The sequence below is a fragment of the Aeromicrobium sp. IC_218 genome (assembly GCF_004336805.1).
Classification (GTDB): Bacteria; Actinomycetota; Actinomycetes; order Propionibacteriales; family Nocardioidaceae; genus Aeromicrobium.
Map to the genome: position 1 here is coordinate 110,456 of NZ_SJXM01000003.1, position 55,700 is coordinate 166,155.

The following is a 55,700-nucleotide window of genomic DNA, read 5'->3' on the forward strand; positions in this document are numbered from 1 at the left end:
CTGGCGCACCGTCTCGGCGTACAGCCAGGCGCCGCCGTCGGGCAGGTCGTCACGGGCGACACCGGTGATCGTGGAGTACTTCAGCTGCATCTTCTGGACGCTCTCGGCCACGCGGCGCGGCTCGTCGCGGTCCAGGTCGGCGGGCTTGCCGGTGTCGATCTGGCAGAAGTCGCAGCGACGGGTGCACTGCTCGCCGCCGATGAGGAAGGTGGCCTCGCGGTCCTCCCAGCACTCGAAGATGTTGGGGCACCCGGCCTCCTGGCACACCGTGTGCAGGCCCTCGCCCTTCACCAGCCCCATGAGCTCGGTGTACTCAGGACCCATCTTCGCGCGGGTCTTGATCCACTCGGGCTTCTTCTCGATGGGGGTCTCGGCGTTGCGGACCTCGAGTCGGAGCAGCTTGCGGCCGTCGGGTGCGATCGTCACGCGGTCACTCTACGCCCGGCTGTGAAGTCGACCACCCCTGCGTCGGAGGCATAGGGTCGGCGCCGTGAGGCCCCGCATCGACCGCTCCTGGGACCGTCCGCCCCCCACGTCCGCGCAGGTGCGCACCGACGTCCTGACCGGCGTCGCGCTCGCCGTGCTGAGCGTCGCGTCCGTGGAGGTGTTCCACAGCGCGAACGGCGCCTCGCTGGGCTGGCGTGGCGTCGAGGGCTACCTCTGGTTCGCCCTCGCAGGGCTGGCGCTGGCCGGACGCCGGGCGCTGCCGCTGACGACGCTCGTGGTCGAGTCGGTCGTCTTCGTCGTGGTCGGCGAGCGCATGGTGCAGCTCGGCGTCATCTTCACGATCCAGATGATCATGTTCGCCGCCTTGTACAGCGCCTGGGCGTGGTCGCGCCGGCCGCGGGCGCTCGTCGCCGCGACCGTGGCGGTGCTGGTGGTCATGTTCGGCTGGCTGGCCATCGTGTTCGCACGACCGTCGGCGATGCCGGACCGCCCGCAGACCGGCCTGCTCGACCCGGACGCGGCGATCATCGTCTACAGCCTGGCGATCAACGTCGTGTACTTCCTCGGGGCCATCGTGTGGGGCCAGGCCGCGTGGCAGAGCGCCCGCCGTCGTGCCCTGGTCGAGGCGCAGGTCGAGAACGAGCGCCGCCGCCAGGACGCCGAGCGGCGCGAGGCGGTGCAGGCCGAGCGGCTGCGCATCGCGCGCGACCTGCACGACGTCGTGGCCCACCACGTCAGCGGCATCGGCGTCCAGGCTGCCGGCGCCTCACGGATGATCGACGTCCGGCCCGACACCGCGCGCCAGGCGCTCGGGACGATCGAGGTGTCCTCGCGCCGGGCGGTGACCCAGATGCAGCAGCTGGTCGGGCTGCTGCGCGGCCCGAGCGACGGCCCGGCCGAGCGCGGCCCGCAGCCCGGCCTGGCCGACCTGCCCGCGCTCGTCGCCGAGACCCGCGAGCCGAGCGCGACCCTGACCGTCGTGGGGGAGCCGCGACCGGTCGACCCCGGCGTGGGCCTGTCGCTGTACCGCGTCGTGCAGGAGGCGCTCACCAACGTCCGCCGGCACTCCACCGCGCGCGAGGCCCGCGTGACCGTGCGTCACCTCGACGACCCGCGCGCCGTCGAGGTCGAGGTGCTGGACGACGGCACCCCGCGCGCCCCGCACGAGGCGTCCGGCGGGCACGGCCTCGTCGGCGTGCACGAGCGCGCCGCGGCGCACGGTGGCGTCGCCGAGACCGGCCCGCGTCCGCAGGGCGGCTTCCGGGTGCGGGTCCGCGTCCCGGTCGAGGACGCTGCGTGAGCGCCCCGGTGCGCATCCTGCTGGCCGATGACCACGACCTCGTCCGGGCCGGCTTCACGATGATCCTGGCCGTCGAGGACGGGCTCGAGGTCGTGGGCGAGGCCCGCGACGGGGCCGAGGCGGTGCGCCAGGTGGCCGCGCTCGCGCCCGACGTCGTGCTCATGGACGTCCAGATGCCCGGCACGGACGGCATCGCGGCCACCGAGCGCATCACCGCCGAGCACCCCGGCACCCGGGTCGTCATCCTCACCACCTTCGACGACGACGAGTACCTGTTCGCCGGCCTGCGCGCAGGGGCCAGCGGCTTCCTGCTCAAGAACTGCCCGCCCGAGGAGCTCGTCTCCGCCGTCCGTCACGTGGCCGACGGGCATGCGCTGCTCGCCCCGGAGGTGACTCGGAGGGTCATCGCCCGCTCGGCCTCGCGCGGCTCGCAGGACCTCGACGACCGCGTCGCCGGCCTCACCGACCGCGAGCGCGACGTGCTCGCGCTGGTCGCCCGCGGGCTCAGCAACGCCGAGATCGCCCGCGAGCTGCACATCAGCGGGGCGACGGTGAAGTCGCACGTCTCGCGGGTGCTGGCCAAGACCGGCGCCCGCGACCGGGTGCAGGCCGTGGTCGTCGCGTACGAGTCCGGATTGGCCGGCCGGGACTGACCGTCTCGTCCGCGCGGACGAGGCAGGTGTAGCCGCGCGGCCGATGCGGAGCCACGCTCGCCGTCCGTAGCGTCGGGGCCATGCTCACCGTCGAATCCCTGACCCGTGCCTTCGGCGACACCGTCGTCGTGGACGACGTGTCGTTCCAGGTCCGTCCCGGACGGATGACCGGCTTCGTCGGCGCCAACGGCGCCGGCAAGACCACCACCATGCGGATGATGATGGGCGTCCTCGCGCCCACCTCCGGCCGCGTGCTGTGGGACGGCCACGACGTCACCGCCGCCGAGCGCCGCCGCTTCGGCTACATGCCCGAGGAGCGCGGCCTGTACCCGCGGATGGCCGTGGCCGACCAGCTCGTCTACTTCGCCCGGCTGCACGGCATGGACGCGCCCAGCGCCCGCGCCCGGACGGCCGACCTGCTCGAGCACTTCGGCCTCAGCGAGCGGGCCGGCGACCTGCTCGACACGCTGTCGCTGGGCAACCAGCAGCGCGTGCAGATCGCCGCCGCCCTCGTCCACGAGCCCACCGCGCTGGTGCTCGACGAGCCGTTCAGCGGCCTGGACCCGCTGGCCGTCGACTCGATGGTCGACCTGCTGCGGGACGAGGCCGGCACCCTGCCGGTGCTGTTCTCCAGCCACCAGCTCGACCTCGTGGAGCGGCTCTGCGACGACCTCGTCGTGCTGTCGCGCGGACGCGTCGTCGCGTCCGGCAGCGCCGACGCCCTGCGCGGCAGCGCCCGTGAGCGGCACCGCGTCAGGCTCGGCGGCGACGCCGCCTGGCTGCGCGACGTGCGCGGCCTGACGGTGCTCGACGCCGACGGCCCCACCGCCCTGCTCGAGCTCGAGGACCTCGCCGTCGCCGAGCTCGTCCGCCTGCTGACCGAGCGCGCCGACGTGCTCGAGGTCGCCACCGTCCGCCAGCCGCTGTCCGAGATCTTCCGGGAGGTCACCCGATGAGCACCGACCCCAGCACGCGTGGCATGTGGCGCGTCGTCGCCCAGCGCGAGGCGTCCGTCCAGGTCCGGCAGAAGTCGTTCCGCTGGTCCACCGTCATCTCCGTGCTCGGCGTCGTGCTGTTCGTCGTCGGCCTGCACTGGTTCCAGGGCCGCGACCAGGACCGCACCGTCGCCGTGGTCGACGCCGAGGCTGCGGCCATCGTGTCGTCGGCGGCGGACGTCGCACGAGCCGCTGATGACCGCGTGAGCGTCGAGTCCGAGCAGCACGACGACGTCGCGGCGGCCGAGGACGCCGTCCGCGACGGCGACGCGGACGCCGCGCTCGTCCTCACCACCGAGGGCTGGGAGGTCGTGGGCGACCGCGACGTCGACTCCACGCTGTCCACCTCGCTGTCGGTGGCGGCCCGCTCGGCGGCGCTCGAGGCGAACGCGTCCGCCCAGGACGTCGACCTGGCGGCGCTCGAGAGCGGCGCGGCCGTGGGGGAGCGCCTGCTCGACCCGACCGCCGACGAGTCCGGCACCCGCCAGGCGGTGTCGTTCGTCTTCGTGCTGCTGTTCTTCCTCACCGCGATCGGCTTCGGCATGGCGATCGCCGGCAGCGTCACGCAGGAGAAGGAGAGCCGGGTGGTCGAGATCCTGGCCGCGGCCGTCCCGATCCGCCAGCTCCTGTGGGGCAAGATCGCCGCCAACACGGTGCTGGCCGTCGGGCAGGTGGTGCTCTACGCCGTCGCCGGCGTCGCGGCCCTCCTGGCCACCGGCCAGCGGGGCGTCCTGGACGTCGTCGGCACCCCGTTGCTCTGGTACGTGCTGTTCTTCCTGGTCGGCTTCGTCGCGCTGGCCAGCCTGTGGTCGGTGGCCGGGTCGTTGGCCTCGCGCCAGCAGGACCTGCAGTCGACGACGCTCCCGGCGCAGCTGCTGGTGATGGGCCCGTACTTCCTGGCCGTGCTCGGCGGGGAGCAGCTCAAGACGATCTTCTCGATGGTGCCGGTCGTCTCGTCGATGATGATGCCCGCCCGCATGGCCGAGACGGACGTGCCGTGGTGGCAGGTCGCGGTGGCGCTCGGCGGCACCGTGCTGGCCGCGATCGTGCTCGTGCGGATCGGCGCGCGGGTCTACGAGCGGACGCTGCTGCGCACCGGCGACAAGATCTCCTACCGCGAGGCGCTGCGCCTGGCCGAGTGAGGCCTAGAGCAGGGCGATGGACGGGTGCTCGTCCGCGACCCGCTCGATGTCGGGGGAGGGCTCGAACGGGGCCCAGCCGAGCAGGTCGCGCAGGTGCGGCTCGACGGCGGCGGCCGCCTCGTGGACGTCCACGGGGCGGCCGAGCTCGAGCGCCAGGCTGGTGACGCCGGCGTCGGAGATGCCGCACGGGACGAACCGGTCGTAGGCGCTCATGTCCATGTCGCAGTTGAGGCTGAAGCCGTGCATCGTCACGCCGCGCGAGACGCGGATGCCGATCGCCGACAGCTTGCGCTCGGGGCGTCCGTCGCCGGCGGCGACCCAGACGCCCGAGCGGCCCGGCACGCGTCCGGTCGTCACACCGAGGTCGGCGGCGGCGCGGATGACCGCCTCCTCGACCCGGCGCACGTAGTCGACGACGAGCACGTGCTTGGGCAGCTTGACGATCGGGTAGCCGACCAGCTGGCCGGGCCCGTGGTAGGTGATCTTGCCGCCCCGGTCGACGTCGACGACCTTCGAGCCGTCCTGGGGGCGCTCCCACGGCTCGGTGCGCTTGCCGGCGGTGTAGACGGCCGGGTGCTCCAGCAGCAGCAGGGTGTCGGGGCCGGTGTCGGCCACCCGGGCGGCGTGCACCTCGCGCTGCAGCTCCCAGGCCTGCTCGTAGTCGAGCGCGGCCGGACCGAGCCAGTCGGCGACGACGACGAGAGCGTCCGGGACGTGCGCGGGGGCCATGGCCACACCGTACTCCGGCTGTGGACGACGCCCGCCCGGACCGGCGCCGCGGGCACAGGCTTAGGCGATGATCGACTGGCTGCTGGTCCTGGTCGCCGCGCTGGGCGGGTCGCCCGACCCCGGGTGCCTGGTGCTGGGAGCGCTCGACGAGCGCCGTGCCCACGCCCTCGAGCACGACGACCCCGCTGCCCTGGCGCAGGTGTACCGGCCGGGCTCGACCCTGCTCGCCGCCGACCGGGCGGTGCTGGACGCCTACCGCGAGCGGGGCCTGCAGTTGCGCGGAGGACGGGTCGAGCGGCTCTCGTGCACCACCGCGCAGGAGGCGGCCGGACGCTACGAGGTGGACGTCGTCGACCGCGTGGCCGAGGCGGCCGTCGAGGCGCCGGACGGACGTCTCGTGCTGCCTCGCGACCGTCCGAGCCGCCACGTCGTCACGCTCGTGCGGACGCCGGAGGGGTGGCGGGTCGAGCGGGTGCGCTGACTAGCCGCGAGCGAGCTCGACGGCGACGTCGAGGTGGCCCAGGTGGCGCGCGTACTCGTCGCTGACGTGCAGCAGGATCGCCTGCAGGGTGGCCGGCTCGTCCTCGGGCGACGACCCGCGCCGCCGGCCGCGCGCGTCGAGCCCATGGGCGGCGACGATCTCGCGGGTGCGGCGGCCTCCGGCGTCCAGACGCTCCAGCAGCTCGTCCAGCGGCACGTCGTCGAGCCACGGGGCGCCGACGACGTCGTTGCCGTCACCCCAGACGTCCGGCAGGTCGAGGCCCAGGAAGCGCCACTCCAGCCACCGGCGCTCCATGTGCACGAGGTGGTTGAGCAGCCCGAGCGGGGACCAGCCGGACGGGACGCGCGAGACGGTCAGGTCGGACGGGGCGAGCTCGCCCAGGCGCGCCCGCACGTCGGCGCGGTGCGCGTCGAGGTAGGCGAGCAGGGCCTCGGCGACGTCGTCGGGAAGCCGGCCGTGGTGCTCGATCACGCCAGCGCGGCCTTCAGGGTCGACGCGAGCGACGGGTGCGCGAACGCGAACCCGGCCGCCTCCAGCGCCGCCGGACGCACGTCGAGCGAGCCGAGCAGGTCGTCGGCGATGCCGCCCAGCGCGAGCCGGATGGCGGGGGAGGGCACGGCCAGCACCGTGGGGCGGTGCAGCTGGCGCCCGAGCTCGGCGGTGAACTCGGCGTTGGTGACCGTCTGCGGGATCGAGACGTTGAACGGTCCGGCGAGCGACTCGTGCTCGACCAGGAACGTCACCGCCGCGACCCAGTCGTCGCGCGAGACGATCGACATGCGCTGGCGGCCCGAGCCCAGCCGTCCGCCGACGCCCAGGCGGAACGGCACGGCCATGAGCTTGAGCGCGCTGCCCGAGGCGTCCATGACGAGCGAGGTGCGGACCAGGCAGACGCGGGCACCGGCGTCGGCGGCCGGGGCCGTGGCGGCCTCCCACTGCTGCGAGACGTCGGCCAGGAAGCCGCTGCCGGGACCGGCGGACTCGTCGAGCGAGTCGTCACCGCGGTCGACGCCGTACCAGGACATGCCCGAGCCGGACACGAACGCCGGCGGGCGGTCGGCCGCGGCGATGGCGCGAGCCAGCGTGCCGGTGGCGCCGAGCCGCGACTGCAGGATCTCGCGCGCGTACGAGGCCGTGCGGGGCCAGCGCGAGATGTTCGCGCCGGACAGGTTCACCACGGCGTCGGCCGCGCCGACCGGGGCCTGGTCGACGCGGCCGTCCGCGGGGTCCCAGCGGGACGCGTCCGGTGCCGAGTCGTCGCCACGCACGAGGCGCGTGACCTCGTGGCCGCGCTGGCGCAGCGCGGCCACGAGCGGGGTCCCGAGGAACCCCGACGCGCCTGCGACGACGACGTGCACCGGACGACCGTCCGTCAGAGGCCGAGCTCGGCCTCGAAGGAGCCGTTCTGCAGGCGCTCCTTCACGGTGGTGAGGAAGCGGCCCGCGTCCGCGCCGTCGATGATGCGGTGGTCGTACGTGAGCGACAGGTACGCCATGTGGCGGACCGCGATGCTCTCGCCGCCGTGCGCGTCGGTGATGACGACCGGGCGCTTGACGACCGCGCCGACGCCGAGGATGGCGACCTGCGGCTGGTTGATGATCGGCGTGTCGAACAGGGCGCCGTTGCTGCCCAGGTTCGTGATCGAGAACGTGCCGCCCGAGAGCTCGTCCGGGGTGATCTTGTTCGTCCGCGTGCGGTCGGCCGCGTCGGCGATCTTGCGGGCCAGGCCGGCGATCGACAGGTCGCCCGCGTCCTTGATCGTGGGGACGAGCAGGCCGCGCTCGGTGTCGACCGCGATGCCCAGGTGCTCACCGGCCGGGTACGTGATCGTGCCCGCCTCCAGGTCGAGCGAGGAGTTCAGGCGCGGGTACACCTTGAGCGCCTCGACGGCGGCCTTCGCGAAGAACGGCAGGAACGTGAGCTTGACGCCCTCGCGCTGCAGGAACGCGTCCTTGTGCTTGGTGCGCAGGCGCGCGATCTCGGTGACGTCGACCTCGTGGACCTGCGTCAGCTGGGCCGAGACCTCCAGCGACTCGACCAGGCGCGAGGCGATGACCTTGCGCAGGCGCGAGAGCTTCTCGGTCTTGCCGCGCAGCGGGGACGGCTCCGACGCGGCGGCCGGGGCCTGGCTCGCGGCGGGCGCCGCGGGGGCGGCGGCCGGCTCGGGCTGCTGCTGGGCGGCCTTGGCCGCGTCCAGGACGTCCTGCTTGCGGATGCGTCCGCCGACGCCGCTGCCGGTGACCGACGCCAGGTCGACGCCGTGCTCCTTGGCGAGCTTGCGGACGATCGGGGTCACGTAGGACTCGGCCTCCGACGACTCCGACGACGCCTGGGCCGGGGCGGACTGCTGCGCGGCCTGCGGCGTCGGGTCGGGCGTGGCCTGCGGCTCGGGCTCGGGGAAGCCGGTGGGCTGCGGGGTGGGCGCGGCCTCCTGCTTCGGCTCCTCCTGCTGCTGGGGGGCCGGCTCCTGCTTCGGCTCCTCGGCCGGGGCCTGCTCCTGCGGGGCCTGCTGCGGCTGCTCGGGCTCGCTCTGCTGCGGGGCGGACGCGCCCTGCTCGCCGATGACGGCCAGCTCGGCGCCGACCTCGACGGTCTCGTCCTCGTCGACCTTGATCTCCAGCAGGGTGCCGGCGACCGGCGAGGGGATCTCGGTGTCGACCTTGTCGGTGCTGATCTCCAGCAGCGGCTCGTCGACGGCCACGTCGTCGCCGACCTGCTTGAGCCAGCGGGTGACGGTGCCCTCGGTGACCGACTCGCCCAGCGCGGGCAGGGTCACGGACGTGCCCTCGCCGCCGGAGGCCGGCTTGGCCTCGGGCTGCGGGGCGGGCGCCTCCTCGGCGGCCTCGTGCTGCTCCTCGGCGCTGGCCTCGGAGGACGTCTGCTCGGGCTCGGGGGAGGCCAGCTCCTCGTTGTCCTGGCTCGGGGCGCTCTCGCCACCGGAGGACTCGCCACCGCCGGCGGACTCGCCCTCGTCACCGATGACGGCCAGCTCGGCGCCGACCTCGACGGTGTCGTCCTCGTCGGCCTTGATCTCCAGCAGGACGCCGGCCACGGGCGAGGGGATCTCGGTGTCGACCTTGTCGGTGGAGATCTCCAGCAGCGGCTCGTCCACCGCGACGGTGTCGCCGACCTGCTTCAGCCAGCGGGTGACGGTGCCCTCGGTGACGCTTTCGCCGAGAGCGGGGAGGGTGACTGACGTGGCCATGGTGTCCTCTGCTTGGTTGTCAGGCGTGAGCCGGGATCGGTACGCGGGGACCGGACGCCGGTGCGGCGTCGGTGAGCTGGGTGGCGGTGCGGAGTCGTCCGGCCGGACGGCTCGACGCGTGCGCGCGGGCACGGCGACGGAGGTCGGCGATCGAGGTGTCGACCACGGTGCCCTCCCTTTCGCTCGGAACTGTCTGCATCTTTCCACTGCGCCGCGCACGGCCGCCACCGGGGGGCTGTGACCCGGATCTCCTTCCCTTGCGTCCGGCACACTTGTCCGCATGCCGCTGTTCGGACGTCGCCGCACCGCCCCCTGGCCCGTGGGGGCGGCCCGTCGTGCCCGCGAGTCGCTCCAGGAGGAGCTGGAGGCGTTCGTGTCCTCGCGTGCCGGCGTCGAGGCGTTCCTCGAGCCGGCCTCGGCGACGTCCGGGCTCTCCCTGCTGCTGGTCGCCGGCGACGGGGAGTCCACCCGGCGTCCGGTCGAGTCGCCGAAGGCCGCGAACCGGCTGGCCGCCGCCCTGGGCGTCCCGCTGTACGAGGTCAACCGGGTCGGCTACCCCCAGCGCATGCGCGACTACGCCCTGCGCCAGCAGGGCCGTCGTCCGCGCTCGCCGTTCTCGACCGCCGGCCCGACGGCCGCCGAGCCCGAGCCCGCCGCCCCGACCGGGTACTCGTCACCGCGCGAGCGCGAGGCGATCACCGTCCTCGAGCGGGCCGCCGGCGACGAGAGCGGGTCGAGCCCCGCGGACGAGGAGGCGCTGGGTCGCCTGTTCCGTCGGGCCCGGGCCGCGAGCCACCCCGACCGCTTCGACGGCGACCGGGTCCGCTGGGACGAGGTCGAGCAGGCCGGACGCGTCCTCGGCCTCTAGCGCCGGACACGCCCCGCGCCCCGCCTAGGATCGCCGCAGCCGAGCGACCGAGGGGGCCGACCGTGGAACGTCACGTCGAGAGCGTGGAGGACGTCCTCGCGCTCCTGGACACCCTCTTCGACGACGGTGCCGACCGCTGGAGCAGCGGCGGGGGAGCCGACTGGTGGGACGCCTTCTACGCCGACCGCGAGCGCGGCGTGCCGTTCTTCCGCGAGGCGCCGGACGAGTCGCTCGTCGCGTGGCACGAGGCGGGCCGCCTCCCGCGGGGCGGCCGCGTGCTCGACCTGGGCTCCGGACCCGGCCGCAACGCCGTGTGGCTGGCGCAGCAGGGCTACGCGGTGGACGCCGTCGACCTGTCGGCCGAGGCCGTGCGGTGGGGCGGCGAGCGAGCGTCCGCGGCCGGCGTCGACGTGCGGTTCGTCCACGGCGACGCCTTCGCGCTGGAGGTCGACGAGCCGTACGACCTGGTCTACGACTCCGGGTGCTTCCACCACCTGCCGCCGCACCGCCGGCTCAGCCACCGCTGGCTGCTGGAGCGGGCCCTGCGGCCCGGCGGGGCGTTCGGCCTGGTGTGCTTCGCCTGGGGCGCGATGGGCACGCAGGCGCCGGACGTCGACCTGTACCGCGCCGGGGGACTGGCGGGCGGGGTCGCCTACCGCGACGACGACCTCCGCCGCCTGTTCGGCTGGCTGCGCCCGGTCGAGCTGCGCCGCATGGAGCCGCGGCCGGACGACTCACCGGTCTTCGGCGAGGACTTCCTGTGGGCCGGCCTGTTCGAGCGCCCGGCCTGAGCGGTCAGTGCCAGCCGAGGTCGTCGTGGCCGCCGGGCACGCCGGTGCCGAGGTCGTACGGCGTCCGGGTGAGGACGAACGAGGCGACCTCGAGCGCCACCACGGCCCCGGCGTCGTCGCGGCGCAGCGTCATCGGCTCGCCGGCGAAGTAGCCGGCCTCGCCGACCCACGTGCCGTCGCCCGTCGCGCGGAAGCGGGCGCCGCGGCCCTGGCCGGGCTCGCCGAGCCGCAGCGCGCCGTCCGGCTCCAGCACGAGACGGAAGGGGTACGTGCCCCAGAACCAGTCGCCGACCAGGTCGAGCCGCTCGGCCTGGGCCGGGTCCGCCGTCCACGCCGGGGCGCCGGCCGCCGGCTCGCGCTCGGCCAGCAGGTCCAGCAGCTCCGCGCCCACCGGGCCGAGCCCGGACGTGGCGTTGGCCAGCACGACGACGCCGTCGCCGGACGCGAGGTCGACCCGCAGGTTGGCCAGGAACCCCGGCATCGACCCGCCGTGCCCCGCGTAGCGGCGTCCGTCGACGTTCCAGACCTGCCAGCCGAGGGCGTGGGCGCCGGTCCAGGGGAGCCCGACGAGGTCATTCACCGCGACCGGCACCAGGGACTCCTGCAGCGTCCGCGCCTCGAGGACGCCCTCGGTGCGTCCGCCCAGGAACGCCGCCCAGCGGGCCAGGTCGCGGGCGGACGACCACAGCTGCCCGGCCGGGGCCATCGCGAGGGCGTCGTGCTCGGGCTCGGCGTGGACGAGGTCCGCGAAGGGGTGCACGGCCAGACCCGGGGCGGCGGGAGCCTCGGGACGCAGGGTCGTGCGGGTCATGCCGAGCGGCGTCAGCAGCTCGTCGCGCACGACCTCGTGCCACGGCCGTCCGGCGAGCCGGGTCACGAGCTCGCCCAGCACGGCGTACCCGACGTTGGAGTAGTGGAAGCGGGTGCCCGGCGTCGAGCGCAGGGCCGTCGACGACGCCGCGAGCTCCGCCCACGGGACGCCCGCGGTGCGCTCCCACCAGTCGCCGTCGTTCTCGGCCTGCAGCCCGGACGTGTGGGTGAGCAGCTGGGCCACGGTCACGTGCCCGCAGGGCAGCTCGGGCAGGTGCGTGCCGACGCGGTCGCCGAGGTCGAGCCGTCCGGCGTCGCGCAGCCGGAGCACGGCCACGGCGACGAGGGTCTTGGTGATCGAGCCGATCCGGTACTGCACGTCGGCCGACGCCGCGGTGCCGCCGGCCCGCCCGTCGAGCGTGCCGGCAGCGCCGGTCCACACGACCTCGCCACCGCGCACGAGCGCCGCGGTGACCGACGGCAGCCGCTGGGCGGACTGCTCGCGGGCGAGCCGCGCGTCCAGCGCCCGCGCGGTGGCGGGGTCGAGCGGGGTCACGCGGTCAGGTGCTCGGCGAGCCGGACGAGCGTCCGCACGCCCGCGCCGGTGCCCCCGACCGGGGTGTAGTCGAACGCGCCGCCCTCGTTGAACGCCGGGCCGGCGATGTCGAGGTGGGCCCACGGCGTCTCGCCGACGAACTCGCGCAGGAACGCGGCGGCGAACAGCGTGCCGCCGGCCGGCTTCGGGTTGTGCTGGCGCAGGTCGGCGATCGACGAGGTGTGGACGCGGTGGGCGACCTCCTCGGGGATCGGCAGCGGCCACATCGGCTCGCCGGCCAGCTTGGCCGCGTCGAGCACCTGCTCGCCGAGCGCGTCGTCGTTGGTCAGCACGCCGGCGGTGCGCTCGCCCAGGGCGACGATCGCCGCGCCGGTGAGGGTCGCGACGTCGACGACCAGGTCGGGCTCGAGCTCGGTGGCCAGGGCCAGACCGTCGGCCAGGACGAGGCGTCCCTCGGCGTCGGTGTTGTGCACCTCGACGGTCTTGCCGCTGCGCATGGTCAGCACGTCGCCGGGACGCGTGGCCGAGCCGCCGGGCATGTTCTCGGCGAGGCAGGCGAACGCGGTGACCTTGATCGGCAGGCCGAGGCGGGCGATCGCCACGGTGGCCGCGACGATGGCGGCGGCGCCGGCCATGTCGCACTTCATCGTCTGCATCGACGCGCCGGGCTTGATCGAGAGTCCGCCCGAGTCGAACGTGATGCCCTTGCCGACCAGCGTGAGGTGCTTGGTCGCGCCCTCGGGCGCGAGCTCCAGGCGCACGAGGCGCGGGGGAGCGTCGGAGCCCTGGCCCACGCCGAGGATGCCGCCGCAGCGCTCGTCGGAGAGCGTCGCCTCGTCCCACACCGTGACGGCGAGGCCGGGCACGTCGAGCGCGGCGATCTCGTCGGCGAACTGCGGCGGGCGCAGGTCGCCGGGCGGGCAGTTGACCCAGTCGCGGGCCAGCGCGACGGCCTCGACGACCGTGCGGGCGGTCGTGACGGCCTGCTCGGCCTCGCCGGCGTCCAGGTCGGTGACGACGACGGCGGTCTCGAGCGACGGCGGCACCTCGTCCTCGGCCGGGGCGGCCTTGAAGCGCTCGTAGCGGTAGGCGGCGAGCAGTGCGCCCTCGGCGACGGCGGCGACCTCCGCGGCCGTGCCGGCCGACAGGTCCAGCGCGACGGTGGCGGCGCGCGGGACGGCGCGGACGGCGTTCGCGGCCGCCCGGCGCAGGTCCTCGGGGCTCGGCTCGGCCGCGAGGCCCACCGCGACGACGAGCGGGGCGGACGCGGCGCCGTTCGACGGGACGACCGTGACGCTGCCCGGCTTGCCGGTGAAGCCGAGCAGCTTCAACGGCTCGCTCAGGCCGAGCGGGTCGTCGTCGGGGCGGACGCCCAGGACGAGGGCGTCGGCCTCGGTCGTCGTGGGCTGGGAGGAGGTCACGGTGACGGCAGGCATGCCTCCCACCCTAGGACCCCGCGCTGCTCGCGCGTCCCGCGTGCCGAGGCAGCCCTGACGACGCTAGGTTGGCCGCCATGGAGCCGCTGCACTCGCCCCTGCACGACCGCCACCTCGCGCTGGGCGCCAAGCTCGCCGAGTTCGGCGGCTGGAGCATGCCGTTGGAGTACGCCGGCGGCGGGGTGCTCGCCGAGCACAAGGCCGTCCGCGAGGCGGTGGGCCTGTTCGACGTCAGCCACCTGGGCAAGGCGCTGGTGCGCGGCACCGGTGCGCTCGGCTTCCTCAACGCCTGCCTGACCAACGACCTGCAGCGCATCGGCCCCGGTCGGGCGCAGTACACGCTGTGCTGCGACGACGACGGCGGCACCGTCGACGACCTCATCGCGTACGTGCGCAGCGACTTCGAGGTCTTCCTCATCCCGAACGCGGCCAACACCGCGGCGGTCGTCGCGAAGCTGCAGGCCGCCGCGCCCGACGGCGTCGAGGTGACCAACCTGCACCGCCAGTACGCGGTGCTCGCCGTCCAGGGACCGCTGAGCGACGAGGTGCTGCAGGCGCTCGGGCTCCCGACCGACCACGACTACATGTCGTTCGTCGACGCGACCATCGGCGGCCAGGAGGTCACCGTCTGCCGCACCGGCTACACCGGCGAGCGCGGCTACGAGCTCGTCGTCACGTCCGAGGGCGCCGAGGCGGTGTGGGACGCGGTCATGGCGGCCGGCGAGCCGCACGGCATCCGGGCCTGCGGCCTGGGCGCCCGCGACACCCTGCGCACCGAGATGGGCTACCCGCTCCACGGCCACGAGCTGTCGGCCACGATCAGTCCGGTCATGGCCCGGGCCGGCTGGGCGGTCGGGTGGGACAAGGCCAGCTTCTGGGGCAAGGACGCCCTCACGCGCCAGCGGGCCGAGAAGACCGTCCGCACGCTGCGCGGGCTCAAGGCCGAGGGCCGCGGCATCCCGCGTCCGGGCATGGTCGTGCGCGACGGCGACGCCGAGGTCGGCGAGGTCACCTCGGGCACGTTCTCGCCGACGCTGCGCACCGGCATCGCCCTCGCGCTGCTCGACCCCGGCACCCCCGACGGCGCGACGCTGACGGTCGACGTCCGGGGTCGCCAGGAGTCGTTCACGGTGGTCAAGCCGCCGTTCGTGGACCCCTCGACCAAGGAGGCATGACATGGGCTGGAGCTGGACGTACGAGAAGGCCGACGGCACCCCGACCGGCCGCTCGGAGGAGTTCGAGAGCCGCAGCGACGCCGAGACCTGGATCGGCGAGGCGTTCGGTGACCTGCTGGACGCCGGCGTCGACCAGGTGCGGCTGCTGGACGGCGAGACCGAGGTCTACGGCCCGATGGGCCTGGCCGCCGAGTAGCCACGCACGACGACGCCCCACGTCCGCGAGGGACGTGGGGCGTCGTCGTGCCCGGAGGGCGAGGGTCAGTACCGCTCCTTGAGCGGCGCGCCGCGCGGCACCATCGCCTTCGGCAGGCGGAAGCGGCGCAGCTGGGTCGACCGGAGCAGCGCGTAGGACGTCGTGCCGCGGACGTGCTCGGCGCCGAAGCGCGTGCGGATCTGGCGGCGCACCCCGACCACGAGCCGGACCGAGTCCAGGCCGACCAGCAGGATCGTGGCCATCCAGAGGTAGACCACCACCACGGAGCCCCACTCGCCGCCGACCGTGCTGAGCACGAGCATGAGGACGAGCAGCGGCAGCAGGAACTCCGCCACCGAGAACCGGCGGTCGACGTAGTCGCGCACGAACGCCTTGACCGGCCCGCGGTCGCGGGACGGGAGGTCCGCCGCGCTGCCCTCGCCGGCCAGCGCACGACGCTGCTTCTCGCGCGCCGAGTCACGCATCGCGCGCTGGGCCTTCATCTGGTCCTTGCGCGTGTTCGCCTTCTTCATCTGGGCCTTGCGCGCGGCCTCGGCCTCGCGGCGCGACGGCGTCGGGCGGCCCTTGCCGCCGGGCTGGTCGTTGTGCTCGCTCACGGGCGGACCTCCGAGAAGAACGCACGGTACGGACGCCCGCCCGTGACAGGGTTGATGGTTCGCTCGCTCTGCTCGCTCACGGGCTACAGAGTAGGGGGTGCGTCCTGGCCGCCGGACGCCCGTCGCAGGTGGTGGCCGCTGGCTATCCTGGCGCCATGGCGCACGAGGACGCATCGCGATGAGGGCCGTCAGCTTCCGCAAGGACCCGGGCCTGTCCGCCCGCATGGGCGGCGTCAGCCTGGGGCTCGGGGCGCTCTACGTGCTGTTCGGCGTCGTGCTCATGCAGTGGATGGGCAGCGCCGTGCTCGGCTTCGCCGTCGTGCTCGTCATGGCCTGGGGCCAGTGGTTCTTCTCCGACACCCTCGCGCTGCGCTCGATGCGCGCCAAGGTCGTCACGGCACAGCAGGCGCCCGAGCTGCACGCGATGATCGACCGACTGTGCCTGCAGGCCGGTCTGCCGAAGCCGAAGGTCGCGATCGCCCAGACCGACGTCCCCAACGCCTTCGCCACCGGCCGCTCGCCGAGCCGGTCGGCGGTCTGCGTCACCACGGGCATCCTGCAGCGGCTCACCGCCGACGAGCTCGAGGGCGTCCTGGCCCACGAGCTGGCGCACGTGGCCAACCGTGACGTCTCGGTCATGACCGTCGCGTCGTCGCTCGGCCTGCTGGCCGGCTTCGTCACCCAGTGGGGGTTCCTGCTCGGCGGCGGACGCAACCGCAACAACGGCGGCCCGGCGTTCATCGTCGTGTGGCTGGTCAGCATGGTCGTGTACTTCCTCAGCTTCATCCTCACGCGCAGCCTGTCGCGGTACCGCGAGCTGAGCGCCGACCGGCGGGGCGCCTACCTCACCGGCGACCCCCGCCAGCTCGCCACCGCGCTGCAGAAGATCTCCGGCGACATGACGCGCCTGACCCCGGCCCAGGTCGAGCAGACGCAGGGCGCGAGCGCGTTCTTCTTCGCGCCGGCGCTCAGCCGCCAGTCGTTCTCGGCGCTGTTCTCGACCCACCCGCCGCTGGAGCAGCGGCTCGCGCAGCTCGCGCAGATCGAGGTTGAGATGCGCAACCCCGGCGCGTCCTGACCGGGGTCCGGCCCGCCGCGCGCGATACCGTTTCCCGGTGAGCCTCCAGACGCTTCCCCGCGACCAGATCCAGCACCTCCACGACGAGCACCTGGCGGCCTACCGCCGGCTCCAGGACGAGCAGCTGACCCTGGACATCACGCGCGGCAAGCCCTCGCCGGCCCAGCTGGACCTGTCCGAGGTGCTGCTGTCGCTGCCCGGCGCGATCCGCCAGGACGCCTCGGGCACCGACGTGCGCAACTACGGCGGCCTCGACGGCAACCTGCAGCTGCGCCAGACGTTCGCCGAGATCCTCGGCATCCCGGTCGAGCAGCTCCTGGCCGGCGAGAACGCCAGCCTGTCGGCCATGCACGACGCCATCGTCTACGCGCTGCTGCACGGCGTGCCCGGCTCGGAGCGTCCGTGGAGCCGCGAGGACTCCATCGCCTTCATCTGCCCGGTGCCCGGGTACGACCGCCACTTCGCGATCACCGAGCGCTTCGGCATCGAGATGCTGACCGTGCCGATGCTCGAGGACGGCCCGGACATGGACGCCGTGCGCGAGCTCGTCGCCGACCCGTCGGTCAAGGGCATGTGGCTCGTGCCGACCTACTCCAACCCGACCGGCTACACGGTGAGCGAGGACGTCGCCCGCCAGCTGGCCGAGATGACCACCGCGGCACCGGACTTCCGCATCTTCTGGGACAACGCGTACGCGGTGCACCACCTGACCGACGAGCGCACGCCGTCGGCCGACCTGCTGGGCCTGTGCGCCGCGGCCGGCAACCCCGACCGCGCGTTCGTGTTCGCGTCGACGTCCAAGGTCACGTTCGCCGGCTCCGGCGTGGGCTTCTTCGGCTCCTCGCCGGCCAACGTCGAGTGGTGGCGCGAGAACATCTCCTTCCGCACGATCGGCCCGGACAAGGTCAACCACCTGCGGCACGCGATGTACCTGCGCGACGCCGAGGCCGTCCACCAGCTCATGGCCGGGCACCGCGAGATCCTCGCGCCGAAGTTCGACACGGTGCTGCGCATCCTGTCCGACCGGCTCGGCCCGCACGAGGTCGCGACCTGGACCCGGCCCAAGGGCGGCTACTTCGTGAGCCTGGAGGTCGTGGAGGGCACGGCCAAGCGCGTCGTCCAGCTCGCCCGCGAGGCCGGCATCGCGCTCACCCCGGCCGGCTCGGCCTTCCCGCACGGCATCGACCCGCGCGACAGCAACATCCGCATCGCCCCGTCGATGCCGACGGTCGACCAGCTCGAGGTCGCGATCGACGGACTGGCCACGTGCGTGCTCCTGGCCGCGACGGAGCAGGCGCTCGCGTCCTGACATGACCCGCGTCCTGGTCGCGCCCGACAAGTTCGCCGGCACGCTCTCGGCCCCCGAGGCCGCCCGGGCGATCGCCGAGGGCTGGGCGCGCCGCGCCCCGGACGACGTCCTGACCCTCGCGCCGATGGCCGACGGGGGGCCGGGCTTCGTCGACGTGCTGCACGCGTCGCTCGGCGGTGACCTGGTGCCCGTGCCGGTGCGCGGACCGCTCGGGGAGCGGCTGGTCGTGACCCTGCTGGTCACCGACGACGCGGTCCACCTCGAGTCGGCGCAGGCGTGCGGCCTGGCCGTCACCACCGAGCGCCGTCCGCTCGAGGCCTCGACCTGGGGCGTCGGCGAGGCGCTGGCCGCGGCCGTGGGCGTGGCCCGCGAGCGCGGTCTCGGACGCGTCGTGGTCGGCCTGGGCGGCAGTGCGACGAACGACGGGGGAGCGGGTCTGCTCGGCGCCCTCGGCGCGACCGCCGACGGACCGCTCGAGGCCGGCCCGGACGCGCTGGAGGGCGTGAGCCACGTCGACCTCGGCCCGGCGCGCGACGCCGTCGCCGGGCTCGAGCTCGTCGCCGCCACCGACGTCACCAACGTGCTGCTCGGGATGTTCGGCGCCACCCGGACGTTCGGCCCGCAGAAGGGGCTGGACGAGGACCAGGTGCTCCGCGTCGACCGGCTGCTCGACGGCTGGGTGCAGGCGGTCTGCGGCACGACCCCCGCCGAGCGCCGGGTCGCCGACGCCCCCGGGTCCGGCGCGGCCGGCGGCCTGGGCCTCGGGCTGCTGCTCCTCGGCGCGCAGGTGCGCTCGGGCATCGAGCTGGTCGCCGAGGCCGTCGGGCTGCCGGCGCTCGCCGCCGCCCACGACCTGGTGCTCTCGGGCGAGGGCGCGTTCGACCACTCCTCGCGCAGCGGCAAGGTCGTCCACGGCGTCGCCACCGTCGCGGCGGCGGCCGCGCGTCCGTGCGTCGTCCTGGCCGGACGCGTCACGGTCGGCAGCCGTGAGATGCGCGCCATCGGCGTCGAGTCCGCGTACGCGCTCACCGACCTGGTGGGGGAGACCACGGCCATGGCCCACCCGTACGAGTCGCTCGTCCACCTGGCCGAGCGGGTCGCCAGGAGCTGGACGCGCTGAACCTCCTGGCCGGCCCCGGTTAGGATGGAATGAAAGCGTCGTCGGCGCGGTTGTCGATGACGTGACCTCGATCCTGAGGCCCCACGCAAGCCAACGCAGGGAGACGACATGACGACGGACAGCACCGCCACCCCGGTGGAGATCCAGTCCCAGAAGCCCATCGACGGCGTGCAGCTCAGCGACGGCGCCGCGGACAAGGTCCGGAGCCTGCTCGCGCAGGAGGGCCGCGACGACCTGGCCCTGCGCATCGCCGTCCAGCCCGGCGGCTGCTCGGGCCTGCGCTACCAGCTCTTCTTCGACGAGCGCACGCTCGACGGCGACGAGATCCGCGACTTCGACGGCGTCAACGTCGTCGTCGACCGCATGAGCCTGCCCTACCTCCACGGCGCGACGATCGACTTCGTCGACACCATCGAGAAGCAGGGCTTCACGATCGACAACCCGAACGCCACGGGTTCCTGCGCGTGCGGCGACAGCTTCCACTGAGCCGCACCGCGCGGCGCGCGTAGCACGCCACGACCCGACGATCCCCTCGGCCGCCCTCACGGGCAGGCCGGGGGGATCGTCTAGTCTGGGCCGGTGCGCATCGCGGTAGCTGGATCGGTCGCGACCGATCACCTGATGACCTTCACCGGCAAGTTCGCCGACTCCCTCGTCCCGGACCAGCTCGACAAGGTCGCCTTGTCGTTCCTCGTCCAGGACCTCGACATCCGCCGCGGCGGGTGCGGGGCGAACATCGCCTTCGGCCTGGCCCAGCTCGGCCACGCGCCGCGGCTGGTCGCGTCCGTGGGCCCGGACTTCGAGGAGTCCGGCTACCTGGCGTGGCTGCGCGAGGCGGGCGTCGACACCTCGACGCTGCACGTCTCGGAGCAGCACACCGCCCGTTGCACCATCACCACGGACGAGTCGCAGGCCCAGATCGTCACGTTCTACGCCGGCGCCATGTCCGACGCGCGGCACATCGACGTCGAGGCGCTCCACGCCGCCGACCCGATCGAGCTGCTGCTCATCGGCCCCGACGACCCCGACGGCATGGTCCGCCACACCGAGGCCGCCCGCCGGCTCGGCATCCCGTTCGCGGCCGACCCGTCCCAGCAGCTGGCCTGGGCCGACGGCGACCTGATCCGCGAGCTGGTCGACGGCGCCGCGTACCTGTTCAGCAACGACTACGAGGACGCGCTCATCCAGCAGAAGACCGGCTGGAGCGCGGCCGACGTCCAGGCGCACGTCGGCACCCGGGTCGTCACCCGGGGCAAGGACGGCGTCACCGTCTTCACCGCCGAGGGGGAGCAGGTCGACGTGCCCGCCGTCCCCGGCATCACCGCGGTCGACCCGACCGGCGTCGGCGACAGCTTCCGCGCCGGGTTCCTGGCCGGCATCGCCGCCGACCTGTCGCTCGAGCGCAGCGCGCAGGTCGGCTGCACGATCGCCGCCGGTGTCGTCGAGACCATCGGGACGCAGGAGTACCGCGTCACCCGCGAGGGCTTCCTCGGCCGGGTGAAGCAGGCCTACGGCCCCGAGGCGGCCGACGAGATCGGCGCCGCGCTGCACCTCCTCTGATCCTCCGGGGACCGCTCGCGGGGTCGGCCGACACAGCCCGACCCGCACCGCGGCGGTCCCGGCACCCTGGAGTAGGGTGCTGTTGTCGTCAGCTGTGTCTTGACAGTCAGAAAGGCGCCACGTGGTTCGCATGAAATGGGCGGTCATCGCCCTCGGGATGGCGGTGCTCGCGGGATGCTCCCCGCGCGACGAGTCCGACTTGAAGCGCCTTGCGCTGCCGATCGCCGGAAGCGACCGTTCCGACGCGATGTGGAACGTCTGGCTCGGTGCCTGGATCGCCGCCGGCGTCATCGCCGCGATCGTCCTGTTCCTGATCCTGTACCCGGCCGTCGCGCACCGTCGTCGTCACCCCGACGAGGTGCCGCCGCAGGTCCGGTACAACCTGCCCATCGAGGCGCTGTACACGATCGCGCCGGTCATCATCGTGGCGGTGTTCTTCTACCACACGGTCACCGCGCAGAACGAGATGATCAAGGACGTCGAGAACCCCGACCACACGGTCACGGTCGTCGGCTCCAAGTGGCAGTGGTCGTTCAACTACCAGGACGAGCAGGCCGTCTCCGACGACGTGTTCGACCTCGGCACGCCGGAGGACCCGGCCGAGCTGTGGCTCCCGGTCGACGAGTCGGTCCGGTTCGAGCTGCTCTCGCCGGACGTCATCCACTCGTTCTGGGTGCCCGAGTTCTACTTCAAGATGGACGTCGTCCCCGGACGTGAGAACTCCTTCGACCTGACCCCCACGCGTGAGGGCACGTTCACCGGCCGCTGCGCCGAGCTGTGCGGCGTCTACCACACGCGCATGATCTTCAAGGTCCACGTCGTCTCCCGGGCGGAGTACGACGCGCACCTGCAGGAGCTCGAGCAGGCCGGCGCCGTCGGCGCCCCCGAGGGCCAGGAGTACGCCAAGGAGCTCGCGGGACCGAGCGACGACGATGCACAGGATGGAGCTGGCAACTGATGGCAACCACCGCAGCGTTCGACGCGGGTGATGCGCGCACCGCCGCGCGGTCGGAGTCCTTCGGCCGTCGGGCCGTGCGGATCATGACGACGACCGATCACAAGGTGATCGGCAACATGTACATGATCACGTCGTTCGTGTTCTTCATCATCGGCGGCATCCTGGCGCTGCTGATCCGCGCGAACCTGGCTCAGCCGGGCTCGAAGCTGCTCAGCGACGAGACGTACAACCAGATGTTCACGATGCACGGCACGATCATGCTGCTGATGTTCGCGACGCCGCTGTTCTTCGGCTTCTCGAACGCGATCATGCCGCTGCAGATCGGTGCCCCGGACGTCGCGTTCCCGCGGCTCAACATGTTCAGCTACTGGCTGTACCTGTTCGGCTCCACGATCGTGGTCTCGGGCTTCTTCGTGCCCGGCGGCGCGGCCAGCTTCGGCTGGTTCGCCTACGCCCCGCTGAGCGACGGGGTCAACAGCCCCGGCGTCGGCGGCGACCTGTGGGTCATGGGCCTGTACATGTCGGGCCTGGGCACCATCCTCGGCGCGGTCAACTTCGTGACGACCATCTTCACGATGCGCGTGCCCGGCATGACGATGTTCCGCATGCCGATCTTCACCTGGAACACCCTGGTGACGAGCCTGCTCGTGCTGATCGCCTTCCCGATCTTCGCCGCCGCGCTGCTGGCCCTGGGCGCCGACCGGATGTTGGGGGCGAACGTCTTCGACGCCGCGACCGGCGGACCGATCCTGTGGCAGCACCTGTTCTGGTTCTTCGGCCATCCCGAGGTCTACATCATCGCGCTGCCGTTCTTCGGCATCGCGAGCGAGATCCTGCCGGTCTTCAGCCGCAAGCCGATCTTCGGCTACGTCGGCCTGGTCGGCGCGACGCTGGCCATCGCCGCGCTCTCGGTCGCGGTGTGGGCCCACCACATGTTCGTCACCGGCGCGGTCGACCTGGCGTTCTTCTCCTTCATGACGTTCCTCATCGCGGTCCCGACCGGCGTGAAGTTCTTCAACTGGATCGGCACGATGTGGGGCGGCTCGGTGTCCATGGACTCGCCGCTGCTGTTCACGCTCGGCTTCATGGTCACCTTCCTCCTGGGCGGTCTGACCGGCGTCATCCTGGCGTCCCCGACGCTGGACTTCGCGCTGTCCGACACGTACTTCGTCGTCGCCCACTTCCACTACGTGGTCTTCGGCACCGTCGTGTTCGCGATGTTCGCCGGCTTCTACTACTGGTGGCCGAAGTGGACCGGCCGGATGCTCGACGAGAAGCTGGCCAAGATCCACTTCTGGCTGCTGTTCATCGGCTTCCACCTGACGTTCCTGGTGCAGCACTGGCTGGGCGTCGAGGGCATGCCGCGTCGCTACGCCGACTACTCGCCGCTGGACGGCTTCACGACCCTCAACGAGATCTCGTCGGTCGGTGCCTTCCTGCTCGGCGCGTCCACGCTGCCCTTCCTGTACAACGTCTGGAAGACGCGCAACGCGCCGCTGGTCGGCCTGGACGACCCGTGGGGCTGGGGCCGCTCCCTGGAGTGGGCCACCAGCTCGCCGCCGCCGCGCCACAACTTCGTGTCGCTGCCGCGCATCCGCTCGGAGAGCCCCGCGTTCGACCTGCACCACCCGGACGTCGCGGCCCTCGAGCTCGCCCACAACCCCGGCGAGAACTCGTCGCTGGCTGACGCCCCGGACGTCGAGGGACGTTCCGAGGCCATCGACCACGGAAAGGACGGTCGCTGAGCATGAAGACCGAGGCTTGGATCTTTGCCAGCTGTGGCATCTTCTTCCTGCTGATCGCCCCGATCTACTGGTTCCTCACCCAGGAGGTCACCGGCACCACGGCGCTGGTCATGACCTTCTTCCTCTGCGCGCTGGTGGTGTTCTACCTCGGCGTCGTCGCCAAGCAGATCCCCGCGCGTCCGGAGGACCGCCAGGACGGCGAGATCGCGGAGGGCGCCGGCGAGCTCGGCTTCTTCCCGCCGTTCAGCTGGTGGCCGCTGTACGCCGCGGGCGCCTTCGCGGTGTGCGTGCTGGGCGTCGTGTTCGGCTGGTGGCTGTTCATCATCGGTGTCGGCTTCGGCGCCGTCGCGGTGTGCGGCTGGGTGTTCGAGTACTACCGGGGCCTGCACGCCCACTGAGGCGCGCACGAGCCGTCCGAAGGTCCCTCTCCCGTCCGCGGGGGAGGGACCTTCTGCATCCCGCTCGTAGACTGTCGTGGTGAGTGCAGCTTCCCGCCTGGCCGCCGTCGTGGCCGTCCTGGTCCTGACGTCCGCCTGCCAGCCGTTCGGCGGTGACGACGACCCCGAGCAGCCCGACGCCCGCGGCGGCTCGGCGACGGCCGACCGCTCCCCGGAGGGCCCGGCCGTGAGCGCCTCGGTCGACGACGGCGCCGAGCAGGTGCCGGTCGACACGGTCGTGACCGCCACGTCCGACGAGGGGACGATCGAGAGCGTCCGGCTGGCCGCCACGGTGGAGGGACAGCGCGTCGAGGTGCCGGGAACGGTCACCGACGGGCGCTGGCAGGCCGACGAGCTGCTCGAGCCGGGTGTCCGCTACCGGATGAAGGTCGAGGCCGTGGGCGACGACGGCGGACGCACGTCCGAGAGCCGCTCCTTCACCACCCAGGCGCTCACGCTGGCCCAGCAGACGTACCCGAGCGTCGCCCCGCTCGACGGCGAGACCGTCGGGGTCGGCATGCCGGTCGTCGTCACCTTCGACCTGCCGGTGAAGGACCGGGCCGCGTTCGAGCAGCACATGACGGTCGACGTGGAGGGCAAGGACGTCCCGGGTGCCTGGCACTGGTTCAGCGACACCGAGGTGCACTACCGCCCGAAGTCCTACTGGCCGGCCCGCTCGACCGTGAAGGTCGACCTCGACGTCAACGCGGTGCCGACCGGCAACGGGACGTTCGGCCAGGACTCGCGCACCGTCACGTTCAAGACGGGCGCGGCCGCCGTCACGCGGGTCGACGTCGCCCGGCACCGCATGACGCACTACGTCGACGGCCGCAAGGTCCGCACGTTCAAGGTGACCACGGGTGACGACAGGCACCGCACCCGGCAGGGCACCAAGGTGATCATGGAGAAGTTCTCCACGATCGACATGGACGCCGCGACCACGGGCGTCGACTCCGCCGACCCGGACTACTACAACATCAAGGGCGTCCGCTGGGCGATGCGCCTGACCTACTCGGGGGAGTTCATCCACGCCGCCCCGTGGTCCACGGGCTCCCAGGGACGTGCCAACGTCAGCCACGGGTGCACCGGCATGAGCCTGGCCGACAGCCGCTGGCTGTACGAGAACAGCCGCCGCGGCGACGTGGTCGTCTACACCGGCAGCCCGCGCAAGCTCGAGCCGCAGAACGGCTGGACGGACTGGAACCAGGACTGGACGACCTGGCAGGCCGGCTCGGCGCTCTGAGGGGCTCTCAGGGCCCCGGCAGGGACGTCCGACGCGGAAGGGCCCCGGTCACCAGGCGGTGACCGGGGCCCTTCGCGTCCGAGCCGATCAGCTCGCCGCGACGAGGCGGCTCTTCTCCGGCGTGAGGATCTTCTTCGACGACAGCATGTCGCCGTAGATGGTGATGTCGTCGTCGCCCTTCGGCACGAAGCGGTAGGCGGCCGCCGCCATGCGGATCTTGGGCATGTCGTCCAGGCACGACCGCTTGACGGTGGCGGTGATGGACCCGTTCTTGCCGTTGCGCGTCCGGAGCTTGGCCGTGCAGGCACGGTCGAAGTCGCGGTCCAGCACCTGAGCGCGGGACGAGCCGTCGGCGCCGTAGAGCGTGAAGGACGCGCTGCGGCGGCCCGGCTTGTAGAACTCGACGTAGAGCGTGGAGCCTGACTTGAGTCGGGAGAACTTGGCGGTGATGGTCACGGACTTCTTCCCGTGCTTGAACCGCACGCCCTTGGCGTCGATGCCCGACTTCTTGCTCGCAGCCGCGTCCAGGCGCTCGTAGTCGTCGTCATCGGAGGACGAGAAGGAGGTGACCAGCACGTCGGCGCGCTTGTCGGTGATCGAGGTCTGCTCGGCGTGGGCGGCCGTGCCGGTGCCCAGGACGGTGATCGCGGCCAGTGCGGCGGCGGTGAGGGCGGGGATGAGGCGCATGCGGGACGTCTTCCTTCGGTTCGTGGATCGAGGGACCCGATCGGCACGCGGCCCGTCCCCCTGAGCGGATCGTAGGGGCGGCCGTCGTCGTCCCGTGGCGTTTCGCCCGGATCGGCGCGACGGCGGGACGCACGGGGGAGGGGAGGGGCCGTGACCGGCCGCCGAGGACGACGAAGGGCCCCGGCCACCGTGAGGTGACCGAGGCCCTTCGCGTCGTCCTGCCGGACTCAGTGCTGCTTCGGGACGCCCGTCTCCGAGACGCCCGCGAACTCCTGGCCGAGCTCCACGGGGTGACCCTCGTGGCCGGCGAAGTGCTCGAGCGCGTGGTCGACGTCGTGCGTCGTCGGCTTGTCGTGCGCACCGGCGTAGTACCAGCGACGCACCTTGTCGCGACGCTTGGCCTTGCGACGGGCCTTGCCGGTCAGCTCCACGCCGTTCTCGTCCACCAGCGGCGTCTCGGTCAGCTCGGGCAGACGCGCGTGGTTGGTGAGCGCGTACTGGCGGTTGACGTCCAGCGGAGCGTGACGCTCGCTGTAGCTGCCGTCCGGCGTGCGCTCCAGGACACCGGTCTCGTAGCCGTGCAGGACGCGCTCGGCGTCCGCACGCTGCAGGCCGATGCAGATGCGCTTGGTGATGATGTACGCCAGCACCGGGAAGACGAAGAAGCCGATCCGGAACACCCACGTGATGGCGAAGATGTCCAGGTGGAACTGCGTGGCGATGATGTCGTTGCCGCCCGCGGCCCACAGCACGCCGTACGCGGTGACGCCGGCCGCGCCGAGGGCGGTGCGGGTGGGCGCGTTGCGCGGACGGACGAGCAGGTGGTGCTCGCGGTCGTCGCCGGTGATCCAGCGCTCGACGAACGGCCAGGCCGCCAGGATCACGAACAGGGACGTCAGGCCGCCGACGGCGGGGATGAAGACGTTCCAGCTCCACGTGTAGTTGAGGAAGCTCCACTCCCAGTTCGGCATGATGCGCACCGCGCCCTCGGCGAAGCCCATGTACCAGTCCGGCTGCGAGCCGGCGGTGACCTCGGAGGGGTTGTACGGGCCGTACACCCAGATCGGGTTGATCTGGATGATCGCGCTCATGAACGCGGTGAAGCCGAACACGATGAAGAAGAAGCCGCCGGCCTTGGCGGCGTACACCGGCAGCACGGGGTAGCCGACGACGTTCTCGTTGGTGCGGCCGGCGCCGGGCCACTGCGTGTGCTTGTGGTAGACGAGCAGCAGCATGTGGGCGGCGATGAGGCCGAGGATGAGCGCCGGGATCAGCAGGATGTGCGCCATGTACAGGCGCGGGATGATCTCGTTGCCCGGGAACTCGCCGCCGAACAGGAAGAACTCGATGTACGAGCCGACGATCGGGATCGAGCGGATCAGGCCGTCGACGAAGCGCAGGCCGGTGCCCGACAGCAGGTCGTCCGGCAGCGAGTAGCCGGCGAAGCCCTCGACCAGGCCGAGGCCCAGCAGGCCGACGCCGATGAGCCAGTTGACCTCGCGCGGCTTGCGGTACGCACCCGTGAAGAACACGCGGAGCATGTGGGCCATCATCGCGGCGATGAACAGCGCCGCCGCCCAGTGGTGGATCTGGCGGACCAGCAGGCCACCGCGGATGTCGAAGGAGATGTCGAGCGTCGAGGCGTAGGCCTGCGACATCTCGACGCCCTGCAGCGGGGCGTACGAGCCGTGGTAGTGCATCTCGGCCATGCTCGGCTGGAACCACAGCGTCAGGAACGTGCCGCTGAGCAGCAGCACGATGAAGCTGTAGAGCGCGATCTCACCGAGCAGGAACGACCAGTGGTCGGGGAAGACCTTGCGGATGAGGCCCTTGCTCAGCGAGGCGCCACCGACGCGCTCGTCGATCCACTTGACCGGGCCGGCGGCCTTCTTGGCGAAACCGGTGTCCTCGACGCGAGGAGTGTCCTCAGCGCTCATGCCTGATCACCCTTATCGAGCTTCTTCTGGTCGCGGTGCAGCTCGGGGTAGCTCGGGGCGACGATGTCGGGGAAGTCGCTGGTGGCGATCAGGTACCCCTCCTCGTCGACGGCGAGCGGGAGCTGCGGCAGCGGCCGGTGTGCGGGGCCGAAGATGACCTTGCCGTTGTCGGCCAGGTCGAACGTCGACTGGTGGCAGGGGCACAGCAGGTGGTGCGTCTGCTGCTCCCACAGGGAGATCGGGCAACCCACGTGGGTGCAGATCTTGGAGTAGCACAGGATGCCGTCGACGCCCCAGTTCTCCTTGCCCTTGGCGGGCGAGATGTCCTCGGGACGCATGCGGACGACGATCACGGCCGCCTTGCTCTTGGCCTGCAGCAGCTCGGTGCCCTCGACGACGCGCTCGCCCTCCTCGTCGACCTCGTAGAAGATCGCGGGCTCGGCGTTGATGAGCTGGCCGACCTCGATGTCGGACGGCTTGATCGGCATGCCGGAGACGTCGTTGACGACCCGCATGCCCTTCTTCCAGACGGTCTTCCACTGGCTGTGGGGGAGCGGGCCGAGGTCACGCAGGACGACGATGGCCGGCAGGCCGAGGGCGGCCATGGCGCCGAGCATGCTGCGACGGATCAGCGGGCGGCGGCCGAAGCCGGACTCGCGGTTCGCGGCGTTGATCGACTCCATGAACGCGGCGCGGTCCTCGGTGGAGGACGCGACCGGGTGGCGCATCTCGACGGCCTCGTGGTCGTCCATGAGCTTCTTGGCCCACTGCACGGCGCCGACGCCGATGAACAGCAGCGACAGGCCTACGGTCGTGCCGAGGGCGAAGTTCAGCGCCGACCAGCCCAGGAACGTGGCGTCGATGTCGACGGCGAAGTACGCGACGCAGAAGCCCAGCGACAGCAGGATCGCGAGGATGAACAGCGTGCTGACCTGGCGCTCGGCGCGCTTGGCCTGCGCGGGGTCGACGTCCGTCGGCCGGGGCAGGTGCGCCGGCAGGCCGGGGTTGTCGATCGGCTCCTCGGCGGGAACGGGGGTGTGCACGTCGTGGCTCATGCGTTCGCCTTCTTCTTGCTGCGTGCGCCGTGCGCGCCGATCCAGATCGCGAAGACGATGAGTCCTCCGATGCCGATGACCCACACGATGAGGCCGTCGACCACGGGGCCGAGGCCGCCGCCGCCGAGACCGCCGTAGTTCGGCTGGTCCTGGACCGTCTTGACGTACGCGATGATGTTGCGCTTGTCCTCGGGGGTGAGGACGTCGTCGGAGAACACCGGCATCTGCTGCGGACCGGTGACCATGGCCTCGTAGATGTGCGCGGCGGTCACGCCCTCCAGCGAGGGGGCGTAGCGACCGCTGGGGAGGGCTCCGCCGGCGCCGACCGAGTTGTGGCACGCGGTGCAGTTGGTGCGGAAGAACTCGCCGCCCTCGGCGATCTCCTCGGGCGTGGCGTTCTGCCAGTCCAGGACGTCCTCGGAGGGGATCGACGGACCGGCGCCCAGGGTCGCGACGTACGCGGCCAGCTGCGAGATCTCCTCGTCGGTGTAGACGGGGGCCTTGCGGGGGGCCTGCGGCGCCAGCTGCGCCATCGGCATGCGGCCGGTGCCGACCTGGAAGTCGACCGCCGCGGCGCCGACGCCGACCAGCGACGGGCCGTAGTTGTTGCCGTCCTTGGTGGTGATGCCCTCACCGTTCTCGCCGTGGCAGCTCGCGCAGCCGACGAGGAACAGCTCGCGGCCGGCCTCGACCGTCCGGGAGTCGTCCGCGGCTGCGGTGGCCGGCGAGCCGGGCTGGAACGCCGCGTACACGCCGCCCATGACCAAGAGACCCAGGACCAGGACGAGCGCCCCCGCCAGGGGGTGTCGTCGTCGGGTCGACAGTTTCCGCACGAAGATCCTCAATTCCTTCACAGGTGCGATCAGGCTACAGCGCCAGGACCGGACGAAGCTGACTTAGGAGACGCTCAGACGATGAGGTAGACGGCCGCGAACAGCGCGATCCAGACCACGTCGACGAAGTGCCAGTAGTAGGAGACGACGATCGCCGAGATCGCCTGCTCGTGGGTGAAGCGACGGGCCAGGAACGTGCGCCCGATCACGAGGAGGAAGGCGAGCAGGCCGCCGACCACGTGGAGTCCGTGGAAGCCGGTGGCGAGGTAGAACAGGCTGCCCCAGGCCGAGCTCTGGATGGTGATGCCCTCGTGGACCAGCTCGGTGTACTCGTAGGCCTGGCCGGCGATGAAGATCGAGCCCATGATGTAGGTCAGGACGAACCACTCGCGCATGCCCCAGAGCTTGAACTGGTGCAGCTTGCCGGTGCGTCCGGGACGGCCGCGCTCGGCGGCGAAGACGCCGAACTGGCAGGTCACCGAGGACAGCACCAGGATCGTGGTGTTCGCGGCCGCGAAGCCGACGTTGAGCTCGGCATGGCTCTCGCTCCACAGGTCGGGCACGACGTTGCGGGTCGTGAACCAGGCCGCGAAGAGGGCCGCGAAGAACATGAGCTCGCTGGCCAGCCACACGATCGTGCCGACAGCCACCGCCGAGGGGCGGCCTTCGGTGCCGTGGAGCCGGGACGCTGGGATCGCTGAGGTAGTCGCCACCCCCTCATTATGTACGATCGCTCCGTGAGCGAACGCGACCCCCTGCGTGTGTTGGTCTACAGCGACGATCTCACCGTGCGCGCCCAGGTGATTTCCTCCCTCGGCCCGCGTCCGCACCCCGATCTTCCGGCCTTCGACTACGTCGAGGTGGCCACCGAGCCGGTGGTCTTCCAGCACCTCGACGAGGGCGAGATCGACCTCGTGGTGCTCGACGGCGAGGCGGCTCCGGCCGGGGGCATGGGCGTGGCGCGGCAGATGAAGGACGAGGTCTTCGACGCCCCGCCCGTCGTGCTGCTGACCGGACGTCCGCAGGACGCGTGGCTGGCGACCTGGTCACGGGCCGAGGCGGTCGTGCCGCGTCCGCTCGACCCGGTGCGCCTGGCCGAGGCGGTCGTCGAGGTGGCCCGCGGGCGCCTCGCGCGCCGCTGACGGCAGACTGTCCGCCATGAACGCCCCCACCTGGCCCCAGGTCCTGTCCGTGCTCGTGGCCGGGCGCGACCTCGAGACGTCCGAGACGGCCTGGGTGATGGAGGAGATCCTCGGCGGCAACGCGACGCCGGCCCAGATCGCCGGGTTCGCCGTCGCCGTGCGCGCCAAGGGCGAGACCCAGGCCGAGGTGCAGGGGCTGGTCGACGCGATGTACGCCCACGCCGTCCCGCTCTCGGTGCCCGGCCGGGTGGTCGACATCGTCGGCACCGGCGGCGACATGGCCAAGACGGTCAACATCTCCACGACGGCCGCCATCGTCATCGCAGGAGCGGGCGTGCCCGTGGTCAAGCACGGCGGCCGCGCCTCGTCCAGCGCGAGCGGCTCGGCGGACGTGCTCGAGCGGCTCGGGGTGCGGCTCGACGTTCCGGCCGAGCGGGTCGGCGACGTGCTGCAGGAGAGCGGCATCACCTTCTGCTTCGCGCCGGTCTTCCACTCGTCGCTGCGCTACTCGGCGGCACCCCGTCGCGAGCTGGGCATCGCGACCGTCTTCAACTTCCTCGGCCCGCTCACCAACCCGGCCCGGCCCGACGCGTCCGCCATTGGCTGCGCGGACGTGCGCATGGCGCCGATCATGGCCGGCGTGTTCGCCGACCGCGGCGCCGACGCGATCGTCTTCCGCGGCGACGACGGCCTCGACGAGATCACCGTGACCGCCCCGACCCGCGCGTGGGTCGCGTCCGGCGGCTCGGTCGGCGAGGACCGGATCGACCCGCACGACTTCGGCATCGAGTACTGCGAGCCCGAGGCGCTCCGCGGAGCCGAGCCCGAGTACAACGCCCAGGTGCTGCGCCAGGTGCTGGCGGGGGAGCGGTCGCCGGTGCGCGACGCGGTGCTGCTCAACGCCGCGGCCGCGATCGCCGCGCACGAGGGGTCGACGGGCAGCCTCACCGACCGGCTGCGGTCCGGTCTCGCCCGGGCGACCGAGGCGGTCGACTCGGGTGCGGCGGCGCAGGTGCTGGAGCGTTGGGCCCGCACCACCCAGTCGTTCGTGTCCTGAGCGGGGTCAGAGCAGCACGGAGCGCAGCCGGGTGCGGCCGATCAGCAGGCCGAGCGCCCAGGGAAGCAGGAGCGCGGTCCAGAACAGCCACCAGCGGGTGCTGGGGTCGCTGTTGGCGTCGATGAACGCCATGACCAGCGTGTGCGTGAACAGCAGCGGCAGCGCGGCCGTGGCGAGCGGCACGACCGGACGCAGCAGCACGGCCGGCAGCACCTGGGCGGCCCACTCGCACACGAGCAGGACGCCGATGGAGATCGCGATGGCGCACAGCACCGAGAGGTAGGGCGTGCCGAACACGCCGGCCTTGAGGTTGAGCGACATGACGTCGCCGGCGACGACCGGCACGAGCCCGACGAGCACGAGCGCGATGCCGGTCACGAGCGGCAGCGGCACCCGGTCGCGGTGGGTGCGCAGCACCTGGCCGGCGAGCACGAAGACCAGGCAGGCCACACCCGTGGCTGCCGACCAGTAGACGCCCGCCCAGCGCACGCGGTCCTGGACGAAGAGGCCGAGCATGAGGGCCGCGACCAGCCACGGTGCCCAGGGGCCGAGCTTCTCCAGGGCGCGCAGCGCCACCGTCGCGGCGAACAGCGCGGTCACGAACCAGAAGGCCGAGAACGGCCGCGGGGCGTCGACTCCGCCGAGGGCGGTACGGGCCGCGGCGTGCCAGTCGAAGTCGTCGTAGAGCACCTGAGAGGCGTAGGTGAACCAGATGCCGGCCACGATCAGGTACCACAGGACGTAGGGGACGAGCAGCGTCCGCGCGCGCTTGCGGACCTCGGCGCCCAGCGGGCGTCCGGGACGCCACAGGTAGCCGGTCAGCAGGAAGAAGATCGGGACGTGCCAGCTGAACAGCAGCACGCTGACCTCGTGGCCGTCCCAGGCGTGGCCGGCGACGATGGCGACGAGCCCGACCACGCGGGCCAGGTCGATGCCGACCGAGCGGGCGGCGGCGGAGGAGGGCTTCTCGACGGCGTCGGCGGTGGTGGTCACGGAGGTCACAGGCCGATGCTGAAGGCGTCCTCGAGGTCGTGCCGGCTGAACGTGCGGAACGCGATCTGCGTCTGCGTCGACACGATGCCGGGCACCTTGTTGACCTTGCCGGTGACCACGCGGGCGATGTCGTCGTGGGTGCGCACGCGCACCATGGCGACGAGGTCGAGCTCGCCCGTGACGGAGTAGACCTCGCTCACCCCCTCGACGGCGGCGACCTGCTCGGCCACCTCGTCGAGACGGGAGACGTCGGCGTGGATGAAGACGATGGCCGTGATCACCTCGACAGGCTACCGCGCGGCCAGCACGCCGGCCGGCGAGGCCGACGGGTCCGGGGCCCAGGTCGCCAGGTGCCGCTGGGCACCGGCCGCGCTGCACTGCCAGGTGCCGCGGACCATGCGGACGCCGTCGGACTCCAGCCAGCGCAGCAGCACCTCGGTCTCCTCGACCGTCGCGGCCGGCGCGGGGCCGAACCCGGCCTCGACCGTCTCGGCCCCGGCGACGAGCCGGTCGATCCAGGCCAGCTGGTCGGCACCGCGCGGCGGCATGACGCCGGACGCGGCCAGGCGTCCGTGCCGGACGACGTGCATCTCCCAGCCGTGCTCTCCGCGGCGGGCGGCGACGACCTCGGGCTCGGCGGTGAGCTGGCGCAGGCGCTGCGAGCGGGCGGCTCCGCGCAGGAACGTGGCCAGCCGGTCGCGCCACACGGCGGCGTCCTCGTAGCGCTGGGCGGCGGACAGCGCCCGCATGCGATCGCCGGCGTGGTCGATGAGCGTGAGCGGCTCGCCGACCATCGTCTCGCGCAGCCGGGCGACCTCGGCGGCGTAGGTCTCGGCGTCGACCGAGCCGTCGCAGGGGGAGAGGCAGTGCCCCATCTCGGCCAGGACGCACGCCGCACCGCGGGGTTTCGCGGGCAGGCGGCCGGTGCACTGGCGGACGCGGAAGGCGTCGTGCGCGGCCGCCAGCGCGGCCTCGGCGTTGCGCTTGTGCCGGAACGGGCCCACGTAGTCGGCGTCGTCGTCGAGCACGCGGCGGACGATCGACAGGCGCGGCCACGGCTCGCGCGTCAGCTTCACCCAGGTGAGCCGGTCGGGAAACCGGGACCGCCGGTTGTACGGCGGGGTGTGCCGCGCGATGAGCCGCAGCTCGCGCACCTGGGCCTCGAGCGCGGTGGCGCACTCGATGCCCTCGATGCGCTCGGCGAGCCGGACCATCTCGCGCATCCGGGCGCGGGTCTCGCTGCCGGTGAAGTAGGACTTCACCCGGGTGCGGAGGTTGCGCGACGTGCCGACGTAGAGGACGCGCTCGTCGCGGTCGCGGAACAGGTAGACGCCGGGGACGGCGGGCAGGTGGTCGGCCAGGTGGCGCTTGGCCCGCTCGGCCGCGGTGATGCGGGTCGTGAACCCGGCGAGCTCCTCGAGCGTGCCGATGCCCAAACTGCCCAGGCGCTCGAACAGGCCGTGCAGCACGTGCACGGTGGCGCGGGCGTCCTCGAGGGCGCGGTGGTTGGGGGTCGTCGGGCTGCCGAAGTGCGCGGCGAGCGTGCCGAGCTTGTGGTTGCGCACCTCCTCGCGCAGCATCACGCGACGGGCCAGGGTGACGGTGTCGAGCACCTCGAACCCGGGCCAGGGGATGCCGAGCCGCTTGGCCTCGTGCTTGAGGAAGCCGACGTCGAACGGCGCGTTGTGGGCCACCAGGACGCTGCCGTGGGCGAACTCCAGGAAGCTGGGCAGCGCCTCGTCGATGCGCGGCGCGCGGCAGACCATGGCGTCGGTGATGCCGGTCAGCACGGTGATGAAGGCCGGGATCGGGCCCTCGGGGTCGACCAGCGTCTGCAGCTCGCCGACGATCTCGCCGCCGCGCACCTTCACCGCGCCGATCTCGGTGATGCGGGCACCCTTCGCCGCGGAGCCGCCGGTCGTCTCGAGGTCGACGACGCAGAAGGTCACGTCGGCCAGCGACCGGCCCAGCTCGTCGAAGGTTCCTTGCACGGCGTCCACGTCGCACACCGTACGAAGCGGGTCCGACAGGACGGGGAGCCGCGCCGGTGCGTCCGGCGTGACGCGCGTCCTTGTCAGACCCCCGCCCTAGCGTCACCGCCATGAACGAGAACCTGTCGCGGGACGCCGTCGCTCCCGCCCCCGAGCACGACCCCTCCGACGCGGTCGTCGTCGACTGCGGCACGTGCCTGGTGCGCAGCGCCGCCGCCTGCGGCGACTGCGTGGTGACCGTGCTGCTCGGCGCTCCGCCCGAGGGCGTCGTCATCGACGCCGACGAGCGGGCGGCCTTCGACGCGCTCGCCGCCTCCGGCCTGGTCCCGCCGCTGCGCCTCGTGGTCCCGCTCGACGACGCGTCCGGGTCCGGCCAGGTCGGTTGATCGGGCCCTGGTGACCACCTAGAGTGGGTGGCTGTGCCCATGCCGTCCTCCGGGACGGTCCGGGCCCGCCACCCGGAGTCCCCCGACCCCGTTCCGCGCCCTCGGGCCGGTGGGTGGCGACGCCACAGAACTCTTGAGGGAGAGATCTTCTTGCGCCGTGCCGTGCGTCTCGCGTCCCTGACCGCCGGAGCCGCCCTGGGAGCCTCGCTGGTGCTCTCCCCGGTCGCCAGCGCCGACCCCAAGCCGACGCGCGAGTCGGTCGAGAAGGCGTACGACGAGGTCGAGGCCGTCACCGAGGAGGTCAACGGCCTCACCGAGCGCATCGACCAGACGCAGGACGAGATCGACGCGCTCAGCCGCGACCTCGCCACGCAGGACGCCGCCTTCCGCGCCCAGCGCGACGCGCTCGGCGCCGCGGTCGTGCAGCAGCAGATCCAGAACCCGCTCGGCCCGACCGTCGGCCTGCTCGGCAGCGACGACCCGGCCGCGTTCCTCGACGGGCTCGGCGCCGTCCAGGCGCTCAACGCCTCGCGCGCCGACCAGCTCGAGCAGTTCAGCCGCACCGCGGCCGAGATGCGCAACCGCCAGGCCCAGCTCGCCGAGCGCAAGCAGGCCCTGGCCGCCGACAAGCGCCAGGTGCTCGAGCGCCGCAAGGCCATCAAGGCGGCCTACGAGAAGGCCAAGGCCGCCCACGACCGCCTCGAGGCGCGCGAGCGCGCGCGCATGGCCGCCGCCGACGACCAGGTCGACCCTTCCGGCATCAAGGTCGAGGCCACCGGCCGCGCCGCCGACGCGGTGAAGTTCGCGCTCGCCCAGCTCGGCGACCCCTACTCCTACGGCGGCAACGGCCCGAACGCTTGGGACTGCTCGGGCCTCACCGGTGGCGCGTGGGCCGCGGCCGGCGTCTCCATCCCGCGCACCGCGCGCGACCAGGTCGGCGCGGGCCAGAAGATCTCGATGAGCGAGCTGCGTCCCGGCGACCTGGTCGCCTACTCCAGCCTCACCCACATCGGCATGTACATCGGCGACGGCAAGGTCGTCCACGCCCCGCGCACGGGCCTGAACGTCTCGATCACGTCGCTCTCCAGCTTCCAGATCGCGGTCCGGGTCGGCTAGCGGCGTGCGCGCGCGGACGCCGGTCGTCGGCGCGCTGCTGCTCGTCCTCGTCGCCGGCGGCGCCCTGCTGTGGCGGCCGTGGGCCGACGACGCTCCCGCCGACGAGTCGGAGGCCTCCGGCCCGCCGGTCTCGCTCGGGCTCGAGGTCAGCGCCCGCGTGGAGTCGATCCAGCGCGCCCGGTCCGTCGACGAGCTCGTCGAGGCCGCCGGTGACACGGCGGAGGCCGCCGCGTGGGCCCGCCGCACCTGGTCGGCCATGCAGGCCCTCGACGTCCGTGAGGTCGCGCTGCGCTACGTGCGCGGTGCCGACGGTGAGCTCGGCGAGGACGGCACCCTCGCCGCCGCCGTCGACGTCGCCTGGACGCCCGGCCCGCGCAGTGGTCTCCCCAGTCGCGAGACCTGGTCGACCCAGGTGGCCCTGACGATCCGCCCGGTCGGTGACGACGTCGCCGTCGAGGGCGCGACGCAGGACCGCGGCCCGCTCCCGCTGTGGCTCGCCGGCGACCTGCAGGTCGACCGCAGCGGCGGCGTGACGACGATCGCCGTCGACGGGGGAGCGCCCGGCCTGGACGTGCGCCGGTGGGCACGGACCGCCGCCCGGGAGGTGCGCGGCCTGGCCGGCGCCCGTCAGCAGCTGGTCGTGGTCGTCCCGCCCGACGCGGCGACGGCCGCGGCCCTCGTCGGCCAGGAGGCCGACGCGATCGCCCAGGTCGCCGGCGTGACCACGACGCTGGACGCCTCGGAGGAGGCGGGCGGCCCCACCGCCGTGGTCGTGAACCCCGACGCGTTCGCGCCGATGGACGACCGGGCCGCCCAGGTCGTCATGACCCACGAGGCGGTCCACGTCGTCACCGGTGCCGCGACGTCCGTCGCCGAGCCGTGGGTCGTGGAGGGGTTCGCCGACTGGGTCGCGCTGCGCGACGACACGGCGCCGCTGGCGGTCAGCGCCGGGCAGGCCCTGACGGCCGTCCGCGCCGACGGGGCGCCGAGCGCGCTGCCCTCGACCGAGGACTTCTCGTCGGCCTCGCACGGGCTCGGCGCGACCTACGAGCTGGCCTGGCTGGTCTTCCGGGTGCTGGACGAGCGTCACGACGACGCCGCGATCGAGCGCTTCTACCGCGCGTGCCTGGGTGGTGCGGGGGTCGACGCGGCGCTGCGGTCGGAGCTGGGCACGACGACCGAACGGCTCACCCGCGACTGGCGGGCCTTCCTCACGAAGGCCGCCGGAACGCGCTGAGCGTGACGTCCTTGCGCCGACACGCCGGTGTCGGCCGCAAGAGCGTCACGCTCAGCGACGGGGTGGGGATCAGCGGGTGTAGAGCGACTCCACCTCGGCGGCCATGTCGGCGAGCACGCGGTTGCGCTTCACCTTGAAGGACGGGGTGAGGTAGCCGTTCTCCTCGGTCCAGTCCTCGTCGAGGATCAGGAACTTGCGGATCGACTCGGCCTTGGACACCTGGGTGTTGGCGTCGTCGACCGCCTTCTGCACCTCCGCGAGCAGCGCCGGGTCGTCCAGCGGACCGGTCCAGGCCTCCGCGTCGATGGTGACGAGGGCGGCGATGAAGGGCTTGCCGTCGCCGACGGCCAGGCACTGGCTGACGTACGGGTTGGCGCGGACGCGGTCCTCGAGCACGGCCGGGGCGACGTTCTTGCCGCCGGCGGTCACGATGATCTCCTTCTTGCGGCCGGTGATGCGGATGAAGCCGTCGGCGTCGATCTCGCCCAGGTCGCCGGTGCCGAACCAGCCGTCGGCGTCCAGCGCCGCCGCCGTCGCCTTCTCGTTGCGCCAGTAGCCCTGGAAGACCTGCGGGCCGCGGCACTGCAGCTCGCCGTCGGCGGCGATGCGCACCTCGGCGCCGGAGATCGGCAGGCCGACCGAGCCGACGCGCTCGCGGTGCGGCGGGTTCACGGCCAGCGCGGCGGTGGTCTCGGTGAGGCCGTAGCCCTCGAGGATCGTCACGCCCACGCCACGGAAGAAGTGGCCCAGGCGCTCGCCGAGCGCGGCGCCGCCGGAGATGGCGTACTGCGCCTGGCCGCCGAGCGCGGCGCGCAGCTTGCCGTAGACCAGCTTGTCGAACAGGCCGTGCTTGAGCCGTAGGCCCAGGCCCGGCTTGCCGGCGTCCAGCGCGCGGCTGTACTCGATCGCGGTCGCGACCGCCTGGTCGAAGATCTTGCCCTTGCCCTCGGCGTGCGCCTTCTGGCTGGCCGAGTTGAAGACCTTCTCGAACACGCGCGGGACGGCCAGCACGAAGGTCGGCTGGAACTCGCCCAGGCGGGGCACGAGGTCCTTGATGTCGGGGGAGTGGCCGAGGCGGGCGCCGGCACGGATGGTGCCGACCTGGATGATCCGCGCGAACACGTGGGCCAGGGGCAGGAAGAGCAGCGTCGAGGCGCCGTCCGCGTCGAACAGGTCGGGCAGCGTCTCCAGCGCGCCACCGAGCTCGGCGCGGAAGTTGCCGTGCGTGAGCATGCAGCCGCGGGGGCGTCCGGTCGTGCCGGACGTGTAGACGATGGTGGCCAGCGTCGAGGCGTCCATCGTGGCGTAGCGCTCCTCGAGCACCGCGTCGTCGACGGACTCGCCGGCGGTGGCCAGCACGGCCAGCTCGTCGGCGTCGATCGTCCAGGTCTGGCGCATCGCCGGGGCGGTGCCACCGGCCTGCGCGACGCGGGCCGCGTGCTCGGGCGTCTCGACGACGGTGGCGACGGCACCGGAGTCCTCGAGGATCCAGGCGATCTGGTCGACCGAGGACGTCTCGTAGATCGGCACCGTGACCGCGCCGGCGTACCAGACGGCGTAGTCGACGAGCGTCCACTCGTAGCGGGTGCGCGAGAGCAGGGCGACACGGTCGCCGGCCTGCACGCCCGAGGCGACCAGGCCCTTGGCCAGCGCGCGCACCTGGGCGTCGAACTCGCCGATGGTGACGTCCTGCCAGTCGGCGGACCCGGTGTGCCGGCTGAACGCCACGGCGTCCGGGTCGATGGCCAGCCGGTCACGCACGTCGTCGACGAGGTTGCCGTCGTATCGCAGCAGGGAGTCAGTCACATCCGGCAGGTTACGACACGGTAACCGCCGGTGACGCGGTGACCCGGCTCACGCGGTCGTGCCCGGCCCGGTCGCGCGCGCCCGTGCGGATAGACTCGGGGCTCCGTCCGAGAGGGAGGTGTGATGGCCCGCACGACCAGCGACATCGTCATCGACGCGCCAGCGCACCAGGTGATGGCGGTCATCGCCGACTTCGAGGCCTATCCCGAGTGGGCGACCGGCATGAAGGAGGTCCGTCCGCTCACCGAGGGGGGCGACGGACGCGCCGAGACCGTCTCGTTCGTGCTCGACGCCGCGCCCATCCGGGACTCCTACGTGCTGCGCTACGACTGGCACGGCGACCACGAGGTGTCGTGGTCGCTCGCCGAGCCCGCCACGATCCTGCGCTCGATGGACGGCTCGTACGTCCTGGAGGACGCCGGCGGAGCCACCCGGGTCACCTACCAGCTGGCCGTGGACGTCTCGATCCCGCTGCTGGGGATGCTGAAGCGCAAGGCCGAGAAGGTCATCATCGACACCGCGCTGCGGGGGCTCAAGACGCGGGTCGAGACCGCGTGACCCGCTGCGTCACGAGGCTCACGGCGGCGCAGCCGTGAGCGAGCAGAGCGAGCCGGTCGGCTCGCTCGCCGAGGAGGCGGCCCGGCTGCTGCACGCGCTGGGCGGGGGCGAGACCGGTGCGGAGCCGGCGCGCTGCCCGCACGCGTGGTGCCCGGTGTGCCGGCTCGTCGAGCACGTCCAGGACAATCCCGAGATTCTCGAGCAGGCGACCCAGGCGGCCGCGGACGCGGTCCGTGCGGTGCGCACCCTGCTCGACCAGCTCGCCCCGAAGGAGGAGCGATGACGTACGCGGTGGGGATCGACATCGGCGGCACCAAGATCGCCGGCGGTCTCGTCGACGACGAGGGCCGGGTCGTGCGCGAGGCGCGCGAGGCCACGCCGGGCGACTCGGCCCAGATCCCCGAGGTCGTGGCCCAGGTGGCCCAGCAGGTGCGCGGTGACGCGGAGGTCGCCGGCATCGGCATCGGCGCGGCCGGCTTCATCGGCGCGGACCGGTCCACCGTGCTGTTCGCGCCCAACATCCGGTGGCGCGACGAGCCGCTCGCGCAGCGGGTGCGTGAGCTGACCGACGTCCCCGTGGTGGTCGAGAACGACGCCAGCGCGGCGGCGTGGGGCGAGTTCCGGTTCGGTGCGGGTGCCGACAGCGACGACCTGCTGCTCGTGACCGTCGGCACCGGCGTCGGCGGCGGCATCGTGCACCGCGGCCAGCTGTTCCGCGGCGGCTTCGGCATCGGTGGCGAGATCGGCCACCTGCGCGTCGTGCCGGACGGCCTGCTGTGCGGCTGCGGTCGTCGCGGCTGCCTGGAGCAGTACGGCAGCGGCAGCGCCCTGGTACGTGAGGCGCGGCTGCGCCTGGACGAGCCGGCGGCCGGCCCGCTGCGTGAGGCCGTGGGCGACGAGCCCGACCGGCTGACCGGCCCGCTCGTGACGCGCCTGGCGCAGGAGGGCGACCCGCTCTGCGACGCGCTCCTGGCCGACCTCGGCCGCTGGCTCGGCGAGGGCATCGCCTCGCTGGCCGCGGTGCTCGACCCCACCGTCGTGGCCATCGGCGGCGGCGTCGCCGAGGCCGGCGACCACCTGCTCGTCCCGATCCGCGAGGCCTTCGAGGCCGCGCTGCCCGCGCACGGCCACCGCCCGGTCGCCGACCTGCGCCTGGCGACCCTCGGCAACGGCGCCGGCCTCGTCGGCGCGGCCGACCTGGTCCGCAGCGAGCCGGTGTAGTCGTGGCCGAGAAGCTCAGCATCGGCATCGACATCGGTGGCACGAAGGTCGCCGCCGGCGTCGTCGACGAGGACGGCCGGGTGCTGGAGCGGCTGCGTCGCGACAGCCCCACCACGAGCTCGCTGGACGTGCTGGACGCCATCTCCGACATCACCGAGGAGCTGCGCCGCAACCATCACATCCGCTCGATCGGCATCGGCGCCGCCGGCTTCGTGGACGCCACGCAGTCGACCGTCGTGTTCTCGCCGCACCTGGCGTGGCGGCACGAGCCGCTGCGCGACGCCGTGTCGCGCCGCACCGGCCTGCCGGTGCTGGTCGACAACGACGCGAACGCTGCCGGCTGGGCCGAGTGGCGCTTCGGCGCGGCGCAGAACGAGTCCGACCTCGTGCTCATCACCCTGGGCACGGGCATCGGCGGCGCCGTCGTCATCGACGGCCAGGTCTACCGCGGGCGGTACGGCATCGCCGGCGAGTTCGGCCACATGCAGGTGGTCCCCGACGGACGTCCGTGCGAGTGCGGCAACACCGGCTGCTGGGAGCAGTACGCCAGCGGGCGGGTGCTCGCGCGCCGCGCCAAGGCCGCGGCCGAGGACGGCACCGTGCTGGGCAAGGCCCTGCTGCGCGACGCCGGGTCCCTGGACGCCATCGGCGGCCAGCACGTCACCCGCCTGGCCCAGGCCGGCGACGAGGAGGCCGTGGCCTGGATCGGCGAGGTCGGGGAGTGGCTGGGCAGCGGCATCGCCAGCCTGGCCGCGGCGCTGGACCCGGGCATCTTCGTCATCGGCGGCGGCGTCAGCGACGCCGCGGACCTGCTCATCGAGCCGGCGCGCCGGACGTTCGCGGCGTCCCTCACCGGACGCGGATACCGCGCCGAGGCCCGCATCGTCCGCGCCCACCTGGGCCCGGAGGCCGGCATGATCGGCGCGGCCGACATGTCACGGATCAGAGCACGGCGCCGTCGTCCGGAAAGTCCCGGTGCGAGGGTCCGTATCCGGGGAGCGTCGAGACCAGCACGACAGCCGCGGCGACAAAGATGAGCACGGCACCCAGCACCACGGCCTGAGGCAGGTCGACGCCGAGCAGCGTGGCGATCACCAGCAGCGCGGGGCCGCCGAGCACGCCGGCCCAGCCGAGCTGGCGGCGCGGGTCGGACGGACGCGCGGGCGGCGGCTCGGGGTGCCGGTAGAAAGGGTCGTCGTCGGCCTCGTCGTCCAGCGCGTCCCAGGGCTCGTCGACCGGCTCGTCGGGCTCGGGGGACGGCTCGGGGGCGCGCTCGCGGGCCCGACGGGCGTCGGCCTCGTCCATGGCCGAGAAGTCCAGGTCGAGGCCCTCGACGAGCCGGCGGAACTCGTCGTCGGAGGGGTCGTGATCGCTCACGCCCCCAGTCTCGCAGGCCGACCGCGGCCACGAAAGCACCACACGTCCACGCACGCGGGCCGCGGACGTCCGGCGGGGTACAGTTGCGCCGTCCTGAGGGAGGTCGAGTGTTCTACTGGTTTCTGAAGTTCCTGGCGTTGGGTCCGCTGCTCAAGCTGATCTTCCGCCCATGGGCGGAGGGCACCGAGAACGTCCCGCGTGAGGGCGCCGTCATCCTGGCCTCGAACCACCTGTCCTACTCGGACTGGCTGTTCATGCCGCTGGTGATCCCGCGCCGCGTGACCTTCGTGGCCAAGGCCGAGTACTTCGAGACGCCCGGCATCAAGGGCTGGTTCCAGAAGAAGTTCTTCTCCGGCGCCGGCCAGGTGCCGATCGACCGCACGAGCGGCTCGGCCGCCGCGGGCGCGATCCGCACCCAGCTGCGCCTGCTGTCCGAGGGCGAGGTCTGCGGCATCTACCCCGAGGGCACCCGCTCGCACGACGGCAAGCTCTACCGCGGCCGCACCGGCGTCGCCCGCCTCGCGCTCGAGGCCCAGGTGCCGGTCATCCCGGTCGCCGTCGTCAACACCGACGTCATCGCCCCGCCCGGCAAGGTGTTCGGCCGGTTCGTCCGCCCCGGCGTCCGCTTCGGCGAGCCGCTCGACTTCAGCCGGTACGAGGGCCTGCAGGAGGACCGCTTCGTCCTGCGCGCCATCACCGACGAGATCATGTACGAGGTCATGCGTCTGTCGGACCAGGAGTACGTCGACATGTACGCCACCGACGCCAAGAAGCGCGACAAGGAGCTGCGCGACGCGGCGAAGGCCGCGGCCAAGGAGGCGGTCGAGCCGTCCGAGGACGACTCCCCGGCCGCCTAGGCGTCTCACCGGCGCACACGCGTGCCGGGCCCGCGGCACCACGCCGTATCCTGGCGCGGTGAGCACCATCCCCACCCTCGAAGAGCTGGACGCGCTCGGTCGCGTGCAGCAGCCCACCTTCCGCGACCCGGCCGCGCGCGACGCCGCCGTCTCGCGGCTGCGCACGATGCCGCCGCTCGTCTTCGCCGGCGAGTGCGACGCGCTGACCGAGAAGATGGCCGCCGTCGCCCGTGGCGAGGCCTTCCTGCTCCAGGGCGGCGACTGCGCCGAGACCTTCGAGGGCGTCACGGCCGAGAACGTCCGCAACAAGCTGCGGGTGCTGCTCTCCATGGCCGTCGTGCTGACCTACGCCGCGAGCGTCCCGGTCGTGAAGGTCGGCCGCCTGGCCGGGCAGTACGCCAAGCCGCGCTCCAGCGACTCCGAGACCCGTGACGGCGTGACCCTGCCGGCCTACCGCGGTGACGCGGTCAACGGCTTCGACTTCACCCCCGAGGCGCGCCAGCACGACCCGAACCGGTTGCTCGAGGTCTACCACGCGTCCGCCGCGACGCTGAACCTCGCGCGCGCCTTCACGACCGGCGGCTACGCCGACCTGCGCCAGATGCACGCCTGGAACAAGGACTTCGTGCGCAGCAGCCCGCTGGGCCAGCGCTACGAGGCCGTCGGTGCGGCGATCGACAAGGCGCTGGCGTTCATGGACGCCATCGGCATCGACCCCGAGTCGCTGCACGCCGTGGACTTCTACTCCTCGCACGAGGCGCTGCTGCTGGAGTACGAGCAGCCCCTCACCCGCATCGACTCGCGCACCGACCAGGCGTACGACGTCTCCAGCCACATGCTGTGGATCGGTGAGCGCACCCGCCAGCTCGACGGCGCGCACGTGGAGCTCCTGAGCCGCGTCGCGAACCCGATCGGCGTGAAGCTCGGGCCCACGACCACGCCGGACGACGCGCTGGCGCTGGCCGCCAAGCTGAACCCGGACAACACGCCGGGCCGCCTGACCTTCATCACCCGCTTCGGCGCGGGCAAGATCCGTGACGGCCTGCCGCCGCTGGTCGAGAAGGTGCGGGCCGCCGGCCTGCAGGTCGCGTGGGTCTGCGACCCCATGCACGGCAACACGTTCGCCACCGAGAACGGCTACAAGACGCGTGAGTTCGACGACGTCATCGACGAGGTCCGCGGCTTCTTCGAGGTGCACCGCTCGCTGGGCACCTGGCCCGGCGGCGTCCACGTGGAGCTGACCGGCGACGACGTCACCGAGTGCCTCGGCGGCGGCGCGCGCCTCTCCCAGGAGGACCTGGTCACGCGCTACGAGACGCTGTGCGACCCGCGGCTCAACCGCGCGCAGAGCCTCGAGCTGGCCTTCCTCGTCGCGGAGATGCTCGCCGAGCGCAGCTGACGCTCGCCCGCCCACACCGCCGGTCGTCCCTCACGGGACGGCCGGCGGTGTCGTCGTTCGGAGAAGTTAGCCGGCCGGCCCGTCGGGCCGGACCGGTCTCTCGTCGCTCAGCAGTAGATGGTGACGGTGGAGCCGCGCTTGAGCTTGCCGCCCGACGGGCTCTGCACGATGACGCTGTCGTTGCCGGGCAGGACGTCGCGCACCTGCGGCTTGAAGCCCGCGGCGGTGAGCGCCTGCTCGGCCTCGGCCCGCGAGCGTCCGCGGACGTCCGGGACGGGCAGCATCTCCGGGCCCTTGGAGACGACGAGCTTGACCTCGTCGCCGCGGAAGAGCGTGCCCTCGCGCGGGTTCTGGTCGATCACGACGCCCTCGGGGACGGTGTCGGAGAACGCCTCCGTGACGGTCGGCTTCAGCCCCGACTTCTCCAGCGCCGAGACGGCCGCGTCGCGCTTGCGGCCCACCTGGCTGTTGACCTCCACCGGCTGCTTGCCCTTGCTGACCGTGAGGTCGACGGGGGTGTCGCGCTTGAGCAGGGTGCCCGGCTTGATCGAGGTGAGCCGGACGACGCGACCGTTGGCGACGTCGTCGTCGTAGACCTGGCGCACGTCGCCGAGCGCGAGGTTGCCGCCCTCGAGCGCGGCCTTGGCCTCGTCGAGCGTCCGTCCGGCCAGGTTCGGCGCCTGGTAGCGCTCCTTGCCGAGCGACACGACGGCCTGCAGCGTGTCGCCGGGGAGCACCTTGTCGCCCGGCTCGGGGTCGGTGCTGATGACCGTGCCCTTGGGCACCGTCTCGGAGTACTCGGGCTGGCCGGTCTCGAGGGTGAAGCCCTCCTGCTCCGCTGTCTGCCGGGCCTGCTCGAACGAGACGCCGACGAGGTCGGGCGCCTCGGTGTAGCGGCCGACGCCGTAGTACCAGCCGCCGGCCGCCGCCAGGACGGCGAGCAGCAGCACGCAGAGCAGCAGGAGTCCGCCGCGGCGACGCCGGCGACGGGCCGGGGGCAGGTCCGGGGCGGGCGGAGCCGGCTCGGCCGGGGCGGACTGCCAGGACATCGTGTGCTCGGCGTCCGGTGCGACGACCACGGTGCTGGAGCCGACGTCCTCGGGGGCGAGGCCGAGCACCGACGCGGGGCGGACGTCCGCGACGCGCTGGGTCACCTCGGACTCCCAGGCCTCCGAGGAGCCGGGATCGAGGTCGGCGGTGAGGTCGGGGTCGTCGGCCAGGCCGGCGTCGAGCGCGCGCAGGACCGTGCGGACCTGCTGCAGCAGCACGTGCGCGTCGGGGGAGCGGCGGTCGCGGTCGCGCGCGGTGGCGCGCGCGACGAGTGCGTCGAGGTACGGCGGGATGCCGGGGACGACGCTGGACGGCGCGGGGACGTCCTCGTGGACGTGCCGGTACGCGACCTGGATCGGGGACTCGCCGGTGTGCGGCTTGACGCCGGTGAGCATCTCGAACAGCATCGCGCCGCACGCGTAGACGTCGGAGCGGGCGTCGGTGCCGGCGTTCACGACGATCTCCGGCGCCAGGTACGACACGGTGCCGATGAGCGTGCCGCCCGTGGCGGTGGTGGCCGCGCTGACGGCGCGGGCCAGGCCGAAGTCCGCGACCTTCAGCACGCCGTCGGGTGCGATGAGGACGTTCTCGGGCTTGATGTCGCGATGCACCAGGTGCGCCGCGTGCGCGGCGGACAGGGCCAGCAGCACCTGCTCCAGCAGGCGCAGCGCGCGGGCCGGGCGCATGGGCGCCTCGTCGCGCACGACGTCGCGCAGGGTGTGGCCGGGGACGTACTCCATGACGAGGTAGGTGAGCTCCTCGTCGGTGCCCTGGTCGAAGACGGCCACGACGTTGGGGTGGTTGAGCTTGGCGGCCGAGCGGGCCTCGCGCACGAAGCGCTCGGTGAACTGCTCGTCGTCGCCCAGGCCCTGGTGCATGACCTTCACCGCGACCTGGCGGTCGAGCCGCCGGTCGTGGCCCAGGAAGACGCTGGCCATGCCGCCGCGGGCGATGCGCTCGCCGATCACGTAGCGACCCTCGAGGACGCGACCGCGCAGGGCCTCGTCGCCTCGTGCCGCCATCGATCGCTCCTGTTCCCCGGGAGTCGTTCGGACGGACCCCTGCCCGCCGATTCTAGAGAGTCGGCCGCGGCGAGCCCCCACCGCCGCGCCGGGCCGGACGGTTCAGCGCGTGCGCCGGGTGGCGCGCTCGAGCAGCACGGCCAGGAAGCCGCGCGCGGGCTCGTCGACCCGGGCCAGGGCCTCGCGGGCGGCGTCGACCCGCTCGTCGATGTCGGCCTCGACGGCGTCCAGCGCGCCGCTGTCGCGCAGCATCGCGCTCAGCTCGGCGACGTGCTCGGCGTGCCCCAGGCCCTCGTGCAGGCGCTGGCGGTCGGCGGGGGAGAGCCGCTCGGCCGCGCGGGCGACCAGCACGGTGCGCTTGCCCTCGCGCAGGTCGTCGCCGGCCGGCTTGCCGGTCTCGGCCGGGTCGCCGAAGACGCCCAGGACGTCGTCGCGCAGCTGGAAGGCCTCGCCCAGCGGGAGGCCGACGGCGCTCAGCGCCGCCACGAGCGACGCGTCGCCACCGGCGAGGACCGCACCGATGTGCAGCGGACGCTCGACGGTGTACTTGGCCGACTTGTAGCGGACGACGCGCATGGCCTCGTCGACGTCCAGCGACGCCACCGTCTGGCCGGCCACGTCGAGCAGCTGGCCGGCGACGACCTCGGTCTTGCACTCGTCGAGCACGGCGCCCGCCGCGGCGACGTCGAGCCCGCAGTCGCGGAACATCTCGTCGCACCACGAGAGCATGAGGTCGCCGAGCAGGATCGCGACGGCGCGGCCGTAGACGTCCGGGTCGCCGACGCGCCCCTCGGCGACGTGCCGGGCGGCGAACTCGCGGTGCAGGCTCGGCCGGCCGCGGCGGGTGTCGGAGTCGTCCATGACGTCGTCGTGCGCGAGCGCGCTGCCCTGCAGCCACTCGAGCGCGGCGGCGGCGCGGACGAGCCGCGCGTCGGCCGGGTCGCCGCCCGCGGCGGTCCAGCCGGCCAGGCAGAAGAGGGGACGCAGACGCTTGCCCCCCTCGACGAAGCGCACGGCCGCGTCGACGTACTCGCCGGCCTGCGGCCCGAGCGGCGCGAGACGCAGCCGCTGGTGGACCACGAAGGCGTCCAGCTCCTCGTCGACGAGCGCACGGAAGCGGTCCGGGTCGAGGCCGGGGACGGTGGTGTCCGTCCCGTGGTCGTCGGCGGGGGTGATCACGCCGGCGACGATACCGTTGGGCCATGTCCGAGCCGGTCCCGTCCCTGGTGCGCCTGCTGCGCGCGCCCGAGCCGACCTTCTCCTTCGAGTTCTTCCCGCCGAAGGACGACGAGGGCGAGGCGCTGCTGTGGCGCACGATCGCCGAGCTCGAGCCGCTGGGCCCGTCCTTCGTGTCCGTCACGTACGGCGCGGGCGGGGCGGGCCAGAGCCGCACGATCCGCGTCACCCGGCGCATCGCCGAGGAGACCTCGCTGACCCCGGTGGGACACCTGACCGTGGTCGGGCAGAGCCGTGGCGAGATCGAGGACGTCCTCAAGCAGTACGCCGCGTCGGGCGTCCGGCACGTGCTGGCGCTGCGCGGCGACCCCCAGGGCGGTCCGCGCGCACCGTGGGAGACCCACCCCGACGGCATGACCCACGCGACCGAGCTGGTCGAGCTGGCCCGCGACCTGGGCGGCTTCGAGATCGGCGTCGCCGCGTTCCCCGAGGGCCATCCCGACTGCGAGACGCTGGAGCGCGACGCCGAGGTGCTCGCCGCCAAGCACGCGGCCGGCGCGTCGTTCGCGATCACCCAGCTGTTCTTCCGGGCCGCCGACTACTTCCAGCTCGTCGACCGCCTGCACGCCAACGGCTCCGACCTGCCGGTCGTGCCGGGCATCATGCCGGTGCTCAACCTCAACCAGGTGGCGCGCATGGCCGAGCTGTCCGGCGTCGCGATCCCCGACGAGGTGCTCGCCGAGCTCGAGCCGCACCGCGACGATCCCGCAGCGCTGCGGGCGGCGGGCATCGACCTGGCCGTCCGGCTGTGCCGCGAGCTGCTGGACGGCGGCGCGCCGGGCCTGCACTTCTACACGCTGAACCGCTCCAAGGCGACGCGCGAGATCTTCGAGCAGCTGCGCCCGCTGGCCTAGGCCTTGCCGACGGCCGCCGCGATCGCCGCGGTGGCCTCGCCGACCATCTCCAGCGACCCGCCCGGGTGGGCGTGGGCGCCCGCGTGGAACAGCCCGCCGCGCGGCCCGACGCCCGGACGCGCGAGGGCGGTGCGCCAGCCCTGCCACTGCCAGCCCCAGTGCCCCTCGGTCACGAGCTCGCGGGGGGAGGCCTCCCAGCGGTCGACGACGTGGTCGCGCAGGTCGATCCGGTGGCGGGCCAGCGTGACCAGCGGGTCCTCGCTGCGAGTGTGCTCGATCGTCCAGCAACCGGGGTCGGCCTCCCACATCCGCAGCGGCGGGTCGGCGTGGACGAGCACGTCCTGCACGAGGGCGGGCGCGTCCGGGCCCAGCCGGACGTACGTCTGGCGCGCGGGCGCGGCGGGCAGCAGCCGGCGGGGCTCGGGCAGGGGAGCGGGCCAGGTCGGCGCGCACCAGACGACGACGTCCGCCGGCACGGTCCCGTCGTCGGTCACGACGCCGCGCACCTGCTCGCCCTCGAGCTCGAGGCCGGACGCCCGCGTGCCGAGCCGGACGTCCACGCGCCGCTCCTGCATGCGGGTGGTGAGGCCGTCGGCGAGCACGCCGCGGCCGCCCACCACGTGCCACAGCCCGAAGTTGCGCTCCAGGTAGTGCTGCACGGTGGTGAACGCCGGGACGCGGCGCGGGTCGTCGCCGTGGACCCGGACGGCGTCGCGCAGCAGGGTGGCCAGTCGCGGGTCGCCGAGCCCCTTGGCGGCGCGCTGGACGGTGCGGCGCGGCTGCAGGGCGCGCCACTGCTCGCGGGTGAACGCGTCGCGGCCGGTCAGCACCTGGTCCAGCGCCTGGCGGCGGATCACGTCCCACGGGGTCGGCAACGTGTCGAGGTACGGCGACCAGTCGTCGCTTCCGGTCAGGGCGACGACGGCGTCGTGCTGGGCGCCGCGGGTGCCCATCGGCAGGTCGAGCACCGTCCCGTCGTCGAAGACGTGGCGCCGTCCGGGCACGGTCTCGATCTCCAGCACCCGGTCGATCGTCCGGCCGGACTTGCGGAACAGGTCGCGCAGGACGCCGGGGAGGGTGAACGTCTCGGGGTGCACGGCCCAGCGGTGGCCGTCGCGCTCGACGCCGCGCAGGCGTCCGCCGAGCCGGTCCGAGGCCTCGAGCAGGACGACGTCGTGGCGCAGCTTGGCCAGCCGTCCGGCGGCCGACAGCCCCGCGAACCCGCCTCCGACGACGACGACCCGGGCCATCAGGCGAGCGCTCCGGGCGCGGCCGGGCGGGGGAGCGTCGTCGGCATGCGCCCGACCCTAGGCCATCGCTCCGTGGCACAGTGTCCGCATGGGACCTGTGCGCGCCGAGCTCCTCTGGCAGACGGTGCTGGACGCCGTCGAGCTGACCGGTGGCGGCGCGCTGCGCATCGTCGACCTCGGTGGCGGTGCCGGCGGTGACGCCGTCCGGCTCGCCGGAGCGGGCCACCGCGTGCACGTCGTCGACCCGAGCCCGGACGCGCTCGCGGCCCTCGAGCGCCGCGCCACGGAGGCCGGCGTCGCCGACCGCCTGACCGGTGCGCTGGGCGACGCGTCCGACCTCGCCTCCCACGTGACCGAGCCGGTCGACCTCGTGCTGTGCCACGGCGTGCTCGAGCACGTCGACGACCCGGCCGGCACGGTCGCGGCCGCCCGGCAGGTGCTGCGTCCCGGCGGACGACTGAGCGTCCTGGTCGCCAACCGGCTCGGGGCCGCCGTGCGCCGGGCCGTCGCCGGCGACTTCGACGGCGCCTCGCGCCTGCTGAGCATCGACCTGGACGCCTGGGACCGCCGCACCGACGGCGCCCGACGGTTCGTCCTCGACGAGGTCGCCCAGATGCTCACCGCCGCCGGTCTGCGGGTCGAGCACACCGCCGGAACCCGCGCGTTCGCCGACCTCGTGCCGTCCAGCCTGGTCGACGTCGAGCCCGGCGGACGCGACGCGCTGTACGCGCTCGAGCGGCAGGCGGCCCTTCTCGGAGAGTTCACAGCCCTCTCCGCTGGCCTGCACCTCGTCGGGTGCCTAGAATCAGAGGCAGACGCCCACACCTTCGGAGGCTCCAGTGCCGCTCTCTGACGAGGAAGCCCGACTTCTGCAGCAGCTCGAGCAGTCGCTCGCTGCCGAGGACCCGGAGTTCGCCTCCACCCTTCGCGGCTCGCGCCTGGTGGCGCGCACCCGCCGCGTCGCCGTCCTGTCCGCCCTCGGGTTCCTGGCCGGCATCGGCCTGCTCCTCGCCGGCGTCATGGTGCCCCAGACCATCCTGGGCGTCATCGGGTTCGTGGCCATGCTCGGCTCGGCCTACCTCTTCGTCACCAGCTACCGCCGCGGCCTGGCCGTCGGCGCCGCGCCGTCCTCGTCCGGTCCCAAGGGTCCGCGCGGCGGCAAGGGACGGAAGCCCAAGTCCTCCGGGTCGTTCACCGACCGCATGGAGCAGCGCTGGAACCGCCGCCGCGACGGCGACGAGTACTGACGTCCGGGTGGAGCGGCGCTGACCGCTCCACCACGCCCCACCTCCCACCACCGCCCCCACCCGGGGCGGTTTTTTCGTTGTCCTGACGGCGATCCCGGCCCGTCTCACGCCCCACGTACCACGGCACAGAAACGCCGTGACGTGGGGCGTTTTGCGTTGACGGTGGGGGATTGTGGAGTAAGGTGGGGGAAAGTGGTGGACCTGGGAGCGTAGGAGGAAGCGAGGTGAGTCCCGTTGAGCTGGTCAATTTCTTCGGCACCTACACGCCGCGCCTCGACGACAAGGGCCGCCTGTTCCTGCCGGCCAAGTTCCGTCCCCGCCTCGACGGGGGCGTCGTGCTGACCCGCGGCCAGGAGAACTGCGTCTACGGCTGGACGCCGGAGAGCTTCAACACCTTCACCGACGAGCTGCGGCGCGCGCCGATCACCGACAAGCGCAGCCGCAACTTCGCTCGCATGCTCTTCTCCGGCGCCTCGCAGGAGGTCCCCGACAAGCAGGGACGCATCGCGGTGCCAGCGGTGCTGCGCGAGTGGGCGTCGCTGGACAAGGACTGCGTCGTGATCGGTGCGATGGACCGCATCGAGATCTGGGACGCCGCGCGCTGGAACCAGTTCCAGGAGAACGAGTCGGCGGCCTTCGCCGACATGTCCGACGAGGTGATGCCCGGCGACTTCTGATCGCGCGTGCTGATCTTCGACCGGTTGTCTCTGGCGCCACTTCCCCGGCGCCAGATCCACCCGGCCGGAGATCAGGACCCACGAGCAGGACGCCGGGCCCGGTACGAGCCCAAGGAGGGGAGCGATGGACACGACGACGCGACGCGTGCGTGAGCGGCTGGCCGACTCGGCCGCCGTCATGGCGTTCTCCCTCGGCACCAGCGCCCTGATCGCCGGGCTGCTCGCCCTCGCCCTGGGAGCGGTCGCATGACGCAGCACGTGCCGGTCATGCTCACGCGCATCCTGGAGCTGCTCGAGCCCGCGCTGACCACCCCCGACGCCGTCGTCGTCGACGCCACCCTCGGCCTGGGCGGTCACGCCGAGGCCCTGCTCACCGCCTTCCCCGACGTCCGGCTGGTCGGCATCGACCGTGACCCCGAGGCGCTCTCGCGCGCGGGGGAGCGGCTCGCCCCGTTCGGCGACCGCGTGCACCTCGCGCACGCCGTCTACGACGAGATCGGCACCGTGCTGTCCGACGCCGCGATCCCCGAGGTCGCCGGCGTCCTGTTCGACCTCGGTGTCTCCTCCATGCAGCTCGACCTGGCCGAGCGCGGGTTCGCGTACAGCCAGGACGCGCCGCTGGACATGCGCATGAACCCGGAGGACCCGCTCACCGCCGCGGACGTCCTCAACACCTACGACGCCCGCGAGCTGACCCGCGTCCTGCGCGACTTCGGCGAGGAGAAGTTCGCCCGCCGCATCGCCGACGCCGTGGTCGCCGCCCGCGCCGAGGAGCCGTTCACGACGAGCGCCCGCCTGGTCGACCTCGTCCGCGACGCCATCCCCGCGCCCGCCCGGCGCACCGGTGGCAACCCCTCGAAGCGCACGTTCCAGGCGCTGCGCATCGAGGTGAACGCCGAGCTCGCCGTCCTGACCCGTGCCGTGCCCGCCGCCCTCGAGGTCACCCGCGTCGGGGGGCGCGTCGTGTCCATGGCCTACCAGTCCTTGGAGGACCGCATCGTGAAGCGCGCCTTCTCCGCGGTGACCGCCTCGCGCGCCCCCCGCGACCTGCCCCAGGTGCCCGACGAGATGCTGCCCCGGTTCGCGCTCGTGACGCGCGGTGCCGAGCAGGCGTCGGACGCCGAGATCGAGGAGAACCGCCGGGCCAAGCCCGTGCGTGTCCGAGCCGTGGAGCGGGTGGCGCGATGAGCACCTCCGCCGCCGGGGCGGCCCGTCGCCTCGCCGCCCGCACCGTCCCGTCCGCACCGCGGCTGCGGCTCGTGCCGGCACCGTCCACCACGCGTGGGCGCACGCCGTTCGTCGGCCTGGTCATCGTCCTGCTGTCGCTGGGCCTGACCGGGCTCATCGTGCTGAGCACGGTGCTGCAGCGCCAGGCGTTCGAGATGCAGGACCTCGACCGCACCGCCGACCGTCTGCAGACCCAGCACGACGCGCTCGCCGCGCAGGTGGCCGAGAGCCGCAGCCCCGGCCGGCTCGCCGCCGAGGCCGTGCGCCTGGGCATGGTCCCGAACACCAACCCCGTCTTCCTGCGGCTCAGCGACGGCTCCGTCGTCGGCATGCCGCGGCCGGCCGAGAAGGGCACCAACGTGAAGCGGGTGGACCGATGACCGGGGTCGGCGCGACCCACGCCATGACCCACAAGCGACTGCGCGCGTGCCTGGTGCTGGTGCTGACCGTGCTGGTGCTGTTCGGCGTCCGGCTGTTCCAGATCCAGGGCATCGACAGCGCGGCGTTCGCCGCCAAGGCCGTGCAGGACGGCACCGACACCGTCGTCGTCCCGGCTCCGCGCGGCTCGATCACCGACCGCAACGGCATCGACCTGGCCGCGAACGTGGAGGGCATCACGCTCACCGCCGACCCGACCATGACCACGGCGGACGCCCCGCAGGTCGCCGCGGTGCTCACCGGCGTCTTCGACGACCTCGACTACTTCTCGCTGGTCGAGAAGCTCCGCACGCCCAAGTCGCGCTACGTCGTCCTCGTCAAGCAGGCTCCGGCGACCAAGGCGCAGAAGGCGCTGGACCGGCTCAAGGAGAAGGGCCTGGTCGGCGTCTTCAGCGACTCCGCGCCCATCCGCACCTACCCGGGCGGCTCGCTCGCGGCGAACCTCGTCGGGTACCTGAATGCGCAGGGCGAGGGCGTCGCCGGGCTCGAGCGCACCTACGACGAGCAGCTGCAGGGCAAGGACGGCCGGATGACGTACGAGGTCGCGCCCAGCGGCCAGCGCATCCCGCAGGCCGACACGACCGTCGACGAGATGGTGCCGGGCAAGGACGTCGTCACGACGATCGACCGCGACCTGCAGTGGTACGCCGACCAGCGCCTGGCCGACGGCGTGCGCTCCAGCAGCGCCGACTGGGGCCTGGCCATCACCATGGACGTCACCAACGGCGAGATCGTCCAGCTGTCGCAGTACCCGTCGTTCGACCCCGACACCCGCACGGGCATGACCGAGAAGAACACGGTCGCCCGCGCCTGGCAGACGGTCTACGAGCCCGGCTCGGTCATCAAGACGCTGACCATGGCGGCGCTCGCCGACCAGGGCCTGGTCTCGGCCGACACCAAGATCAAGGTGCCGGGCTCGATGACGATCGACGGCTTCAACATCAGCGACTACTGGGACCACGGCACGATCAAGCTCACCGCGGCCGGCGTCATCGCGCAGTCGTCCAACATGGGCACGATCGTCGCCTCGCAGCAGATGAAGAGCTCGACGCTGCACTCGTACCTGAGCAAGTTCGGCCTCGGCAGCAAGACCGGGGTCGGGCTGCCCGGCGAGTCCAAGGGCATCCTCGTGCCGGCCGAGCGCTGGTCGCGCTCGCAGGCGGCCACGGTCACGTTCGGCCAGGGCGTCTCGGTCACCGCGCTGCAGATGGTCAAGGCCGTGGGCGCGATCGCGAACGGCGGCGTGGCGGTCGAGCCCACCGTGGTGTCCGGCCTCAAGGCGGGCGACGGCTCGGTCGAGAAGCCGGCGCGGGCGAAGGGTCAGCGGGTCGTCAGCCAGCAGGCGGCCAAGCAGGTCACCCGGATGATGGAGGCCGTGACGGCCGACGACGGCACCGCTCCGGCGGCGCAGATCGAGGGCTACCGCGTCGCCGGCAAGACCGGAACGGCGTGGCGAGTGAACCCCGAGACCGGCCGCTACGTCCGGGGCCAGAACACGGTGTCGTTCATGGGCTTCGCGCCCGCGGACAACCCGCGCTTCGTCACGTACGTGGTGCTCGACAACCCCGTCTCGAGCGCGGGCGGCGGCTCCACGGCGGCGCCCGTCTTCCAGCAGGTCATGTCGATGGCGCTGGAGCGCTTCGGCATCGCCCCGACCGGCGCCAAGAGCCCGAAGGTCGCGCAGGACTGGTGACCGGCACCGCACGCCACGGCGTGCGGTCCGGGCACAGCCATGCCATAGGTTGGACCGGTGACGGGGACGATGCGGGTGCGCCCGAACGAGGCGCCGAGCCGGACGCTGGCGCAGGTGGCGAGGACGCTGGACGTCCCGACCGACGACACCTCCACGACGATCACCGGGCTGGCGCTCAACACCCGGGACGTGCGTCCCGGCGACCTGTACGCGGCCCTGCCCGGAGCCCGCGCGCACGGGGCCGACTACGCCGCCCAGGCCCGTGAGGCGGGCGCCGTGGCCGTGCTCACCGACGCCGACGGCGCCGCCCGGCTCGACGGCTCGCTGCCCGTGCTCGTCCACCCGGCCCCGCGGACGGTGCTGGCCGGCCTGGCCGCCGACCTCTACGACCACCCGTCCGCGGCGTTCACGACGCTCGGCGTCACCGGCACCCAGGGCAAGACGACCACGACCTACCTGGCCGAGGCCGCGCTCGGTGCCGA

The 55,700-nt window shown here is 73.0% G+C and carries 59 protein-coding genes (2 of these 59 running past the window's edge); 38 read left to right on the forward strand and 21 right to left on the reverse strand.

Annotation, left to right across the window (positions count from 1 at the left end; translation table 11 throughout):
- Positions 1–426, reverse strand: the 5' end (the start) of a protein-coding gene (gene lipA, locus E0W78_RS04630; RefSeq protein ID WP_131402689.1) for a lipoyl synthase. It extends 510 nt beyond the left edge of the window; only the first 426 of its 936 coding nucleotides appear in the window; its start codon is at positions 424–426; the stop codon falls past the left edge of the window.
- A gap of 64 nt (positions 427–490) precedes the next feature.
- Here lipA and E0W78_RS04635 point away from each other — a divergent pair, with 64 nt between their 5' ends.
- From E0W78_RS04635 to E0W78_RS04650, 4 genes are all read left to right on the forward strand, one after another.
- A complete protein-coding gene (locus E0W78_RS04635; protein ID WP_131402690.1) occupies positions 491–1,747 on the forward strand; it encodes a sensor histidine kinase in 1,257 nt (418 codons plus the stop codon).
- 8 nt (positions 1,748–1,755) lie between these two features.
- Complete coding sequence (locus tag E0W78_RS04640) at positions 1,756–2,400, forward strand: response regulator transcription factor (RefSeq protein WP_207392652.1); 645 nt, start codon at positions 1,756–1,758, stop codon at positions 2,398–2,400.
- Positions 2,401–2,480: 80 nt separating this feature from the next.
- Entirely contained in the window at positions 2,481–3,356 is an 876-nt protein-coding gene (locus tag E0W78_RS04645) for an ATP-binding cassette domain-containing protein (RefSeq protein WP_131402692.1), read from the forward strand.
- Positions 3,353–4,537 (forward strand): ABC transporter permease, encoded by a 1,185-nt coding sequence (locus E0W78_RS04650; protein ID WP_131402693.1) that lies wholly within the window; start codon positions 3,353–3,355, stop codon positions 4,535–4,537. Before E0W78_RS04645 ends, E0W78_RS04650 begins: the two co-directional genes overlap by 4 nt.
- Positions 4,538–4,540: 3 nt before the next feature.
- Here E0W78_RS04650 and lipB read toward each other — a convergent pair whose 3' ends face one another.
- Positions 4,541–5,266 (reverse strand): lipoyl(octanoyl) transferase LipB, encoded by a 726-nt coding sequence (gene lipB, locus E0W78_RS04655; RefSeq protein ID WP_131402694.1) that lies wholly within the window; start codon positions 5,264–5,266, stop codon positions 4,541–4,543.
- Between the two features lie 67 nt (positions 5,267–5,333).
- On the opposite strand from lipB, the gene E0W78_RS04660 reads away from it, so the two are divergent.
- The gene (locus E0W78_RS04660) at positions 5,334–5,747 is read left to right on the forward strand and encodes a hypothetical protein (protein ID WP_131402695.1); all 414 of its coding nucleotides are present in this window, start codon (positions 5,334–5,336) and stop codon (positions 5,745–5,747) included.
- Here the strand turns inward: E0W78_RS04660 and E0W78_RS04665 are convergent, their stop codons facing one another.
- Genes E0W78_RS04665 through sucB form a run of 3 tightly spaced genes read right to left on the reverse strand, consistent with a single transcriptional unit; the run spans position 5,748 to position 8,973 of the window.
- Complete coding sequence (locus E0W78_RS04665) at positions 5,748–6,239, reverse strand: DUF664 domain-containing protein (protein WP_131402696.1); 492 nt, start codon at positions 6,237–6,239, stop codon at positions 5,748–5,750. It lies immediately after the preceding gene.
- On the reverse strand, positions 6,236–7,126 hold the full coding sequence (locus E0W78_RS04670) for a TIGR01777 family oxidoreductase (protein ID WP_131402697.1): 891 nt from the start codon (positions 7,124–7,126) through the stop codon (positions 6,236–6,238). Before E0W78_RS04670 ends, E0W78_RS04665 begins: the two co-directional genes overlap by 4 nt.
- Before the next feature lie 14 nt (positions 7,127–7,140).
- Positions 7,141–8,973 (reverse strand): 2-oxoglutarate dehydrogenase, E2 component, dihydrolipoamide succinyltransferase, encoded by a 1,833-nt coding sequence (gene sucB / locus E0W78_RS04675; protein ID WP_131402698.1) that lies wholly within the window; start codon positions 8,971–8,973, stop codon positions 7,141–7,143.
- Between the two features lie 280 nt (positions 8,974–9,253).
- Here sucB and E0W78_RS16705 point away from each other — a divergent pair, with 280 nt between their 5' ends.
- Together E0W78_RS16705 and E0W78_RS04685 are read left to right on the forward strand one after the other, a co-directional pair.
- The gene (locus E0W78_RS16705; protein ID WP_207392635.1) at positions 9,254–9,841 is read left to right on the forward strand and encodes a hypothetical protein; all 588 of its coding nucleotides are present in this window, start codon (positions 9,254–9,256) and stop codon (positions 9,839–9,841) included.
- A gap of 62 nt (positions 9,842–9,903) precedes the next feature.
- The gene (locus E0W78_RS04685; RefSeq protein WP_131402699.1) at positions 9,904–10,632 is read left to right on the forward strand and encodes a class I SAM-dependent methyltransferase; all 729 of its coding nucleotides are present in this window, start codon (positions 9,904–9,906) and stop codon (positions 10,630–10,632) included.
- A gap of 4 nt (positions 10,633–10,636) precedes the next feature.
- On the opposite strand, the gene E0W78_RS04690 is transcribed toward E0W78_RS04685, so the two are convergent.
- Complete coding sequence (locus E0W78_RS04690) at positions 10,637–11,998, reverse strand: serine hydrolase domain-containing protein (RefSeq protein WP_131402700.1); 1,362 nt, start codon at positions 11,996–11,998, stop codon at positions 10,637–10,639.
- Positions 11,995–13,434: a leucyl aminopeptidase gene (locus tag E0W78_RS04695; RefSeq protein WP_131402701.1), complete on the reverse strand. Its 1,440-nt coding sequence runs from the start codon at positions 13,432–13,434 to the stop codon at positions 11,995–11,997. Before E0W78_RS04695 ends, E0W78_RS04690 begins: the two co-directional genes overlap by 4 nt.
- Before the next feature lie 77 nt (positions 13,435–13,511).
- Between E0W78_RS04695 and gcvT the strand changes: the two genes are divergently transcribed.
- Both gcvT and E0W78_RS04705 read left to right on the forward strand, forming a co-directional pair.
- Positions 13,512–14,609, forward strand: coding sequence for a glycine cleavage system aminomethyltransferase GcvT (gcvT, locus tag E0W78_RS04700; protein WP_131402702.1), 1,098 nt, complete (start codon positions 13,512–13,514; stop codon positions 14,607–14,609).
- Between the two features lies 1 nt (position 14,610).
- Positions 14,611–14,805: a hypothetical protein gene (locus tag E0W78_RS04705; protein ID WP_131402703.1), complete on the forward strand. Its 195-nt coding sequence runs from the start codon at positions 14,611–14,613 to the stop codon at positions 14,803–14,805.
- 65 nt (positions 14,806–14,870) lie between these two features.
- Here the strand turns inward: E0W78_RS04705 and E0W78_RS04710 are convergent, their stop codons facing one another.
- The gene (locus E0W78_RS04710) at positions 14,871–15,422 is read right to left on the reverse strand and encodes a DUF3043 domain-containing protein (protein WP_207392636.1); all 552 of its coding nucleotides are present in this window, start codon (positions 15,420–15,422) and stop codon (positions 14,871–14,873) included.
- Positions 15,423–15,600: 178 nt separating this feature from the next.
- Between E0W78_RS04710 and htpX the strand changes: the two genes are divergently transcribed.
- The 9 genes from htpX to E0W78_RS04755 all read left to right on the forward strand — a co-directional run bounded on the left by htpX (position 15,601) and on the right by E0W78_RS04755 (position 24,872).
- Positions 15,601–16,500 (forward strand): zinc metalloprotease HtpX, encoded by a 900-nt coding sequence (htpX, locus tag E0W78_RS04715; protein ID WP_131402704.1) that lies wholly within the window; start codon positions 15,601–15,603, stop codon positions 16,498–16,500.
- A gap of 37 nt (positions 16,501–16,537) precedes the next feature.
- A complete protein-coding gene (locus E0W78_RS04720; RefSeq protein ID WP_131402705.1) occupies positions 16,538–17,809 on the forward strand; it encodes an aminotransferase class I/II-fold pyridoxal phosphate-dependent enzyme in 1,272 nt (423 codons plus the stop codon).
- A gap of 1 nt (position 17,810) precedes the next feature.
- Positions 17,811–18,929: a glycerate kinase gene (locus E0W78_RS04725; protein ID WP_131402706.1), complete on the forward strand. Its 1,119-nt coding sequence runs from the start codon at positions 17,811–17,813 to the stop codon at positions 18,927–18,929.
- A 108-nt stretch (positions 18,930–19,037) separates the two neighbouring features.
- A complete protein-coding gene (locus E0W78_RS04730) occupies positions 19,038–19,415 on the forward strand; it encodes an iron-sulfur cluster assembly accessory protein (protein ID WP_131402707.1) in 378 nt (125 codons plus the stop codon).
- A 135-nt stretch (positions 19,416–19,550) separates the two neighbouring features.
- Positions 19,551–20,489, forward strand: coding sequence for a carbohydrate kinase family protein (locus E0W78_RS04735; RefSeq protein ID WP_242686228.1), 939 nt, complete (start codon positions 19,551–19,553; stop codon positions 20,487–20,489).
- Positions 20,490–20,688: 199 nt separating this feature from the next.
- Positions 20,689–21,447, forward strand: coding sequence for a cytochrome c oxidase subunit II (coxB, locus tag E0W78_RS04740; RefSeq protein WP_242686229.1), 759 nt, complete (start codon positions 20,689–20,691; stop codon positions 21,445–21,447).
- A gap of 83 nt (positions 21,448–21,530) precedes the next feature.
- Positions 21,531–23,192: a cytochrome c oxidase subunit I gene (gene ctaD / locus E0W78_RS04745; RefSeq protein WP_242686247.1), complete on the forward strand. Its 1,662-nt coding sequence runs from the start codon at positions 21,531–21,533 to the stop codon at positions 23,190–23,192.
- A 2-nt stretch (positions 23,193–23,194) separates the two neighbouring features.
- Positions 23,195–23,590, forward strand: coding sequence for a cytochrome c oxidase subunit 4 (locus E0W78_RS04750; protein ID WP_131402710.1), 396 nt, complete (start codon positions 23,195–23,197; stop codon positions 23,588–23,590).
- Positions 23,591–23,669: 79 nt separating this feature from the next.
- Positions 23,670–24,872: an Ig-like domain-containing protein gene (locus tag E0W78_RS04755; RefSeq protein WP_131402711.1), complete on the forward strand. Its 1,203-nt coding sequence runs from the start codon at positions 23,670–23,672 to the stop codon at positions 24,870–24,872.
- 87 nt (positions 24,873–24,959) lie between these two features.
- Here the strand turns inward: E0W78_RS04755 and E0W78_RS04760 are convergent, their stop codons facing one another.
- The 5 genes from E0W78_RS04760 to E0W78_RS04780 all read right to left on the reverse strand — a co-directional run bounded on the left by E0W78_RS04760 (position 24,960) and on the right by E0W78_RS04780 (position 30,034).
- A complete protein-coding gene (locus E0W78_RS04760) occupies positions 24,960–25,559 on the reverse strand; it encodes a hypothetical protein (protein WP_131402712.1) in 600 nt (199 codons plus the stop codon).
- A gap of 227 nt (positions 25,560–25,786) precedes the next feature.
- Positions 25,787–27,496 (reverse strand): cytochrome bc complex cytochrome b subunit, encoded by a 1,710-nt coding sequence (locus E0W78_RS04765; protein ID WP_131402713.1) that lies wholly within the window; start codon positions 27,494–27,496, stop codon positions 25,787–25,789.
- Positions 27,493–28,551, reverse strand: a complete 1,059-nt coding sequence (locus E0W78_RS04770) for a Rieske 2Fe-2S domain-containing protein (RefSeq protein ID WP_131402714.1) — start codon at positions 28,549–28,551, stop codon at positions 27,493–27,495. The genes E0W78_RS04765 and E0W78_RS04770 overlap by 4 nt, the downstream gene beginning before the upstream one ends.
- Positions 28,548–29,384: a cytochrome c gene (locus tag E0W78_RS04775; protein ID WP_131402715.1), complete on the reverse strand. Its 837-nt coding sequence runs from the start codon at positions 29,382–29,384 to the stop codon at positions 28,548–28,550. Before E0W78_RS04775 ends, E0W78_RS04770 begins: the two co-directional genes overlap by 4 nt.
- Positions 29,385–29,458: 74 nt before the next feature.
- Positions 29,459–30,034 carry a heme-copper oxidase subunit III gene (locus E0W78_RS04780; RefSeq protein WP_278249418.1) on the reverse strand — a complete coding sequence of 192 codons (576 nt, stop codon included), beginning with the start codon at positions 30,032–30,034 and terminating at the stop codon, positions 29,459–29,461.
- An 87-nt stretch (positions 30,035–30,121) separates the two neighbouring features.
- Between E0W78_RS04780 and E0W78_RS04785 the strand changes: the two genes are divergently transcribed.
- Positions 30,122–30,526 carry a hypothetical protein gene (locus tag E0W78_RS04785; protein WP_242686230.1) on the forward strand — a complete coding sequence of 135 codons (405 nt, stop codon included), beginning with the start codon at positions 30,122–30,124 and terminating at the stop codon, positions 30,524–30,526.
- Positions 30,527–30,542: 16 nt separating this feature from the next.
- Positions 30,543–31,583, forward strand: a complete 1,041-nt coding sequence (gene trpD / locus E0W78_RS04790) for an anthranilate phosphoribosyltransferase (RefSeq protein ID WP_131402718.1) — start codon at positions 30,543–30,545, stop codon at positions 31,581–31,583.
- 6 nt (positions 31,584–31,589) lie between these two features.
- On the opposite strand, the gene E0W78_RS04795 is transcribed toward trpD, so the two are convergent.
- The 3 genes from E0W78_RS04795 to E0W78_RS04805 are packed head-to-tail and all read right to left on the reverse strand — an operon-like array spanning position 31,590 to position 34,576.
- A complete protein-coding gene (locus E0W78_RS04795; RefSeq protein WP_131402719.1) occupies positions 31,590–32,585 on the reverse strand; it encodes an acyltransferase family protein in 996 nt (331 codons plus the stop codon).
- Entirely contained in the window at positions 32,582–32,857 is a 276-nt protein-coding gene (locus E0W78_RS04800; protein ID WP_019146351.1) for an Lrp/AsnC ligand binding domain-containing protein, read from the reverse strand. The genes E0W78_RS04795 and E0W78_RS04800 overlap by 4 nt, the downstream gene beginning before the upstream one ends.
- Positions 32,858–32,866: 9 nt before the next feature.
- Positions 32,867–34,576 (reverse strand): DEDD exonuclease domain-containing protein, encoded by a 1,710-nt coding sequence (locus E0W78_RS04805; RefSeq protein WP_242686231.1) that lies wholly within the window; start codon positions 34,574–34,576, stop codon positions 32,867–32,869.
- 101 nt (positions 34,577–34,677) lie between these two features.
- Between E0W78_RS04805 and E0W78_RS04810 the strand changes: the two genes are divergently transcribed.
- From E0W78_RS04810 to E0W78_RS04820, 3 genes are all read left to right on the forward strand, one after another.
- The gene (locus E0W78_RS04810; RefSeq protein WP_131402721.1) at positions 34,678–34,953 is read left to right on the forward strand and encodes a hypothetical protein; all 276 of its coding nucleotides are present in this window, start codon (positions 34,678–34,680) and stop codon (positions 34,951–34,953) included.
- Between the two features lie 162 nt (positions 34,954–35,115).
- Positions 35,116–36,069, forward strand: a complete 954-nt coding sequence (locus E0W78_RS04815) for a C40 family peptidase (RefSeq protein WP_131402722.1) — start codon at positions 35,116–35,118, stop codon at positions 36,067–36,069.
- 4 nt (positions 36,070–36,073) lie between these two features.
- Entirely contained in the window at positions 36,074–37,306 is a 1,233-nt protein-coding gene (locus E0W78_RS04820; RefSeq protein ID WP_131402723.1) for a hypothetical protein, read from the forward strand.
- Between the two features lie 69 nt (positions 37,307–37,375).
- Here the strand turns inward: E0W78_RS04820 and E0W78_RS04825 are convergent, their stop codons facing one another.
- Positions 37,376–39,112, reverse strand: coding sequence for an AMP-dependent synthetase/ligase (locus E0W78_RS04825; RefSeq protein ID WP_242686232.1), 1,737 nt, complete (start codon positions 39,110–39,112; stop codon positions 37,376–37,378).
- Between the two features lie 123 nt (positions 39,113–39,235).
- Here E0W78_RS04825 and E0W78_RS04830 point away from each other — a divergent pair, with 123 nt between their 5' ends.
- Genes E0W78_RS04830 through E0W78_RS04845 form a run of 4 tightly spaced genes read left to right on the forward strand, consistent with a single transcriptional unit; the run spans position 39,236 to position 41,928 of the window.
- Entirely contained in the window at positions 39,236–39,670 is a 435-nt protein-coding gene (locus E0W78_RS04830) for an SRPBCC family protein (protein ID WP_242686233.1), read from the forward strand.
- A 34-nt stretch (positions 39,671–39,704) separates the two neighbouring features.
- Entirely contained in the window at positions 39,705–39,953 is a 249-nt protein-coding gene (locus E0W78_RS04835; protein WP_131402726.1) for a hypothetical protein, read from the forward strand.
- Positions 39,950–40,891, forward strand: a complete 942-nt coding sequence (locus E0W78_RS04840; RefSeq protein ID WP_131402727.1) for an ROK family glucokinase — start codon at positions 39,950–39,952, stop codon at positions 40,889–40,891. Before E0W78_RS04835 ends, E0W78_RS04840 begins: the two co-directional genes overlap by 4 nt.
- A gap of 2 nt (positions 40,892–40,893) precedes the next feature.
- Positions 40,894–41,928, forward strand: coding sequence for an ROK family glucokinase (locus E0W78_RS04845; protein WP_131402728.1), 1,035 nt, complete (start codon positions 40,894–40,896; stop codon positions 41,926–41,928).
- Here E0W78_RS04845 and E0W78_RS04850 read toward each other — a convergent pair.
- Positions 41,834–42,268, reverse strand: a complete 435-nt coding sequence (locus E0W78_RS04850; RefSeq protein ID WP_131402729.1) for a hypothetical protein — start codon at positions 42,266–42,268, stop codon at positions 41,834–41,836. The two genes, E0W78_RS04845 and E0W78_RS04850, sit on opposite strands and share 95 nt — an antisense overlap.
- Before the next feature lie 107 nt (positions 42,269–42,375).
- On the opposite strand from E0W78_RS04850, the gene E0W78_RS04855 reads away from it, so the two are divergent.
- Both E0W78_RS04855 and E0W78_RS04860 read left to right on the forward strand, forming a co-directional pair.
- A complete protein-coding gene (locus E0W78_RS04855) occupies positions 42,376–43,125 on the forward strand; it encodes a lysophospholipid acyltransferase family protein (protein ID WP_131402730.1) in 750 nt (249 codons plus the stop codon).
- A 58-nt stretch (positions 43,126–43,183) separates the two neighbouring features.
- Positions 43,184–44,524, forward strand: coding sequence for a 3-deoxy-7-phosphoheptulonate synthase class II (locus E0W78_RS04860; RefSeq protein WP_131402731.1), 1,341 nt, complete (start codon positions 43,184–43,186; stop codon positions 44,522–44,524).
- A 107-nt stretch (positions 44,525–44,631) separates the two neighbouring features.
- On the opposite strand, the gene pknB is transcribed toward E0W78_RS04860, so the two are convergent.
- Both pknB and E0W78_RS04870 read right to left on the reverse strand, forming a co-directional pair.
- A complete protein-coding gene (pknB, locus tag E0W78_RS04865; RefSeq protein ID WP_131402732.1) occupies positions 44,632–46,596 on the reverse strand; it encodes a Stk1 family PASTA domain-containing Ser/Thr kinase in 1,965 nt (654 codons plus the stop codon).
- A 102-nt stretch (positions 46,597–46,698) separates the two neighbouring features.
- Complete coding sequence (locus E0W78_RS04870; RefSeq protein WP_207392637.1) at positions 46,699–47,775, reverse strand: polyprenyl synthetase family protein; 1,077 nt, start codon at positions 47,773–47,775, stop codon at positions 46,699–46,701.
- 23 nt (positions 47,776–47,798) lie between these two features.
- On the opposite strand from E0W78_RS04870, the gene metF reads away from it, so the two are divergent.
- Positions 47,799–48,686, forward strand: coding sequence for a methylenetetrahydrofolate reductase [NAD(P)H] (gene metF / locus E0W78_RS04875; protein ID WP_131402733.1), 888 nt, complete (start codon positions 47,799–47,801; stop codon positions 48,684–48,686).
- Here metF and E0W78_RS04880 read toward each other — a convergent pair.
- Positions 48,683–49,936 carry an FAD-dependent oxidoreductase gene (locus tag E0W78_RS04880; protein WP_131402734.1) on the reverse strand — a complete coding sequence of 418 codons (1,254 nt, stop codon included), beginning with the start codon at positions 49,934–49,936 and terminating at the stop codon, positions 48,683–48,685. The genes metF and E0W78_RS04880 overlap by 4 nt on opposite strands.
- An 88-nt stretch (positions 49,937–50,024) precedes the next feature.
- Here E0W78_RS04880 and E0W78_RS04885 point away from each other — a divergent pair, with 88 nt between their 5' ends.
- The 8 genes from E0W78_RS04885 to E0W78_RS04915 form a co-directional block, all read left to right on the forward strand.
- On the forward strand, positions 50,025–50,789 hold the full coding sequence (locus E0W78_RS04885; RefSeq protein WP_131402735.1) for a methyltransferase: 765 nt from the start codon (positions 50,025–50,027) through the stop codon (positions 50,787–50,789).
- Positions 50,776–51,183 (forward strand): DUF3040 domain-containing protein, encoded by a 408-nt coding sequence (locus tag E0W78_RS04890; protein ID WP_131402736.1) that lies wholly within the window; start codon positions 50,776–50,778, stop codon positions 51,181–51,183. The genes E0W78_RS04885 and E0W78_RS04890 overlap by 14 nt, the downstream gene beginning before the upstream one ends.
- 224 nt (positions 51,184–51,407) lie before the next feature.
- Complete coding sequence (gene mraZ / locus E0W78_RS04895) at positions 51,408–51,860, forward strand: division/cell wall cluster transcriptional repressor MraZ (protein ID WP_242686234.1); 453 nt, start codon at positions 51,408–51,410, stop codon at positions 51,858–51,860.
- A 124-nt stretch (positions 51,861–51,984) separates the two neighbouring features.
- Complete coding sequence (locus E0W78_RS16950) at positions 51,985–52,110, forward strand: hypothetical protein (RefSeq protein WP_278249419.1); 126 nt, start codon at positions 51,985–51,987, stop codon at positions 52,108–52,110.
- Positions 52,107–53,048 carry a 16S rRNA (cytosine(1402)-N(4))-methyltransferase RsmH gene (gene rsmH / locus E0W78_RS04900; protein WP_131402737.1) on the forward strand — a complete coding sequence of 314 codons (942 nt, stop codon included), beginning with the start codon at positions 52,107–52,109 and terminating at the stop codon, positions 53,046–53,048. The genes E0W78_RS16950 and rsmH overlap by 4 nt, the downstream gene beginning before the upstream one ends.
- Positions 53,045–53,467 carry a hypothetical protein gene (locus E0W78_RS04905; protein WP_131402738.1) on the forward strand — a complete coding sequence of 141 codons (423 nt, stop codon included), beginning with the start codon at positions 53,045–53,047 and terminating at the stop codon, positions 53,465–53,467. The genes rsmH and E0W78_RS04905 overlap by 4 nt, the downstream gene beginning before the upstream one ends.
- Complete coding sequence (locus E0W78_RS04910; RefSeq protein ID WP_131402739.1) at positions 53,464–55,218, forward strand: penicillin-binding protein 2; 1,755 nt, start codon at positions 53,464–53,466, stop codon at positions 55,216–55,218. The genes E0W78_RS04905 and E0W78_RS04910 overlap by 4 nt, the downstream gene beginning before the upstream one ends.
- Before the next feature lie 57 nt (positions 55,219–55,275).
- Positions 55,276–55,700: the 5' portion of a UDP-N-acetylmuramoyl-L-alanyl-D-glutamate--2,6-diaminopimelate ligase gene (locus E0W78_RS04915; RefSeq protein WP_207392638.1), read on the forward strand. 1,087 nt of this gene lie beyond the right edge of the window; only the first 425 of its 1,512 coding nucleotides appear in the window; its start codon is at positions 55,276–55,278; its stop codon lies beyond the right edge, outside the window.

Coding starts and splice junctions, on each gene's coding strand:
- E0W78_RS04695 (WP_131402701.1), bottom strand. CDS start 13,434: ATGCCTGCCGTCACCGTGACCTCCTCCCAGCCCACGACGACCGAGGCC.
- E0W78_RS04770 (WP_131402714.1), bottom strand. CDS start 28,551: ATGAGCCACGACGTGCACACCCCCGTTCCCGCCGAGGAGCCGATCGAC.
- E0W78_RS04880 (WP_131402734.1), bottom strand. CDS start 49,936: ATGGCCCGGGTCGTCGTCGTCGGAGGCGGGTTCGCGGGGCTGTCGGCC.
- gcvT (WP_131402702.1), top strand. CDS start 13,512: ATGGAGCCGCTGCACTCGCCCCTGCACGACCGCCACCTCGCGCTGGGC.
- htpX (WP_131402704.1), top strand. CDS start 15,601: ATGAGGGCCGTCAGCTTCCGCAAGGACCCGGGCCTGTCCGCCCGCATG.
- E0W78_RS04730 (WP_131402707.1), top strand. CDS start 19,038: ATGACGACGGACAGCACCGCCACCCCGGTGGAGATCCAGTCCCAGAAG.
- E0W78_RS04725 (WP_131402706.1), top strand. CDS start 17,811: ATGACCCGCGTCCTGGTCGCGCCCGACAAGTTCGCCGGCACGCTCTCG.
- lipB (WP_131402694.1), bottom strand. CDS start 5,266: ATGGCCCCCGCGCACGTCCCGGACGCTCTCGTCGTCGTCGCCGACTGG.
- metF (WP_131402733.1), top strand. CDS start 47,799: ATGTCCGAGCCGGTCCCGTCCCTGGTGCGCCTGCTGCGCGCGCCCGAG.
- E0W78_RS04705 (WP_131402703.1), top strand. CDS start 14,611: ATGGGCTGGAGCTGGACGTACGAGAAGGCCGACGGCACCCCGACCGGC.
- E0W78_RS16950 (WP_278249419.1), top strand. CDS start 51,985: ATGGACACGACGACGCGACGCGTGCGTGAGCGGCTGGCCGACTCGGCC.
- trpD (WP_131402718.1), top strand. CDS start 30,543: ATGAACGCCCCCACCTGGCCCCAGGTCCTGTCCGTGCTCGTGGCCGGG.
- E0W78_RS04905 (WP_131402738.1), top strand. CDS start 53,045: ATGAGCACCTCCGCCGCCGGGGCGGCCCGTCGCCTCGCCGCCCGCACC.
- E0W78_RS04660 (WP_131402695.1), top strand. CDS start 5,334: ATGATCGACTGGCTGCTGGTCCTGGTCGCCGCGCTGGGCGGGTCGCCC.
- sucB (WP_131402698.1), bottom strand. CDS start 8,973: ATGGCCACGTCAGTCACCCTCCCCGCTCTCGGCGAAAGCGTCACCGAG.
- E0W78_RS04885 (WP_131402735.1), top strand. CDS start 50,025: ATGGGACCTGTGCGCGCCGAGCTCCTCTGGCAGACGGTGCTGGACGCC.
- E0W78_RS16705 (WP_207392635.1), top strand. CDS start 9,254: ATGCCGCTGTTCGGACGTCGCCGCACCGCCCCCTGGCCCGTGGGGGCG.
- E0W78_RS04765 (WP_131402713.1), bottom strand. CDS start 27,496: ATGAGCGCTGAGGACACTCCTCGCGTCGAGGACACCGGTTTCGCCAAG.
- E0W78_RS04760 (WP_131402712.1), bottom strand. CDS start 25,559: ATGCGCCTCATCCCCGCCCTCACCGCCGCCGCACTGGCCGCGATCACC.
- E0W78_RS04830 (WP_242686233.1), top strand. CDS start 39,236: ATGGCCCGCACGACCAGCGACATCGTCATCGACGCGCCAGCGCACCAG.
- E0W78_RS04840 (WP_131402727.1), top strand. CDS start 39,950: ATGACGTACGCGGTGGGGATCGACATCGGCGGCACCAAGATCGCCGGC.
- E0W78_RS04645 (WP_131402692.1), top strand. CDS start 2,481: ATGCTCACCGTCGAATCCCTGACCCGTGCCTTCGGCGACACCGTCGTC.
- E0W78_RS04650 (WP_131402693.1), top strand. CDS start 3,353: ATGAGCACCGACCCCAGCACGCGTGGCATGTGGCGCGTCGTCGCCCAG.
- E0W78_RS04735 (WP_242686228.1), top strand. CDS start 19,551: ATGACCTTCACCGGCAAGTTCGCCGACTCCCTCGTCCCGGACCAGCTC.
- E0W78_RS04910 (WP_131402739.1), top strand. CDS start 53,464: ATGACCGGGGTCGGCGCGACCCACGCCATGACCCACAAGCGACTGCGC.
- E0W78_RS04750 (WP_131402710.1), top strand. CDS start 23,195: ATGAAGACCGAGGCTTGGATCTTTGCCAGCTGTGGCATCTTCTTCCTG.
- pknB (WP_131402732.1), bottom strand. CDS start 46,596: ATGGCGGCACGAGGCGACGAGGCCCTGCGCGGTCGCGTCCTCGAGGGT.
- E0W78_RS04810 (WP_131402721.1), top strand. CDS start 34,678: ATGAACGAGAACCTGTCGCGGGACGCCGTCGCTCCCGCCCCCGAGCAC.
- rsmH (WP_131402737.1), top strand. CDS start 52,107: ATGACGCAGCACGTGCCGGTCATGCTCACGCGCATCCTGGAGCTGCTC.
- ctaD (WP_242686247.1), top strand. CDS start 21,531: ATGACGACGACCGATCACAAGGTGATCGGCAACATGTACATGATCACG.